General features: G+C 70.4%; 51 protein-coding genes (2 of these 51 cut by a window edge). 28 read left to right on the top strand and 23 right to left on the bottom strand.

Going from position 1 to position 55,802, the window contains the following annotated elements; all coding sequences use genetic code 11:
• Positions 1-533: the 5' end (the start) of a long-chain fatty acid--CoA ligase gene (locus tag BKK79_RS28560; protein ID WP_071039504.1), read on the bottom strand. The gene continues 1,216 nt to the left of window position 1, outside the view; the window shows 533 of its 1,749 coding nt (coding positions 1-533); it begins with the start codon at positions 531-533; its stop codon lies off the left edge, out of view.
• 74 nt (positions 534-607) lie between these two features.
• Positions 608-1,618, bottom strand: coding sequence for a tripartite tricarboxylate transporter substrate binding protein (locus BKK79_RS28555; protein WP_071039503.1), 1,011 nt, complete (start codon positions 1,616-1,618; stop codon positions 608-610).
• A 236-nt stretch (positions 1,619-1,854) separates the two neighbouring features.
• Here BKK79_RS28555 and BKK79_RS28550 point away from each other — a divergent pair, with 236 nt between their 5' ends.
• Complete coding sequence (locus BKK79_RS28550; protein ID WP_071016700.1) at positions 1,855-3,006, top strand: AraC family transcriptional regulator; 1,152 nt, start codon at positions 1,855-1,857, stop codon at positions 3,004-3,006.
• Between the two features lie 39 nt (positions 3,007-3,045).
• Here BKK79_RS28550 and BKK79_RS28545 read toward each other — a convergent pair whose 3' ends face one another.
• Complete coding sequence (locus tag BKK79_RS28545; protein WP_071039502.1) at positions 3,046-3,858, bottom strand: GntR family transcriptional regulator; 813 nt, start codon at positions 3,856-3,858, stop codon at positions 3,046-3,048.
• A 278-nt stretch (positions 3,859-4,136) separates the two neighbouring features.
• Between BKK79_RS28545 and BKK79_RS28540 the strand changes: the two genes are divergently transcribed.
• The 8 genes from BKK79_RS28540 to BKK79_RS28505 all read left to right on the top strand — a co-directional run bounded on the left by BKK79_RS28540 (position 4,137) and on the right by BKK79_RS28505 (position 13,419).
• Positions 4,137-5,750, top strand: coding sequence for an ABC transporter substrate-binding protein (locus BKK79_RS28540; protein ID WP_071039501.1), 1,614 nt, complete (start codon positions 4,137-4,139; stop codon positions 5,748-5,750).
• Between the two features lie 116 nt (positions 5,751-5,866).
• Positions 5,867-6,778, top strand: coding sequence for an ABC transporter permease (locus tag BKK79_RS28535; protein WP_071039500.1), 912 nt, complete (start codon positions 5,867-5,869; stop codon positions 6,776-6,778).
• Entirely contained in the window at positions 6,771-7,685 is a 915-nt protein-coding gene (locus BKK79_RS28530; protein ID WP_232346340.1) for an ABC transporter permease, read from the top strand. Before BKK79_RS28535 ends, BKK79_RS28530 begins: the two co-directional genes overlap by 8 nt.
• An 86-nt stretch (positions 7,686-7,771) precedes the next feature.
• Positions 7,772-8,740: an ABC transporter ATP-binding protein gene (locus tag BKK79_RS28525; RefSeq protein ID WP_071039499.1), complete on the top strand. Its 969-nt coding sequence runs from the start codon at positions 7,772-7,774 to the stop codon at positions 8,738-8,740.
• A gap of 11 nt (positions 8,741-8,751) precedes the next feature.
• Positions 8,752-9,789 carry an ABC transporter ATP-binding protein gene (locus BKK79_RS28520; protein WP_071039498.1) on the top strand — a complete coding sequence of 346 codons (1,038 nt, stop codon included), beginning with the start codon at positions 8,752-8,754 and terminating at the stop codon, positions 9,787-9,789.
• Positions 9,786-11,549, top strand: a complete 1,764-nt coding sequence (locus BKK79_RS28515) for an AMP-binding protein (RefSeq protein ID WP_071039497.1) — start codon at positions 9,786-9,788, stop codon at positions 11,547-11,549. The genes BKK79_RS28520 and BKK79_RS28515 overlap by 4 nt, the downstream gene beginning before the upstream one ends.
• 34 nt (positions 11,550-11,583) lie before the next feature.
• A complete protein-coding gene (locus BKK79_RS28510; protein ID WP_071039496.1) occupies positions 11,584-13,137 on the top strand; it encodes an acyl-CoA carboxylase subunit beta in 1,554 nt (517 codons plus the stop codon).
• Positions 13,138-13,197: 60 nt separating this feature from the next.
• The gene (locus BKK79_RS28505; protein ID WP_071039495.1) at positions 13,198-13,419 is read left to right on the top strand and encodes an acetyl-CoA carboxylase biotin carboxyl carrier protein subunit; all 222 of its coding nucleotides are present in this window, start codon (positions 13,198-13,200) and stop codon (positions 13,417-13,419) included.
• Between the two features lie 34 nt (positions 13,420-13,453).
• On the opposite strand, the gene BKK79_RS28500 is transcribed toward BKK79_RS28505, so the two are convergent.
• Both BKK79_RS28500 and BKK79_RS28495 read right to left on the bottom strand, forming a co-directional pair.
• Positions 13,454-14,221 (bottom strand): IclR family transcriptional regulator, encoded by a 768-nt coding sequence (locus BKK79_RS28500; RefSeq protein WP_071016703.1) that lies wholly within the window; start codon positions 14,219-14,221, stop codon positions 13,454-13,456.
• Between the two features lie 115 nt (positions 14,222-14,336).
• Positions 14,337-14,885, bottom strand: a complete 549-nt coding sequence (locus BKK79_RS28495) for a VOC family protein (RefSeq protein WP_071016705.1) — start codon at positions 14,883-14,885, stop codon at positions 14,337-14,339.
• Between the two features lie 118 nt (positions 14,886-15,003).
• Here BKK79_RS28495 and mhpA point away from each other — a divergent pair, with 118 nt between their 5' ends.
• The 6 genes from mhpA (at position 15,004) to BKK79_RS28465 (ending at position 22,035) form a co-directional block, all read left to right on the top strand.
• Complete coding sequence (gene mhpA / locus BKK79_RS28490) at positions 15,004-16,506, top strand: bifunctional 3-(3-hydroxy-phenyl)propionate/3-hydroxycinnamic acid hydroxylase MhpA (RefSeq protein ID WP_071021790.1); 1,503 nt, start codon at positions 15,004-15,006, stop codon at positions 16,504-16,506.
• 149 nt (positions 16,507-16,655) lie between these two features.
• Positions 16,656-17,501: a fumarylacetoacetate hydrolase family protein gene (locus BKK79_RS28485; protein WP_071016708.1), complete on the top strand. Its 846-nt coding sequence runs from the start codon at positions 16,656-16,658 to the stop codon at positions 17,499-17,501.
• A gap of 190 nt (positions 17,502-17,691) precedes the next feature.
• Positions 17,692-19,032 (top strand): MFS transporter, encoded by a 1,341-nt coding sequence (locus BKK79_RS28480; protein ID WP_071016710.1) that lies wholly within the window; start codon positions 17,692-17,694, stop codon positions 19,030-19,032.
• Positions 19,033-19,092: 60 nt separating this feature from the next.
• Entirely contained in the window at positions 19,093-20,094 is a 1,002-nt protein-coding gene (locus BKK79_RS28475) for an NAD(P)H-quinone oxidoreductase (RefSeq protein ID WP_071039494.1), read from the top strand.
• A gap of 138 nt (positions 20,095-20,232) precedes the next feature.
• Complete coding sequence (locus BKK79_RS28470) at positions 20,233-21,330, top strand: porin (protein ID WP_071039493.1); 1,098 nt, start codon at positions 20,233-20,235, stop codon at positions 21,328-21,330.
• Between the two features lie 339 nt (positions 21,331-21,669).
• On the top strand, positions 21,670-22,035 hold the full coding sequence (locus BKK79_RS28465) for a hypothetical protein (RefSeq protein WP_071039492.1): 366 nt from the start codon (positions 21,670-21,672) through the stop codon (positions 22,033-22,035).
• A gap of 256 nt (positions 22,036-22,291) precedes the next feature.
• On the opposite strand, the gene BKK79_RS28460 is transcribed toward BKK79_RS28465, so the two are convergent.
• Complete coding sequence (locus tag BKK79_RS28460; protein WP_071016718.1) at positions 22,292-22,528, bottom strand: hypothetical protein; 237 nt, start codon at positions 22,526-22,528, stop codon at positions 22,292-22,294.
• A 392-nt stretch (positions 22,529-22,920) separates the two neighbouring features.
• On the opposite strand from BKK79_RS28460, the gene BKK79_RS42000 reads away from it, so the two are divergent.
• Positions 22,921-23,046: a hypothetical protein gene (locus tag BKK79_RS42000; protein WP_257786835.1), complete on the top strand. Its 126-nt coding sequence runs from the start codon at positions 22,921-22,923 to the stop codon at positions 23,044-23,046.
• Positions 23,047-23,074: 28 nt separating this feature from the next.
• On the opposite strand, the gene BKK79_RS28455 is transcribed toward BKK79_RS42000, so the two are convergent.
• The gene (locus tag BKK79_RS28455) at positions 23,075-24,169 is read right to left on the bottom strand and encodes a 4-hydroxyphenylpyruvate dioxygenase family protein (RefSeq protein WP_071039491.1); all 1,095 of its coding nucleotides are present in this window, start codon (positions 24,167-24,169) and stop codon (positions 23,075-23,077) included.
• Between the two features lie 301 nt (positions 24,170-24,470).
• On the opposite strand from BKK79_RS28455, the gene BKK79_RS28450 reads away from it, so the two are divergent.
• The 4 genes from BKK79_RS28450 to aroQ all read left to right on the top strand — a co-directional run bounded on the left by BKK79_RS28450 (position 24,471) and on the right by aroQ (position 28,421).
• The gene (locus BKK79_RS28450) at positions 24,471-25,304 is read left to right on the top strand and encodes a shikimate dehydrogenase family protein (RefSeq protein ID WP_071016721.1); all 834 of its coding nucleotides are present in this window, start codon (positions 24,471-24,473) and stop codon (positions 25,302-25,304) included.
• A gap of 130 nt (positions 25,305-25,434) precedes the next feature.
• Entirely contained in the window at positions 25,435-26,763 is a 1,329-nt protein-coding gene (locus BKK79_RS28445) for an MFS transporter (protein WP_071039490.1), read from the top strand.
• A gap of 53 nt (positions 26,764-26,816) precedes the next feature.
• Complete coding sequence (locus BKK79_RS28440) at positions 26,817-27,881, top strand: porin (RefSeq protein ID WP_071039489.1); 1,065 nt, start codon at positions 26,817-26,819, stop codon at positions 27,879-27,881.
• Positions 27,882-27,929: 48 nt separating this feature from the next.
• Positions 27,930-28,421, top strand: a complete 492-nt coding sequence (aroQ, locus tag BKK79_RS28435; protein WP_071039488.1) for a type II 3-dehydroquinate dehydratase — start codon at positions 27,930-27,932, stop codon at positions 28,419-28,421.
• Positions 28,422-28,498: 77 nt separating this feature from the next.
• Here the strand turns inward: aroQ and BKK79_RS28430 are convergent, their stop codons facing one another.
• Positions 28,499-29,266, bottom strand: coding sequence for an IclR family transcriptional regulator domain-containing protein (locus tag BKK79_RS28430; RefSeq protein WP_071016729.1), 768 nt, complete (start codon positions 29,264-29,266; stop codon positions 28,499-28,501).
• 191 nt (positions 29,267-29,457) lie between these two features.
• Between BKK79_RS28430 and BKK79_RS28425 the strand changes: the two genes are divergently transcribed.
• Complete coding sequence (locus tag BKK79_RS28425; RefSeq protein ID WP_071039487.1) at positions 29,458-31,359, top strand: bifunctional sugar phosphate isomerase/epimerase/4-hydroxyphenylpyruvate dioxygenase family protein; 1,902 nt, start codon at positions 29,458-29,460, stop codon at positions 31,357-31,359.
• 331 nt (positions 31,360-31,690) lie between these two features.
• On the opposite strand, the gene BKK79_RS28420 is transcribed toward BKK79_RS28425, so the two are convergent.
• From BKK79_RS28420 to BKK79_RS28395, 6 genes are all read right to left on the bottom strand, one after another.
• Entirely contained in the window at positions 31,691-32,980 is a 1,290-nt protein-coding gene (locus BKK79_RS28420; protein WP_084085277.1) for a CaiB/BaiF CoA transferase family protein, read from the bottom strand.
• Complete coding sequence (locus BKK79_RS28415; protein WP_071039486.1) at positions 32,977-33,840, bottom strand: MaoC/PaaZ C-terminal domain-containing protein; 864 nt, start codon at positions 33,838-33,840, stop codon at positions 32,977-32,979. Before BKK79_RS28415 ends, BKK79_RS28420 begins: the two co-directional genes overlap by 4 nt.
• A gap of 1 nt (position 33,841) precedes the next feature.
• On the bottom strand, positions 33,842-34,756 hold the full coding sequence (locus BKK79_RS28410; protein ID WP_071016737.1) for an SDR family NAD(P)-dependent oxidoreductase: 915 nt from the start codon (positions 34,754-34,756) through the stop codon (positions 33,842-33,844).
• Between the two features lie 136 nt (positions 34,757-34,892).
• Positions 34,893-35,597: a 3-oxoacid CoA-transferase subunit B gene (locus BKK79_RS28405; protein WP_071016739.1), complete on the bottom strand. Its 705-nt coding sequence runs from the start codon at positions 35,595-35,597 to the stop codon at positions 34,893-34,895.
• Positions 35,587-36,270, bottom strand: a complete 684-nt coding sequence (locus BKK79_RS28400; protein WP_071016740.1) for a 3-oxoacid CoA-transferase subunit A — start codon at positions 36,268-36,270, stop codon at positions 35,587-35,589. The genes BKK79_RS28405 and BKK79_RS28400 overlap by 11 nt, the downstream gene beginning before the upstream one ends.
• A 25-nt stretch (positions 36,271-36,295) precedes the next feature.
• Positions 36,296-37,315, bottom strand: coding sequence for a tripartite tricarboxylate transporter substrate binding protein (locus BKK79_RS28395; RefSeq protein WP_083384250.1), 1,020 nt, complete (start codon positions 37,313-37,315; stop codon positions 36,296-36,298).
• A 155-nt stretch (positions 37,316-37,470) separates the two neighbouring features.
• On the opposite strand from BKK79_RS28395, the gene BKK79_RS28390 reads away from it, so the two are divergent.
• On the top strand, positions 37,471-38,373 hold the full coding sequence (locus tag BKK79_RS28390; protein WP_071016742.1) for a LysR family transcriptional regulator: 903 nt from the start codon (positions 37,471-37,473) through the stop codon (positions 38,371-38,373).
• A 93-nt stretch (positions 38,374-38,466) separates the two neighbouring features.
• Here the strand turns inward: BKK79_RS28390 and BKK79_RS28385 are convergent, their stop codons facing one another.
• The 9 genes from BKK79_RS28385 to BKK79_RS28345 all read right to left on the bottom strand — a co-directional run bounded on the left by BKK79_RS28385 (position 38,467) and on the right by BKK79_RS28345 (position 48,809).
• Positions 38,467-39,840: a metallopeptidase TldD-related protein gene (locus tag BKK79_RS28385; protein ID WP_084085275.1), complete on the bottom strand. Its 1,374-nt coding sequence runs from the start codon at positions 39,838-39,840 to the stop codon at positions 38,467-38,469.
• Complete coding sequence (locus BKK79_RS28380) at positions 39,837-41,270, bottom strand: TldD/PmbA family protein (protein WP_071039485.1); 1,434 nt, start codon at positions 41,268-41,270, stop codon at positions 39,837-39,839. The genes BKK79_RS28385 and BKK79_RS28380 overlap by 4 nt, the downstream gene beginning before the upstream one ends.
• Before the next feature lie 112 nt (positions 41,271-41,382).
• Positions 41,383-42,003, bottom strand: coding sequence for an ANTAR domain-containing response regulator (locus BKK79_RS28375; protein WP_232346339.1), 621 nt, complete (start codon positions 42,001-42,003; stop codon positions 41,383-41,385).
• 6 nt (positions 42,004-42,009) lie between these two features.
• Positions 42,010-43,155, bottom strand: coding sequence for a transporter substrate-binding domain-containing protein (locus BKK79_RS28370; protein WP_071039484.1), 1,146 nt, complete (start codon positions 43,153-43,155; stop codon positions 42,010-42,012).
• Positions 43,156-43,277: 122 nt separating this feature from the next.
• The gene (locus BKK79_RS28365; RefSeq protein ID WP_071039483.1) at positions 43,278-44,894 is read right to left on the bottom strand and encodes a nitric oxide reductase activation protein NorD; all 1,617 of its coding nucleotides are present in this window, start codon (positions 44,892-44,894) and stop codon (positions 43,278-43,280) included.
• A 137-nt stretch (positions 44,895-45,031) separates the two neighbouring features.
• Positions 45,032-45,889 carry a CbbQ/NirQ/NorQ/GpvN family protein gene (locus tag BKK79_RS28360; RefSeq protein WP_442873259.1) on the bottom strand — a complete coding sequence of 286 codons (858 nt, stop codon included), beginning with the start codon at positions 45,887-45,889 and terminating at the stop codon, positions 45,032-45,034.
• A complete protein-coding gene (locus BKK79_RS28355) occupies positions 45,889-46,377 on the bottom strand; it encodes an AmiS/UreI family transporter (protein WP_071039482.1) in 489 nt (162 codons plus the stop codon). Before BKK79_RS28355 ends, BKK79_RS28360 begins: the two co-directional genes overlap by 1 nt.
• Before the next feature lie 72 nt (positions 46,378-46,449).
• Positions 46,450-47,487: an aliphatic amidase gene (locus BKK79_RS28350; protein ID WP_071039481.1), complete on the bottom strand. Its 1,038-nt coding sequence runs from the start codon at positions 47,485-47,487 to the stop codon at positions 46,450-46,452.
• A gap of 359 nt (positions 47,488-47,846) precedes the next feature.
• Entirely contained in the window at positions 47,847-48,809 is a 963-nt protein-coding gene (locus BKK79_RS28345) for a tripartite tricarboxylate transporter substrate-binding protein (protein ID WP_071016747.1), read from the bottom strand.
• Between the two features lie 453 nt (positions 48,810-49,262).
• Here BKK79_RS28345 and BKK79_RS28340 point away from each other — a divergent pair, with 453 nt between their 5' ends.
• From BKK79_RS28340 to BKK79_RS28315, 6 genes are all read left to right on the top strand, one after another.
• Positions 49,263-50,432 carry an acyl-CoA dehydrogenase family protein gene (locus tag BKK79_RS28340; RefSeq protein WP_071039480.1) on the top strand — a complete coding sequence of 390 codons (1,170 nt, stop codon included), beginning with the start codon at positions 49,263-49,265 and terminating at the stop codon, positions 50,430-50,432.
• Between the two features lie 16 nt (positions 50,433-50,448).
• A complete protein-coding gene (locus BKK79_RS28335) occupies positions 50,449-51,642 on the top strand; it encodes a CaiB/BaiF CoA transferase family protein (protein WP_071039479.1) in 1,194 nt (397 codons plus the stop codon).
• Between the two features lie 247 nt (positions 51,643-51,889).
• Positions 51,890-53,272, top strand: a complete 1,383-nt coding sequence (locus tag BKK79_RS28330; RefSeq protein ID WP_071039478.1) for an MmgE/PrpD family protein — start codon at positions 51,890-51,892, stop codon at positions 53,270-53,272.
• A gap of 17 nt (positions 53,273-53,289) precedes the next feature.
• A complete protein-coding gene (locus BKK79_RS28325; protein WP_071040413.1) occupies positions 53,290-54,132 on the top strand; it encodes an HpcH/HpaI aldolase/citrate lyase family protein in 843 nt (280 codons plus the stop codon).
• 56 nt (positions 54,133-54,188) lie between these two features.
• Entirely contained in the window at positions 54,189-55,052 is an 864-nt protein-coding gene (locus BKK79_RS28320; RefSeq protein ID WP_071039477.1) for an FAS1-like dehydratase domain-containing protein, read from the top strand.
• A gap of 97 nt (positions 55,053-55,149) precedes the next feature.
• Positions 55,150-55,802: the 5' portion of a Bug family tripartite tricarboxylate transporter substrate binding protein gene (locus BKK79_RS28315; RefSeq protein ID WP_071016757.1), read on the top strand. The gene runs 337 nt beyond the window's last position; only the first 653 of its 990 coding nucleotides appear in the window; its start codon is at positions 55,150-55,152; its stop codon lies beyond the right edge, outside the window.

Raw genomic sequence — 55,802 nt, 5'->3', positions numbered from 1 at the left:
GGGCCGTCCGCCTCCTGCGCCGGCTCGGGCAGCATGTCGGCATAGTCGTGCACGATCACATGCGGCAGCGCCTCGCCGTGCAGCGGCGCCAGCCGCTCGTACAGCTCGGCCGCAGCGAACGCCACGCGCGCGCCGCTGTCGCCGGCCACGTGCGCCAGTTCGTCGGTCAGCCACATCGGGTTGGCCGGCACCACCACCGCCTCGGCACGCAGGATGGCGTAGTAGGCAATGATGAACTGCGGACAGTTCTGGCTGTAGAGCAGCACGCGGTCGCCGGGACCGACCCCGCAGGCGCGCTGCAGGTAGCCCGCCATGCGCTCGATCTGCGCATGCAGCTCGGCGTAGCGGATCGCGCGGCTGAAGTACTGGATGGCCGTCTTGTCGGGATAGCGGCGCGCCGCCGCTTCGACGTTGTAGACCAGGCTGGTGCGCGGGATGTGCGCTTCCGCGGGCAGGCCGGTCGGCCAGAACGGGGAGCGGCGGGGAGCGGGGCTGGACGCCTGGGCGGCGCCGGAATGCGGGGACTGCGTCATATCGTGCCAGTGGGTTCAAGCGGAAATGCAGCGCGTCGGGAGGAACTGCGTGCCCCCGCCGCGGGATCGGGCCTTCAGTCGAAGCGGATATTGCGGGTACGGATCACCTTGCCCCAGCGGGCGTAGTCGCTCTGCACGGTCTGGGCGAACGCGTCCGGTGTGCTGCCGCTGAGCACCACGCCCATCTCGCCCATGCGCCCGCGCAGCGCCGGCGTGGCCAGGATGCGGTTCACGTCGGCGGCGTACTTGTCGACGATCTGCCGCGGCGTCGCCGCCGGCAGCAGCAGGCCGAACCAGCCCATCGACTCCATGCCGCCGATGCCCGCCTCGGCGAAGGTCGGCACGCCCGGCAACTGGGGCGCACGCGCCGGGCCGGTCACCGCCAGCGCGCGCAGGCGGCCGCTGGCCACATGCGGCTTGGCGCCCATCACCGAGATGATGGCGGCGGGCACCTGGCCGCCCAGCAGGTCGTTGAGTTCGGCGGCCTCGCCCTTGTAGGACACATGGGTCATGTCGAGGCGGGCCGACTCCTTGAAGATCTCGCCGTACAGGTGGCCGCTGGACCCGGTGCCGAAGGAGCCGTAGGAATACTTGCCGGGAGCGGCGCGCACCAGGGCGATGAATTCGGCCAGGGTGCTGGCCGGCACCGACTGATGGACCGCCAGTACCAGGCTGGTGGTACCCAGTTCCGACACCGGCACGAAGTCCCTGACCGGGTCGACCGGCGCCTTGGCGTAGAGGCTGGGCGCCTGCACCAGGGTGGTGATGGTGAGCAGCGCGGTGTGGCCGTCGGGCGCCGCCTTGGCCACCGCGTCGGCACCGATCATGCCGCTCGCGCCGGGCTTGTTCTCCACCACGATGGGGCGCTGCCACTGCTTGCCCAGCGGCTCGGCGATGGCGCGCGCCAGCACGTCGGTGGCGCCGCCGGCCGGATAGGGCACGACGATGCGCACCGGACGGCGCGGGAACGCTGCCGCGGGGGCGGACGCGGCGGTCTGGGCCGCGGCCGGCCCGAGGGCCATGCCCGCCAGCAGCAGCGGTGCGGCTGCCAGCCGATACAGCACCTGGCGACGATTTGCCTGCATCTTGCCTCCTCCTTGCCTCGGTCTGTTGCCTTCGGTCACGAACAGGCGAAGATTGCGCGATGCTGCGCCGCGTGGACAATGACCAATCGGCCCAAAATGATTGGCCGAATCGTTCAGGGCAAAGGCTGCCTTCGGCAAATGCGGATTGCACGCGCCGGCCGGCTGCGGCAAATTGCCTGCAACGGCGCGGGCCAGTCCCGCGAGCGCGACCCGAAGGCGACCAGAAGAGGAGACCCATGCACCGTGCGATGTCCGGCGGACGCGCAGCACCGCCGCCCCCCGCCATGCCGCTGCTGGCACCCGCCGCCCGCGCGCACGCCGCCAGCCGCGTGGCACCGCATGCCGCCGACGGCTGCGCCCAGGCGCGCCACACCATTGCAGTGCAGCATGTCGAGCAGATCCTGCTCGGCGCCCAGCGGCTCGGCCACGATATCGACGCGCTGCTGCGCCGCGCCGGCATCTCGCCGGCCCTGCTGCTGTCGCCCAGCGCCCGCGTCAGCCAGGGCCAGTACGCGGCGCTGATGCGTTCGCTGCGGCGCGTCATGCGCGACGAGTTCTGCGGCCTGCTGTCGCGCCCGGTGCTGCCGGGCGCCCTCGCCCAGGCCTGCGCGGCGGCCATCCACTGCGCCACGCTGGGCGACGCCCTGCGCGCGCTGGTCCGCCACTACCGCCTGCTGATCGACGACTTCGCCCCCCGCCTGCGGGTACAGGACGGCTGCGCCAGCCTGGTGCTGGTGCCGCAGGCGCCCGCCACGCCCTGCAGCCGCTTCGCCGAATCGACCTTCGTGTTCCACGGTTACGGGCTGCTGTGCTGGCTGCTGGCGCGCCGCCTGCCGATCAGCGCCGTCGAGTTGAGCGCGGCGCCGCACGCGCAGCGCCACGACACCGAACGCATCTTCGGCGCCGAGGTCGCCTACGGGCGGCCGCGCACCGCGCTGCACTTCGACGCGGCCTGGCTGCGCCTGCCGCTGGCGCAGGACGCCAGCAGCCTGCAGCGCTTCCTGCGCAGCGCGCCGCGCGACCTGCTGGTGCGCTACCGCGACGACTGCGGCCTGGCCGAGCGCATCCGCCGCCAGCTGCGCTGCCAGCTCGACGGCGAGCTGCCCTCGCTGGAGGCGGTGGCCGCCACCCTGCAGCTCACGCCGCAGACCCTGCGGCGGCGCCTGCGCGAGGAAGGCCGCGGCTACCAGAGCATCAAGGACGACCTGCGCCGCGACGCGGCCATCGGCCTGCTGGAACGCTCCGACCTGCCGCTGCACCAGGTGGCGCTGCGCCTCGGCTACTCGGAGCCGAGCACCTTCCACCGCGCGTTCAAGAAATGGACCGGCGTGGCACCGGGCGAGTACCGCCACCGGCAGCTGGCGGCCGGCCTGGCGGCGGGCGCCTGAGCGGCCCCGGGGCCGCGCCCCGGGCAAGACCTTCCGCCCTCAGATCGTCTGCAGGCGGAAGGCCTCGATGGCTTCGCCGTGGGCCTGGCTCATCTGCCGGATCACCTCGTTGCGGGAATCCTGCATGATCTTGCGCATGGTGCGCTCGGCCTGGTCGGCGCCGCCGGCCTCGATGGCCGCCAGCACCTGCGTGTAGTCGCGCACGCTCTCCTGCCGGCGCGCGCGCGTCATGTAGTCCATGGGGCGGGTGGTGACCCACAGCATCTGCCAGATACCGTCATGCGGCAGCGTGCGGTAGGCCTGGATCAGCTGCCGGTTGCCGCACGCATGCATCAGGCCCACGCCCATGCGGCCGATGGCGCGCACGAACTCGATCAGCGCCGGCTCGTCCTGGCTTCCCAGATCCTTCAGTTCCGCCAGCCGCTCGCGCAGCGGCGCCAGCGCCGCCTTGTCCGGATTGATGGCCAGGTAGCGCACCGCCAGTGACAGCAGGGCGCTGCGGATATTGAAGATATCGATGACGTCGTTGAGCTGCAGTTCGACGACGAAGGCGCCGCGGCGCGGCGAGATCTCGACCAGGCCTTGCGCCTGCAGCACGCGCAGCGCGTCACGCACCGGCCCGCGGCTGATGCCGAACAGCTCGGCGATCGCTTGCTCCTTGATCTGCTCGCCCGGCGCGTACTGGCCATTGAGAATGGCCTGGCCCAGGTGCTTGGCCACCTGCTCCGGGATGGTGGCCGCGGTCAGCCTGCGGCGGGCAGTGCCTGCCGGTGGCTCGGACGCAGGGCCGTCCGCCACCGCCGCTGCGTCCGGCACCGAGCGCGCCTGCAGGAAGTCGAAAAGTCCGCTCATGACGAGAGGTGGAGAGAGGTGGATACAGAGATGTCCCATTCTATCCGGGCGGGCTTTGCCGCGTAAATCGTCGATTGTTAACAATTGACCGTTGACTTGTGAGTTAAGCGCTTCCATAATTTTTTCCGCCACCCGCGGCGACTGCGCGGGCACGGCCAGCCCCGGCGCGCATCGCCACCCCGGGCGCGGCCGCGACCCGCCGGCGACCGGACCACGTACCAGAAACGGGGGCGGAGACAACCCCGCCGGCCGCGCGCCGGCACCCAAGGAGGAGCACGATGCGTCAGCACTCGCTGCAAGCCTGGATCGGCACCCTCATGCTGGGGGCGCTCGCCTGCGCCGCCGGCCCCGCCGCCGCCCAGGGCAAACCCGCCACACCCACCACGCCCGCCGCCGCCAGCGGCACGCTCACGGTCGCCTTCGCGGCCGAATCCACCACGCTGGACCCGGTCAAGATCTCGGCCGGCGTCGACCACTACTTCGTCGGCCAGATCTTCGAGATGCTGACGCGGCGCAATGCCGCGCTCAAGGACGAGAACTGGCTGGCCGAATCGTGGAAGCTGGAGAACGGCAAGGACGGCAAGCCGGTGCTGGACGTGCGCCTGCGCAAAGGCGTCAGGTTCCACAACGGCGACCCGCTCACGGCCGAGGACTTCGAGTTCTCGTGGCAGCGCCAGCGCGACCCCAAGAGCAGCTTCTTCTCGCACTATGTGTCATCGGTCGAGCGTTTCGAGATCCTCGATCCCTATCATTTCAGGCTCTACTTCAAGGAGCCCGACGCCCAGTTCATCGCGGGCAATATGCAGCTGTGGGCCATGCCCAAGAAGTACATCCAGAAGGTCGGCGAGGAAGAATTCGCGCGCCGCCCGGTCGGCACCGGGCCGTGGAAGTTCGTCTCGCGCACCGTCAAGGACGAACTGCGCCTGGAGGCCTTCGACGGCTACTGGAACCAGGCCCACCGGCCGCGCGTGAAGGAGCTGGTGATCAAGATCATCCCCGAGGACATGACGCGCGTGGCGGCCTTCAAGACCGGCAAGGTCGACTGGATCGACAACGTGCCGCCGTCCATGGTCGACGAGTTCAAGAAGATGCCCGGCGTGAAGACCGCCACGCTGGTCAGCGGCAACAATCTCTTCCTGAACTTCAATACGCAGATGCCCAGGTCGCCGTTCAACGACGTACGCGTGCGCCAGGCCGCCGCGCACGCCATCGATGTCGACGCCATCATCAAGCGCGTGCTGTTCGGCCAGGGCGAGCGCTACGCCCAGGTCGGCCAGGGCTCGGTCGGCTACGACCCCGCGCTCAAGCCTTATTCCTACGACCCCAAGCTGGCGCGCGACCTGCTCAAGCAGGCCGGCTACCCCAACGGCTTCGATACACCCTGCTACAACCTGACCACGCCGCGCGAGCCGAGCATGAAGGAGGTCGGCGAGGCGATGTACGCCTACCTGTCCTCGGTCGGCATCCGCTGCCAGGTGCGCAATCTCGAGTACGGCGCCTGGATCAGCCTGGGCAAGCGCGGCCGCAGCGGCCCGCCCGAGATGGACGGCGTGCTGAGCTGGATGTGGTCGCAGGGCCTGCCGGGCGACCCCGGCCTGGCCTGGTCCGGCCACCTGCATAGCTGGCAGCAGGGCAGCGGCTGGGGCACCTACTCCTACACCAGCGACAAGGACATGGACGCCCTGCTGGAGAAGCAGCGCGGCACCATGGATCCGGCCGCCCGCGCCGACCTGCTGCAGCAGATCGCGCGCCTCAAGCAGGAGCGCGTCGAGGGCGGCCTGCCCACCTACCGCCCGCTGGTCACCTTTGCCTGGCGCGACAAGGTCGACTACGTGCCCTGGCCGATCCGCGACTACTGGCGCGCCTTCCAGGAAGTCGGCCTGAAGCCCTAGTGCCCTGAATCACGAATTCGTGGACTCAGGACACTAGCCGGCCGCCGCCGCCCGCACCGCGCGCGCCCGCCGCGCGGTGCGGCCTCCCTTCCCTCCCCCCGCTGGAGGCACCACGCATGCCCATCGCCAGACGCCTGCTGCACGGCCTCGTCAGCATCCTCGGCGCGAGCGTCATCATCTTCGTGATCTCCCGGCTCTCGGGCGATCCGCTCGCCCTGCTGCTGCCGGCCGACGCCCCGCCCGACGTGATCGAGCAGACCCGGCTGCACCTCGGCCTCGACCGGCCGCTGCTGACGCAATACCTCTACTTCCTCGGCCACGCGCTGAGCGGCGACTTCGGCAACTCCTACCGCTGGCAGGTGCCGGCGCTGGGACTGATACTGGAGCGGCTGCCGGCCACCGTGGAGCTGGCCGTCGCCGCGCTGCTGTTCTCGGTGGCGATGGCCGTGCCCTTCGGCGTGCTGTCGGCGCGCTACCGCGGCGGCTGGTTCGACCGCTTCGGCAAGGCCTTCGCCATGCTCGGCCAGGCCATGCCCAACTTCTGGGTGGGCCTGCTGCTGATCCTGCTGTTCGCCGTGCGCCTGAACTGGCTGCCGGCCTTCGGCCGGGAAGGACCGGCCAGCCTGGTGCTGCCCGCCATCGCGCTGGGCTGGTACCCGGTGGCGGCGCAGACGCGCGTGGTGCGCTCGGCCATGCTCGACGTGCTCGACAGCGACTACATCCGCATGGGCCGCGCCATGGGCGTGCCCGAGCGCGCGCTGATGTGGAAGTACGCGCTGCGCAATGCGGCCATCCCGCTGGTCACCATGCTGGGCGTCTACTTCGCCGCCATGCTCGGCGGCGCCTTCGTGGTCGAGGTCATCTTCGCCTGGCCCGGGGTCGGCCGCACCGTGGTGGAAGCCGTGTTCGCGCGCGACTTCCCGGTGGTGCAGGCGGGGGTCATGCTGACCTCGGTGCTGTTCGTGCTGTCCAACACACTGGTCGACCTGAGCTACGGCCTGATCGACCCGAGGATGCGCCATGGCTGATCGCGCCGATGCTTCGATGACCCCGGCCCCTTCTGCGGCCCGGCGGCGCGCGCCGCCGCCGGCCTGGCTGCGCTGGTCCACGCTGGCCGCGCTGCCCTGGTTCCCCTGCGCGGTGTTCGCCGTGCTGCTGGCCTGCGCCCTCGGCGGTGAAGCCCTGCTGCCGCACGATCCGAACGCGCTCGACCTCGGCCTCGCCTTCCAGCCGCCGGCCTGGCTTGCCGGCGGCCACTGGTCCTATCCGCTCGGCACCGACAATATGGGACGCGACGTGCTGTCGCGCATCCTGGCCGGCACCCGCATCTCGCTGGTGGTCGCGCTCTACGCCATCCTGATCTCGGGCGGCATCGGCACCGCGGTGGGCATGGCGGCCGGCTACTTCGGCGGCCGCGTCGACGCGCTCGTCATGCGCCTGGTCGACATCCAGATGTCGATCCCCGCGCTGGCGCTGGCCCTGGTGCTGGCCGCCGTGCTCGGGCCGGGCTTCGAGACGGTGGTGCTGGTCATCGTGGTGACCTACTGGACCTGGTACGCGCGCATCGTGCGCGGCGAAGTGATGTCGCTCAAGCAGCGCGACTACGTCGCGCTGGCGCGCGTGGCCGGCTGCGGCACGCTGGTGATCTTCCGCCGCCACCTGCTGCCCAACCTGCTCAACACCCTGCTGGTGCTGGCCACGCTGCAGGTGGGCCAGGTCATCCTGTTCGAGGCCTCGCTGAGCTTCCTCGGCCTGGGCATCCAGCAACCCGACGTCTCCTGGGGACTGATGCTGGCCGATGCGCGCAACTACATCAGCAATGCCTGGTGGGTCATCACCATGCCGGGCCTGGCCATCATGGCCACCTGCCTGGCATCCAACCTGCTGGGCGACTGGCTGCGCGACCAGTTCGACCCGCGCCGGAGGCAGCTATGAGCGAATCCCTTTCTTCCGCCGCCGAGGCGACGGCCCGCGCGCGGAACACGGCGCCATCCACCGGCGGGGCAGGCACAGCGGAACCGATGCTGTCGGTGCGCGGCCTGACCACCCACCTGCGCCTGAAGCGCGGCACGGTGCGCGCCGTGGACGGTGTCGACCTGCAGGTCGATGCCGGCGAGACGCTGGGCGTGGTCGGCGAATCCGGCTCGGGCAAGTCGATGACCATCCTCTCCATCATGCGGCTGCTGCCGCGCCAGGGCGGCGTGGCGCTCGGCGGCAGCGTGCGCCTGGACGGCGTGGAACTGCTGCAGCTGCCCGAGGCCACCATGAGCCGCGTCTACCGCGGACGCAAGATCGCCATGGTCTCGCAGGATCCGCTGACCTCGCTCAACCCGGTCTTCACCGTCGGCGACCAGGTCGGCGCGCCCGGCCGCTACCACGGCCTGACGCACGGCCGCGCCGACAACCGCCGCCATGCCGCCGAGGTGCTGGAACGCGTGCACATCCCCTCGCCCGCGACACGGCTGGACGACTACCCCCATCAGTTCAGCGGCGGCATGCGGCAACGCGTGGTCACCGCCATGGCCATCGCCGGCGCGCCACGCCTGCTGGTGGCCGACGAGCCCACCTCGGCGCTGGACGTGACCATCCAGGTGCAGATGATGGCGCTGTTCCGCGACATCCAGCAGAAGACCGGGGTCGGCATCATCCTGATCACCCACGACCTGGGCGTGGCCGCCAGCCTCTGCCACCGCGTGGCGGTGATGTATGCCGGGCGCATCGTCGAGACCGCCGACGTACGCACCCTCTACCGCGAGCCGGCCCACCCTTACACCCAGGCGCTGTTCCGCGCGATCCCCCATTTCGGCCGCCGCCAGGAACGCCTGTTCGCCATTCCCGGCACCCCGCCCAGCCTGGTCGACCCGCCCAAGGGCTGCCGCTTCGCGGCGCGCTGCCCGCAGCGCAAGCCGCTGTGCGAGGACGCCTATCCGCCGGAAGTCGAACTGGCGCCCGGCCACAAGGTCAGCTGCTGGCTGGCCCAGGGCACATGAAGGAGGCCGGCATGCTGCTCGAAGTCGACAACCTGAAGAAGCACTTCCCCGCCCGCGGCGGCGGCACGGTGCGCGCGGTGGACGGCGTCAGCTTCGCCGTCGGTGCCGGCCAGACCTTCGCCCTGGTGGGCGAGTCCGGCTGCGGCAAGACCACCATCGCGCGCCTGCTGCTGTTGCTGGAACGCCCCAGCGGCGGCGCCATCCGCTTCGACGGCGAGGACGTGCTGGCGCTCGACCGCGCCGGCACGATGCGCTACCGGCGCCAGGTGCAGGCGGTGTTCCAGGATCCGTCCTCGTCGCTCAACCCGCGCCTGAAGGTGCGCACCCTGCTGGCCGAGCCGCTGCTGGCGCACGGCGAAGCCGGCAGCCGCGATGCGCTGCGCGCCAAGCTGGCGGAACTGCTCGACATCGTCGGCCTGCCCGCCGGCGCGCTCGACCTCTATCCGCACGAGTTCAGCGGCGGCCAGCGCCAGCGCATCGCGGTGGCGCGCGCGCTGGCGCTGCGCCCGCGGCTGATCGTGCTCGACGAGCCCACCTCGGCGCTGGACGTCTCCATCCGCGCGCAGATCGTCAACCTGCTGGCCGACATCCAGCAGGCCTTCGGCCTGGCCTACCTGGTGATCGCCCACGACCTCGCGCTGGTCGAGCACTTCAGCTCGGCGGTCGGCGTGATGTACCTGGGCGCGCTGGCCGAAAGCGGCGCCAGCACCGCCGTGTTCGGCGCGCCGCGCCATCCCTATACGCAGGCGCTGCTGGGCTCTGCGCCGCGCCCGGACCCCGACCACCAGCCCGCCGAAGGCCTGATCCACGGCGAGATCGGCTCCGCCCTGCAGCCGCCACCGGGCTGCAAGTTCCATCCGCGCTGCCCGCATGCCCTGCCGCGCTGTGCCGAACAGGTACCGGTGCTACAGCGCCTCGATGCCGCCGATGCCACCGACGCCGCCGCCGGCAATGCCGGGCCGCCCCACCTGGCGGCCTGCCACCTGCTCGCCGCCGCGGGCGCCCCGCCTTCCGCCACCCAACCGAAACAGGAGCTGATCGCGTCATGACCTCCGCTGCCGCCGGCCACCGCCCTCCGGTGTCCACTCCCGCCGAAGCCGCCTTCTTCTCGCAGCTCGAAGCCCTGCAGCAACGCAACTGGCCCGCCGGCGTGCCGCGCGCGCCGATCTACCCGCATGGCGAGATCGCGCTGACCGGCTACCTGCGCGCCTGGGCCAGGGAGCGCCCCGACCACCGCGCCATCGTCTTCTACGGCAGCGAGCTCAGCTACCGCGAGTTGGACGACTACAGCGACCGCTTCGCCGCCCTGCTGCACGCCCACGGCGTGCGCCCCGGCGACCGCGTCGCCGTGATGCTGGGCAACTGCCCGCAGTTCCACATCGCCTTCTACGGCATCCTCAAGCTGGGCGCGGTGCACGTGCCGGTCAACCCGCTCTTCAAGGAGCAGGAGCTGGTCTATGAACTGAACGACGCCGGCGCGCAGACGCTGCTGGTGCTCGACCAGCTGGCCCCGCTGGCGCTGGCGGTGCAGGCGCGCACCGGCGTGCGCACGGTCTTCGTCACCGGCTATCGCGACCTGCTGCCGGCCCGGCCCACGCTGCCGGTCCCCGACAGCATCGACACCCCGCGCGTGGTGCCGCCCGGCACCATCGACCTGATGCCGGCCCTGGCGACCTGCAGCGCCGCCCCGCCGCAGGTGGCACCCGACCTCGACGCGGTCGCCGCGCTCAACTACACCGGCGGCACCACCGGCATGCCCAAGGGCTGCGTGCACACCCAGCGCGACATGCTCTACACCGCCGCCACCGGCTGCACCATGTCCGGCATGCTGGCGCCGGACCGCCACGGCGCCGCGCCCGACGAGGTCTCGCTGAACTTCATGTCGATGTTCTGGATCGCCGGCGAGAACATCGGCCTGATCTACCCGATCTTCAGCGGCGGCACGCTGGTGCTGCTGGCACGCTGGGATCCGGTCGGCGTGATGGCCGCCATCGAGCGCTACCGGGTCCGCCGCACCGTGATGCTGGTGGACAACGCCGACGAGCTGATGAACCATGCCGACGCCGGCCGCTATGACCTGCGCTCGCTCGCCGCCACGCGCGTCTCGTCCTTCGTCAAGAAGGTCAACCCGGCGTTCCGCCGCCGCTGGCTGGCGCTGACCGGCACGGTGATGGCCGAGGGTGCCTGGGGCATGACCGAGACCCACACCAGCGATACCTTCACCACCGGCATGCAGGAGGACGACATGGACCTCAAGGGCCAGCCCGTCTTCGTCGGCATTCCCATGCCCGGCACCCGCATCAAGATCTGCGACTTCGACAGCGGCGCGCTGCTGCCGCCCGGACAGGAGGGCGAGATCGTGGTCAGCACGCCGTCGCTGCTCAAGGGCTACTGGAACAAGCCCGAGGCCAGCGCCGAATCGATCCGTGGCGGCTGGTTCCATACCGGCGACATCGGCGTCTACGACGAACAGGGCTATCTGCACTTCCTCGGCCGGCGCAAGGAAATGCTCAAGGTCAAGGGCATGAGCGTGTTCCCCGCCGAGATCGAGGCCTTGCTGGGCCAGCACCCGGCCGTGGTCGGCTCGGGCGTGATCGGCCGCGAGGATGCCGAGCGCGGCCAGGTGCCCGTGGCCTTCATCCTGCTGCACCCGGAACTGGCCGGCACCGTCACCGAGGCCGAACTGACGCAGTGGTGCCGGCAGAACATGGCCACCTACAAGGTGCCGGAGATCCGCTTCGTCAGCGCCCTGCCGATGACAGCCACCGGCAAGGTCAAGAAGCACGAACTGGCCAGCCAGCTGGACTGAACCCCCTCCCCATCGAACCCGATCGAGAATCCCCATGAACGTGCACAACCCCGCCGAAGACCTGGCGCTGCGCAAGGCGCAGGCAGCGCAGATGGGCGGCCCGGACAAGCTCGCGCGCATCCGCGCGCGCGGCGCGCTCAACGCGCGCGAGCGCATCGCCGCCCTGCTCGACGCCGACAGCTTCTTCGAGCTCGGCATGCTCAACCACTCCGACGTGCCCGGCATGGAAGGCAAGACGCCGGCCGATGGCAAGGTCTGCGGCGTCGGCCGCATCGACGGCCGCCCGGTGGTGGTCAAGGCCGACGACGTCTCGGTGCTGGCCGGCACCGGCGGCCGCGTCGGCAGCCGCAAGTCGCGCCAGCTCGTCAAGCTGGCGCTCGACAAGGGCTACCCCATCGTCAACCTGGGCGAGGCCGGCGGCGCCCGCCTGCCCGACATCCAGGGTTCGGACGGCCTCAGCTCGATGACGGTCGGCACCAGCCTGGCGCGGCGCGTGCGCCAGGTGCCGATGGCCGCTGCCATCCTCGGCGAATGCTTCGGCAGCCCCTCCTGGCACGCCGCCTTCGCCGACTTCGTGGTGCAGGCTAAAGGCAGCTGCATGGCCGTGTCGGGACCGCGCGTGCTGGAAATCGCCACGGGCGAGAAGGTCAGCAACGAGGAACTGGGCGGCTGGCAGCTCCATGCACGCACCACCGGCCTGGTCGACCGCGTGGCCGAGGACGAGGCAGGCTGCCTGCAACTGATCCGCGACTTCCTCGCCTACCTGCCCTCGCACGCCGGCGCGCTGCCGCCGGCACGCGCGCCGCGCGAGACGGCCGAGGCGATCGCCGCGCGCCAGGCCGGGCTCGGCAAGCTGGTGCCGGATGCGCCGCGGCGCGCCTATGACATGCGGGAAGTGCTGCGCGTGCTGGTCGACGACCGCGAGCTGTTCGAGCTCAAGCCCGAGTTCGACCGCAGCGTGATCACCTGCCTGGCGCGGCTCGACGGGCAGACCGTCGGCATCATCGCCAGCAATCCGCTCTACTCGGCGGGCGCGATGGGCCCGGACGGCTGCGACAAGTGCACCAGCTTCATCTGCCTGTGCGACTCCTTCAACATCCCGCTGCTGTTCCTGCACGACACGCCGGGCTTCTTCGTCGGCAAGGCCGCCGAGCACAAGCGCATGCCCGGCAAGATCATCAACTTCGTCGAAGCGCTGGCGCTGGCCACGGTGCCCAAGGTGGCAGTGGTCATCCGCAAGTCCTACGGCATGGCCTACTCCAACCTCGCCGGCAGCGGCATGGACGCCGATTTCGTGTTCGCCTGGCCTGGCGCCGACATCAGCTTCATGTCGCCCGAGGTGGCGGTCAACGTGCTGCGCCCGTCCAGCGGCGACGCCGCCCACGACCGCGAGGAGAAGGCCAGGCTCTACGAGGAACTGCGCAGCGCCAGCGCGCCCTGGCGTGCCGCCGGGCTGGGCCATCTCGACGACGTGATCGCGCCCGAAGCCACGCGCGCCACCCTGGTGCGCGCGCTGGAGCTGGCCCGCGGCGAGCGCGCGGGCGGCATCGGCAAGCATCACCTGGCCACCTGGCCGACCAATTTCTGAGCCGGGCCCGCCGGCACGGCAGGAACCCGCAATATCACCAGGACAAAGGGAGAGCACAATATGGCAACGACCAATGTGGAAGCGATCGTGACCGGCAAGGTCTGGAAGATCGAGAAGCAGGAGGGCGACAGCGTGGTGGCCGGCGAGGCCATCATGGTGCTGGAATCGATGAAGATGGAGATCCCGGTGGAAGCACCGGTCGCCGGCCGGGTGGGCCGGCTCAGCGTGGCCGAAGGCGACAGCGTGACCGAGGGCGACGTGGTCGCCGTCGTCACGCCCTGAGCCGGCCGCGCGCGGCGCGCGCCCGGCCGTTCGCCTAGCCGTCCGCCTGGTCGCTCACCGCCTGCTCAGCGACGGTGCCGGATATCTTCTGCGCCGTCGCCTGCAGGCGCTCCAGCAGCTTGGCCTGATCCATGAATTCGAAGCGGCTGAGCGGCGCCACCAGCCCCAAGGCGCCGATGGCCTGGGCACCGGAGGCGAACAGCGGAACCCCGAGCGAGCTCATCTGCGGTTCCAGTTCGCCGCGCGATACGTAGTAGCCGGCCTTGCGGATCGCTTGCATGCCGCGCCAGAACGCCTCGAAGTCCGTCCCCATGCCCGCCTCGCGGATCTCGGCGGCATGCTTTTCGAACAGCCGCGCAAGCCGCGGCCGTGTCTGCGTCGCCAGGATGACCTTGGGCGCGGCCCCCTTGAAGAGCGGACGCGGACGGCCCCTGCCATAGGCGAGATCCAGGCCGCCGCCGGCGCTTTCGCGGTGGGTGTCGACGATCTCCTCGTCGAAGATGCGCGTCATCACGCAATCGCAGCCGGTCTGCTCCGACAACTCGCGCATCAGGGGCTGCCCGATGCGGAAGAACGGGTCGACCGTGCGCAGCTGGTAGTCCAGCGTCATGACCCTCGGCCCCAGCGTATAGCTGCCGTTGCCCAGGCGGGACAGCAGGCCGGCTTCCACCAGTTCGCGCAGGTAGCGATAGCCGGTCGGCGCCGAGCAACCGATCACCCCGCAGATGGCATCCGATGACCACACCGGACTCTCGACCGAGAAGAGGTCGAGGATCGAGAGCATCTTGGAGGAGCTGGACATGGAAGCGGTGCCGGAGGACAGGACGGCGGGCGGGGGCAGGCCCGCCCGGGAACAGCCCGCATTGTAGCGAAAGCGCCTGGCGCCCCCGCTGCCCCTGCGCCCTCCGCCACCCAGGTCAGGCCACGCCCATCTTCGCGGCCATGCGCGCCCGCCAGGCCGCCCGCGGCTCGAATCCCGGCAGCGCTCGCGCGTGCTTCTCCACCACCTCCATCAGCACGCCGTCGTCCAGCGAGAAGTCCAGCGGCACCCGCATCGGCTGGCTGACGTACCACGGCGTATCGACAAACAGTTCGAGACGGTTGCCCTCGGGGTCGCGCGCATAGACCGAGACGGCGTTGCCGTGCGTGATCGGCTGGATGTCCGTCGCGCCGGCCGCCGCCAGGCGCCCGTACAGCGCCTTCAGCGTGGCGAGGCTGTCGGCCCGCAGCGAGACCTGGTTGATGACGTTGAAATCGATGTGCTCCGGCCGTCCGGTGGCCAGCACGATCTGGTGGTGCTCGTCCGGGTCGCGGCTGAGGAACACCAGCTCCACCGGACCATGCGGTCCGCTCAACTGGCCGGAGTCCGTGATGGTGAATTCGAGCAGCTCCGTATAGAAGCGGGTCATGGCCGCCAGCTCCCTGACATAGAGGCCGACATGGCTGAAGCTCAGTCCCGGGCGCATCAATGATCTCCTTTGGAATCGTATATTGATACTTTATCACGTTTTCATTGACTTAGCTCCTATCAATTGTGTATTGTTATCGCATTGTGATAGTAGACGAATACGGAGACAGTGCATGATGTTTGATGTCGCAGTCATCGGGCTGGGCCCGGTCGGCGCCACGCTAGCCAACCTGCTGGCCGCCTATGGGCTGTCGGTCGCGGTGCTGGAGCGCGAAGCAACCCCCTATGCGCTGCCCCGGGCGGTGCACTTCGACGCCGAATGCATGCGGGTGTTCGACGCGATCGGCGTCGCCGGGGAAGTCGGCGCCGCCTGCCATGTGTCGCCCGGCATGAAGTTCCTCAATGCCGGCGGGCAGCTGCTGGTGGATTGGCCCCGGCCGCCGGAGGTCGGCGCGCAGGGCTGGCATGCGAGCTATCGCTTCCACCAGCCGGACCTGGAACGCATCCTGCGCGCCCGCCTTGCCGCACAGCCGGGGGCCACGGTCCACCTGCGCTGCGAGGTCTACGCGATCGAAGCGGCCGCCGAGCGTGCCACGGTCCGGTACGAAGACCTGCGCTGCGGCAGGCTCGCGGCGATCGAGGCGGCCTACGTGATCGGCGCCGATGGCGCCCGCTCGCTGGTGCGCCGGCTGATCGGCAGCGAGATGGAGGACCTGGGCCTGCATGAGCGGTGGCTGGTGTTCGACGCGCTGCTCAAGCGCCCCTGGTCGGTGCTGGGCGACCACAGCGTGCAGTTCTGCGATCCGGCCCGCCCCGCCACCTATGTACGCGGCGTGGGCGAGCGCCGCCGCTTCGAGATCATGCTGCATGCGGGCGAGGACGCCGCCGAGATGGCGCGGCCGGAGACGGTCTGGTCGCTGATCTCGCGCTGGATGACGCCGGAGGATGCCGACCTCGAACGCGCCACGGTCTACACCTTCCACGCGCTGGTGGCGCAGCGCTGGCGCCACGGCCGGCTGCTGCTGGCAGGCGACTCCGCGCACCAGACGCCGCCCTTCCTCGGGCAGGGCCTGTGCGCCGGCCTGCGCGATGCCGCCAACCTGGCCTGGAAGCTCGCCGCGGTCCTGCGCCATGGCGCTCCGGAGACGCTGCTCGACAGCTACCAGGAGGAACGCGCGCCCCACGTCGGCGAATACATCCGGCTGGCCGTCGAGCTGGGCCGTATCATCCAGGCCCGCGACCCGGACGAAGTCGCCGAACGCGACCGCACCCTGGCATCGGCGCCGCGCCTGCTGCGCAGCCTCAGCCCGCGCCTCGGCCCGAGCGCGCTGCGCCTGGCGCAGCCGGCCAGCGGCACGGTTGCCGCCCAGCCCCTGCTGGCCGACGGACAGCGCCTCGACTGCGCCGCGGCGCAGTCCTTCGCCGTGCTGGCCAGGCCTGGCCTGCTGCCAGCCGATACCGCGGCGGCCCTGCAGCAGCGGCTGCCCTATCCGCTCGCCGTCATCACCGACGGCAGCGCGCCCGTGCAGGCGTGCCTGGATGCGCTGCAGGCCGCTGCGCTGGTGATCCGCCCTGACCGCTACGTCTACGGCGCGGCAGCGGACCTGCCTGGCCTGCAGGCCCTGCTGGCAAGCCTGGGGCAGGCCCTGCGCCCGGACGCGCAGGCGCTCGCCGCCTGACGGCCCTGACAGCCCGCACGGCCTCCCGCACCGCCGCCGCCCCCGCAAACCCTCTCATCGCCCTGGCCTGCCGCCCGGGCTTCGCGTCCCGAGCATCACGATCCGCAATCACGAACCGCAATCACCTATCCGCAACCGGAGATATCCAGATGAAACTCATCAGCTTTTCCCGCCAGGGCGCCAACAGCTTCGGCGCCGTCGTCAACGAGGGCGTGGTCGACCTGGGCGCGCGTCTCGGCCTGGCCGAGCTCGGCGCCGCCCTGCGCCAGTCCGGCCTCGATGCCATCCAGGAACTGGCAGCCAGGTCGCCGGCCGACTTCGCCCTGGCCGAGATCGACGCCTTCCGCCCGGTGGTGGCCGACCCCGACAAGATCCTGTGCGCCGGCCTCAACTACGACGAGCACGTGCAGGAAACCAGGAAGCAGCGCACCGAGCGCCCGACGATCTTCCTGCGCGTGGCCGCCTCGCAGACCGGCCACGAGCAAGCCATCGTGCTGCCGCCGGAATCGGAACGCCTCGACTATGAAGGCGAGATCGCCGTGGTGATCGGCAAGGGCGGCCGCCGCATCGCCGAGGACAAGGCCTACGCGCACATCGCCGGCTTCGCCTGCTACAACGATGGCAGCATCCGTGACTGGCAGTTGCACACCTCGCAATGGGGGCCCGGCAAGAACTTCCAGTCCACCGGCGCCTTCGGTCCGGCGCTGGTCACGCGCGACGAGATCGGCGAGAACGAGGTGCTGACGCTCGAGACGCGCCTCAACGGCCAGGTCATGCAGCACGCCACCACGGACATGCTGATTTTCTCCATCCCCACGCTGATCGCCTACTGCTCCAGCTTCGTCACGCTCGCTCCCGGCGACGTGATCGTCACCGGCACCCCGGGCGGCGTCGGCGCCAAGCGCAATCCGCCGGTCTTCATGAAGGACGGCGACGTGGTCGAGGTCGAAGTGAGCAAGCTGGGCGTGCTGCGCAACCCGGTGCGCGCCGAATAAGCCTGCCGCCCGCAGGCGGCGCCCCCCCCCGAGCCGAAGGTCCGCGCCAGCGGGCTGCCGACGCGATCGACCGGCGCGGGGAAGCGCTCGCCCCCACGGGGCGGGCGCCAGCGCGCGAAGACGCGCGACAAGAACGCACAACAACAACACCGAGAACAACGAGGATCCGAGGATCCGAGGAGACAACACCATGGACATCCGCCAAGCCATCCACGACCGTCCGATGCGATGGCCGCAGATCGCCGTCGTGGCCATCTGCATCATGCTGACCATGATCGACGGCTACGAAATCATCGTCATGCCCTTCGTCATGCCCCATCTGGCGAAGGCCTGGGGGCTGGGCCCGGTCGAGGTCGGCTACCTGCTCAGCGCCAGCGTGCTCGGCATGGCGATCGGCGCGGTGGTGATCTCGCCGCTGGCCGACCGCATCGGCCGGCGCGCGCACATCCTGCTGTGCCTGCTGCTGATCAGCGGCGGCATGCTGCTGTCGGCCAGCGCGCAACGGCTCGACGAACTGATCATGTGCCGCGCCTTTGCCGGGCTGTTCATCGGTGGCGTCATCGCCAGCATCAATGTACTGGTCTCCGAATACAGCTCGGAGAAGCGCCGCGGCGTGGTGATGGGCCTGTACGGCATCGGGCTGCCGCTGGGCTCCGCGCTGGCGGGCAGCGCCATCGCGCCGCTGGTGGCCCACTTCGGCTGGCGCGGCCCGCTTGCCTGCGGCGGGCTGCTCACCCTCGCCATGGCCGCGATCGTGTTTCCGCTGCTGCCGGAATCGGTCGAATACCTGATCGAGCGCCGCCCCCGCCGCGCCCTGGAAAAATACAACAGGATCGCCGCCTGGCTCGGCTATGCGCCGGCGCGCGAACTGCCCGCGCCGGCACGCAGGGGGGACGGCCCGGCCGTTGCCGCGGCCCTGCGCGCCATCTTCGGCCAGGCCATGCTGCGCCGTACCGCCTGCCTGTGGCTGGGCTACGCCGGCCTGATCGCCGCCTTCTACTTCGCCAATACCTGGACCGCCAAGCTGATCGCCGACGCCAGCGGCGATGCCGCGCTGGGCGTGCACGTCGGCATGCTGATCATGATCGGCGGCGTGGCGGGTGCGCTGGTGTTCGCCGCGCTGTCGCTTCGCTTGCCCCCCTTGCTGGTCACGGCCCTGATCCTGCTCGCCGGCGCGGCGGTCTTCTCGCTCTACGCCGCCTGCTTCCGGCAGCTCGACGTGGCGGTACCGCTGTCGATGCTGGTCGGGCTGTGCGCCAGTGGCGGCGTGGCGGCCTTCTACGCGGTCAGCCCGTCCCTCTACCCGGCCTTCGTGCGCGGCACCGCGGTCGGCCTGATGCTCGGCTTCGGGCGCGCGGTATCGGTGCTGGTGCCGGTCTGGACCGGTTACATGCTGACCTTCGGCTGGACCCCGGCGCAACTCTATCGCCTGTACGGGGGCGTGCTGGCGGTCGCGGCGGTGTTCGTGCTGCTGCTGGCGCGCAGCGGCCGGGCCGCGGCCAGCCAGGCCGATCCCGTCGGCCTGGCCTAACGCCGGGCGATGTCGCCTCCCCCTTCGCCTGCCTTACCCACTCCCGCCAAAGAGATAGCCATGCCATTTCCCGATACCGTGCCGGCACAGCAGACCGGCATCCTGATCAGCGCCGCCGGCGGCCCCGAGGTCCTGCTTCCCGCCACCTTGCCGGTGCCCGCGTGCGGCCCCGGCGAGGTGCTGATCCGCGTGGCCTGCGCCGGCGTGAACCGCCACGATATCAACCAGCGCCGGCGCGGACCGGACCCGTCCCATCGTCCCGTCCCCGGGCTGGAAGTCTCCGGCGTGGTCGTGCGCACCGGCGCGCAGGTGGCCGGCGTGGCGGCCGGTGACGAAGTCTGCGCCCTGGTCGATGGCGGCGGCTATGCGCAATACGCGCTGGCCGATGCCGGACAGGTGCTGCCGGTGCCGGCGGCAATGTCCCTGCGCGATGCGGCCGCCCTGCCCGAGGCGCTCTTCACCACCGTGCACAACTTCTTCAACGTGGCCAGGCTGGCACCCGGCGAGTCCGTGCTGATCCATGGCGGCACCAGCGGCGTCGGCACGCTGGCGATCCAGTTGCTGAGCTGGCTCGGCCATCGCGTCTACACGACCTGCGGCAGCGACGCGAAATGCGCCATGGCCGAGGCGCTCGGCGCGGCGCAGGCCTTCAACTACCGCGAGACCGCCTTCGAACAGGCCGTGCTGGCCGCGACCGGCGGCCGCGGTGTCGACGTGATCCTGGACATGGCGGGCCCGGACTACGGCCGCCGCAACGTGGCGGCCCTCGCACGCCGCGGCCGCGTGGTGCACCTGGCGCCGGGCGGCAACGCCGATATCGCCTTGCCGCTGCGCGAACTGATGCGCAAGGAGGCGGTGGTGACAGGCTCCCTGCTGCGCCCGCTGCCGGACGCCGAGAAGGCGGAAATCGCCCGCTGGCTGCTGGCGCGGGCCTGGCCGGTGCTCGGCACCAGGATCCGGCCGCAGATCGCCTTGCGCCTGCCGCTGGCGCAGGCCGGCGAAGCCCACGCCGCGCTGGAGCGCGGCGACCTGGCGGGAAAGATCCTGCTGGACGTGCAGTAGCCCCGCCCGGCCCATCGGCCGCCGGCAGGCCTGCGAACGCCATCCCGGTCAAATCCGCCATCCCTGCCATCCCCGCCACCCACACCACCCACGTCATTCCCGGCTCGACTGATCGAGCACCACCGAGAGGAGACATCCATGAAGTTCCCCATGCTCGCGGCCGCCTGCGCGGCCGCGCTGCCTGCCTTCGCGCAGGCGCAGGACAGCGTCACCCTGTACGGCGTCGTCGACACCGGCATCGCCTACGTCAACGGCATCGGTGCAAACCGTGACAGCGCCGCCCTGATGCCGAACATCACCGGCACCGTGCCCTCGCGCTGGGGACTGCGCGGCAGCGAGGACATCGGCGGCGGCAACAAGGCCATCTTCTGGCTCGAATCGGGCTTCGCCGCGGACAGCGGCACGGCCAACCAGGGCGGGCGCCTGTTCGGCCGGCAGGCGCTGGTCGGCCTCGCCGGCGACTGGGGACAGGTGGCGCTGGGCCGCCAGTACACCATGCTGTTCTGGGCCATGGCGGAGCCCGACATCCTCGGCCCCAACATCTTCGGTTCCGGCTCGATCGACAGCTACATTCCCAATACGCGCGCCGACAACGCGGTGTCCTACAAGGGCACCTTCGGCAGCTTCACGGTGGGCGCGACCTACAGCTTCGGCCGCGACACCGTGAACGCCGGCCCGAGCCCGGCCGGCACCAACTGCGCGGGCGAGAATCCCGCCGATACCCGCGCCTGCCGCGAGTGGTCGGCCATGCTGAAGTACGACGCCGCGGCCTGGAGCCTCGCGGTCGCCTACGATTCGCTGCGCGGCGGCCCGGGTGCCTTCGCCGGCCTCACGCGCAGCGCGCTGCGCGATGACCGCCTGTCGGTCAACGGCTTCGTGATGCTGGGCAAGGCCAAGATCGGCGGCGGCTGGCTGCGGCGCGACAACCAGGCAAGCCCCACCGCGCCGCGCAGCGATCTCTTCTACGGCGGCGCTGCCTATCCCGTCACCGCGGCGCTGACGCTCGAAGCCGAAGCCTTCTACCAGCGCTTCCACCACAGCCCGAACAAGGTCTGGCTGTTCGCCAGCCGCGCCACCTATGCCTTCACCAAGCGCACTGCCGTCTACGGCACGCTCGGCTATATCGTCAACGGTGGCGATCTCGCGCTCTCCGTCAACAGCGGGCAGGCCGGCACCAATCCTGTTGCCGGCGCCAGGCAGTTCGGCGCGATGGCCGGGGTCAAGCACGTCTTCTAGATGCGGGCCAGCGCGCCGTCCTGCAGGCCGCGGGCTTCCCCGGCGCGCTGCCACCCGCGGGTCGTGATGCATCCCTTCGCGCCGGCCATGACGCAGCGCGACAAAAACCCTGCCAAGGTGCGCCGGGCGCCGGCATGCCCGCCTCAGGCTCCCCACAATCGGCGGGTAACGCCAAGCCGGGCCTGCCCATAAATTTGTGCCGTAGCACGCCTGACTTCGCGTGCCGGCGAGGTACCCGACTCGCTGTATCCACCTGGATCTGGCGGCGCACCGGCGCCGCCATTTTTCTTCTGCGCACCGCGATGGCGGCGCGCCTTGCCCAAGGATCGACAGCCGGCAATGGAATCAGTGGCAGAGGCATTCTGGGGGTGGTCTGCCGAAGACCAGCGGCGCCTGCTCTGGGCCGAGGTGCACGATGCGTTCGCCACCTGCGTCAGCCGGCGCGTCGACCAGGGCTACGAGATCGAATGGGTGCTGCTGCGGCGCGCGGACTTCGTCACCGGCGTGGAAGTCGTGCTGGGGCGCGGCCCCACGCTGTCGGGGGCATTCGATGCCGCCATGGGCCGGCTCGCGAAGCGTGGCGATGCGCTGATGCACACGGCGGAAATCCTCGATGCGGTGGCGCAGGCGACTGCACCCGCGGCGTCGCGCGAGCCGGTCAACGGCGCGGGCGGCCATGCGTCAGGCCAGCGCGGCAAGAAGTAAGGCGATCAGCGACAAGAGCGCTCGAGCCGGGCAGAGACGCCCGGCGTCTCCCGCGAGGGCCGCGGACAAGCGAAGAGGCAGGGACAGGACAGGAAGAACGGGCCGGCGCCCGGGGCTCCGGCCTCGCCGCACACCGGCGCAGGCCGCGGCGCGGCAAGCCGGTGCGTGGCGGCGGCGCGCGGTGCCGGGCTGCTGCCCCGCGCCGCGCGGCGTTGACTCAGCGCCTACCGACTCAGCGGCTCAGCGCTTCAGCGCCTCAAGCCATCGCAGGGAGATGCAGGTTCACCGAACGGCGGCTCAGGTAGAAACCACCCGCCAGCCCGGTGACCAGTGCGATCGCGCCCAGCACTTCGGACGGCACCCACACGAGATCGGAGATATTGAGCAGGCCCACAGCGATCAGGCCGACATTCAGGTAAGTCGAGAAGGCGCACAAGAACAACAGGGCAAACCCGACTTGGCGATTGCGGACTACCTTTTTGCTGGCTTCCATGTTCACCTCCGCGATTTAGCACCACACGCTGACGGTACACCTGCACGGCGCGGACAGCTGTTTGCGCGCATCCGTGCAGCTAGACTCTCGCAAGTCGCGTGAGGAGAACATAGGGAGAAACCCGCTTTCCCGCGCGGCCTGCGACGCGCGAAGATCGATGAGGTTCCCGGCGCGCGCGATGATGCGATGCGGCATCGACACGCTCGCCAACGCGGATCAGGATGCCGTGACAACCCGCGCGACAACCAGCGCCCAGCCGAGCACGATGCCGCCATCATTCGGCCATCGATGCGCGACAGCATGCCCTCGACCTTCACCACTTCATTGCGCCCGCGCTGGCGGAAGCGCCAGACGGCGGGAGCATCTTCGTTCAGCCGGTGGAGGATGCAGCGATGCTGCGCCAGGTCCCCAGCGAGGCCACCGGGCGCTACGGCAACGGCACCCTGCCGGACCTGCCGGGCATCGGCTTCGAAGGCAAGGCGGGCCTGCGCCGCGTGATGCAGGCCGTGTCGGGCTGACGCACGCGCCGCCTGGCGCAGACTGCGTTCAGCGCCCGGCCAGCGCCGCCAGCACCGGCAGGTTGCCCTCGCCGAAGCCTTGCGCGCGTCCGTCGCGCTGCACGATCTCGAAAAAGAACTCACCGGCCTCGCGCCTGGCGAAGGCCTGCAGCAAGCGGTCCGGGCTGCCGTCCGCGTGCGATGCGCCGTCGGCCAGGATGCCGTAGCGGCGCAAGGCCGCCAGGTCGAGGCCATGGCCCGGCAGGCGCGCGTCCACGGTATCGTAGTAGGCCGCCGGCGGCTGCACGAACTCGACCCCGCCTTGCGCCAGCGCGGCCGCGCTGGCCAGGATGTCGCCGGTGGCCAGCGCGATGTGCTGGATGCCTTCGCCGTGCTGCTCGGACAGGTAGCCGCGCATCTGGTCATGGCGCTCGGTGCCCTTCTCATAGAGCGGGATGCGGATGCCGCCGCAGGGCGAGACCAGGGCATGTGCCGGGCCGGTGCCGTCGGCCGCGCCCACTGCGCGGAAGCCCAGCACCTTGCGATAGAACTCCAGCCATTCCGCCAGGTGCCCGGGCTCGACCGCCTGGGTCAGGTGGTCCACGCGCGTCAGTCCCGCGCCCGGCGCGCGGGACTGATGCGGCAGGGAGCGGAAGTCCACGTCGTAGATCGAGATGTCGCCGACATCGCCCGCTTGCCCTTCCTTGCCGCGCCAGCGGTCGATGAAGTACAGCACCGACTGGCCGATACCCTGGATGGCGGGGATATTGAGTTCCATCGGCCCGATCGCGCCGCCCTCGAAGGGCCACGCGCCGGCATCCAACGCGCGGGCGAAAGCGCCGGCGGCATCGTCCACGCGCAGGCCGAGCGCGCAGATCGACAAGCCGTACTCGCCGGCATAGCGGGCCGCGAACGAGCCGGGCTCGGCGTCAAGGATGAAATTCATCTCGCCCTGGCGGTACAAGGTCACGGCCTTGTGCCGGTGGCGGGCGATCGCGGCAAAGCCGAAGCGCTCCAGCGTGCGGCCCAGCGCGGCGGGATCGGGCGCGGCGAATTCCACGAATTCATAGCCCTGGATGCCGAGCGGGTTGTCCCAGTGCTGGGGCGCGTCGACGCGCGCGGAAGCGGCCTGTGCGGGGTGCATCGTCATGGTTCCTGTGCGGTGGCGTCGGGGGGGATGGCGGGGTTCGCCCGTGGCGGGCGGCGACGCTCCGCATCTTAGCAACGCGCGTCTGCCCTGCCGCCGCGGCGAGGCCATCCGGCCCACCTCGTGGAAACCCGTACTGCGAATCATCATCGCGCATCTTCGTACGATGATCGCGCAATGTGCCCCTTGAGTTGCTTGGCTGACCCGCGGCCGGCCACTAATCTCCGGTCGTCGCAACCCAACCCGCGGCCGGCACCTCGACAGCAGCCGGCACGCCGCTTCCGGATTCCCGCACATCATGATCAATGGCAAGACCACCGTCATCGCGCATCTCGGCTATCCCACCGAGTCCTTCAAGGCGCCGATGATCTACAACCCCTGGTTCGAACAGCAGGGCATCGACGCCGTGGTGGTCCCGCTGGGGGTGCGGCCGGATGACTACCCGGACGTGTTCCGCGCGCTGTTCCGGCTCAGCAACCTGCGCGGCGCGCTGGTCACCATGCCGCACAAGGTGGCCACGGTCGAACTGGTCGACGAGCTGACCCCGACCGCGCGCATCGCGGGCGCCTGCAATGCCGTGCTGCGGCGCGCCGACGGCACCCTGCTGGGCGACCAGTTCGACGGCGCCGGCTTCGTGCGCGGCCTGCGCCGCAAGGGCGCCCGGCTCGCCGGCGCGCGCGCCATCATCTCGGGCTGCGGCGGCGTGGGCAGCGCCATCGCTGCTTCGCTGGCCGCCGAGGGCGTGACCGAACTGGCCCTCTCCGATACACGCCCGGCCGTCGCCGAGGCGCTTGGCCTGCGCCTCACCGAGCACTATCCGGGCCTGGCCGTGCGCACCGGCTGCGGCGATCCGCACGGCTTCGACATCATCGTCAACGCCACTCCGCTCGGCATGCGCGCCGACGATCCGCTGCCCTTCGACGTCACGCGCATCGCACCGGCGGCGATCGTCGGCGAGGTCGTGATGCGCGCCGAGGTCACCCCGTTCCTGGCCGCCGCCCTGGCGCGCGGCTGCACCGTCCAGGTCGGCACCGACATGCTGTTTGAGATGATCCCGGCCTACCTGGAGTTCTTCGGATTCGGTACCGCCACGCCCGACGCGCTGCGCGCGGTGTCCCGCATCCGCTATTGAGGGCGCCCCCGCCCCCCCCAATCGCCCCGATCGCCCCGATCGCCCCCAAGAAACCCCGCCGAGCGTTGCCATGCGCACGTGACAAAGGCACGCCGGCCAGCCATTCTCATCTACTGGTGGAGACAATCGAATGACCACGACACACAAGGAGCTGCCCATGGCGGCCACCCCGGGCGCCTCGCTCGGCGGCAAGATCCGCGCGGCCTTCGCCGCCGGCAAGGTGCGCTGGGGCATGCTCGCCCTGGTGTTCTTCGCGACCACGCTGAACTACGTCGACCGCGCCGCGCTGGGCGTGCTGCAGCCGGTTCTGGCCAAGGCCATGGCCTGGACCGCGCAGGACTACGCCAACATCAACTTCTGGTTCCAGGTCGGCTATGCCATCGGCTTCGCGCTGCAAGGCCGCTTCATCGACATGGTCGGCGTCAAGCGGGCCTTCGCGCTGGCGGTGCTGCTGTGGAGCATCGCCTGCGGCGCGCATGCCTTCGCGGCCTCCGCGGTGGGCTTCATGATCTGCCGCTTCTTCCTCGGCCTGTCCGAGGCAGCCAATTACCCGGCCTGCGTCAAGACCACGCGCCTGTGGTTCCCGGCGGGTGAGCGCGCCATCGCCACCGGCATCTTCAACGCCGGCACCAATGTCGGCGCCATGCTGACGCCGCTGATGCTGCCGCTGATCCTGGAGGCGTGGGGCTGGCAGGCCGCCTTCCTCGTCATCGCCTCCTTCGGCGCCCTGTGGCTGGTGCTGTGGCTGGTGCGCTACCACAACCCCGACGAGCACCCCACGGTCAGCCAGGCCGAGCTGGCCCACGTCACGCGCGACATCGAGCCCGCCCCGCAGCGCATTCCCTACTCGCGCATCCTGCGCATGCGCGGCACCTGGGCCTTCGCGCTGGCCTACGCCATCACCGCGCCGGTGTTCTGGTTCTACCTGTACTGGCTGCCGCCCTTCCTCAACCAGCAGTACCACCTCGGCATCAGCGTCACCCAGATGGGCATCCCGCTGATCGTCATCTACCTGTGCGCCGACATCGGCAGCGTCGGCGGCGGCGCGCTCTCCTCCTGGCTGATCGCCCGCGGCATGCCGGCAGTGCGCGCACGCCTGCTGTCGATGCTGGCCTTCGCCCTGTGCATCACTTCCATCGTCATGGCCGCCGGCGCCAGCAGCCTGTGGATGGCGGTGGCCGCGATCTCGGTCGCGATCGGCGCTCACCAGGCCTGGACCGCCAATATCTGGAGCCTGGTGATGGATTACACGCCCAAGCACGTGATCAGCTCGGTGTTCGGCTTCGGCGGCATGATCGGCGCCATCGGCGGCATGTTCATGACCCAGCTGGTCGGCTACGTGCTCACCGCCACGCACGACAACTACACGGTGCTCTTCACCATGATCCCCTGCGCCTACTTCATCGCGCTGGCCTGGCTGTTCATCCTCGCCCCGCGCAAGGTGGCCGGCGCCGCCTGACGCCCCGCACCACCGTCCCACCGATCACACCACAAGACTCCGAGACACCAAGCATGAAGAAGACGATGATGGCGCTGCTCGCGCTGGGCGCGGGCAGCGTGCCCGCGGCCGCCCAGACTGCCGGCGGCGTGACCCTCTACGGCCTGATCGACACGGCTGTCCGCTACAGCACCCACGAGGACGCCGCCGGCAACAGCCGCACCCAGCTCGGCGACGGCGCGCTGACCGGCAGCCGCTGGGGCCTGCGCGGCAGCGAAGACCTCGGCGGCGGCACCAAGGCCTGGTTCATCCTCGAATCCGGCTTCTTCCCCGACACCGGCGGCAGCCAGCAGGGCGGCCGCCTGTTCGGCCGCACCGCGGCGGTCGGCCTGGAGGGCGGCTACGGCAAGCTGGCGCTGGGCCGCCAGTACACGCTGGCGCACGAGGTGCTGTCCTCCTACGAGGCCATGGCCTTCGCCAACAACTCCATCGTCGGCTACCAGGGCGGCAACTACACCGGCCTGCGCTACGACAACACCATCAAGTACATCAAGTCCTTCGGCGGGCTGCAGGCGGCGGCGGCCTATACCTTCGGCGAGGTGCCGGGCAGCCTGAAGACCGGCTCGGCCGCGGCCGGCTCGCTGGTCTACGGCTCCGGCCCCTTCGAGGTGGGCGCGGTCTACCAGCAGACGCAGAACGTCACCAGCGCCTACTTCGGCGCGGTGCCGGCCGCGCTGGCCAGCAAGCAGACCGTGTGGGGCCTGGGCGGCACCTGGAAGGCCGCGCGCGCGCAGTACTACCTGGGCTACACCAACAACCGGCTCGACGTGGCCGACTACCGCAACCAGGCCGCCTACGCCGGCGCGCGCTACAACCTGAACGATGCGCTGGCCCTGATCGGCACCGTGCAGTACGACTGGCTGCGCCATGCTGGCCAGGGCGGCAAGCGGCTCACCACCGCCGGCATGCTGATGTACAGCTTCAGCAAGCGCACCGACGTCTACCTGGAAGTGGACTACACCAACCTGCAGGGCCAGTGGATCGCCCTCAACAGCGCGCCGGCCTTCGCCAACAGCGGCAATACCTATGGCAACGGCACCCGCCTGGGCGCGATGGCAGGCATGCGCCACAAGTTCTGACGGCGCGCCGCACCTTCTATCGTCGTTTCATCTGAATCAGGAGATGCCATGCCATCGGTGCTGGTGCTGAACGGTCCCAACCTCAACCTGCTCGGCTCGCGCGAGCCGGCGGTATATGGCAGCGAGTCGCTGGCCGATGTCGAGCGCATCTGCCAGGATGCCGCGCAACGCTTCGGCCTGCGCGCAGCGTGCCGGCAGAGCAACCACGAAGGCGTGCTGATCGACTGGATCCACGAAGCGGGCCGCTTGTACGCGCAAGGCGAAGGGATCGGGGTCGTGCTCAATGCCGGCGCGTTCACGCATACGTCGATCGCCCTGCACGATGCCATCCGCGGCACCGCACTGCCGGTGATCGAGTACCACATCAGCAATGTGCATGCCCGCGAGGCCTTCCGCCACCACTCCTGGGTCTCCCCGGTGGCGCGGGCCGTGATGGTGGGGCTGGGAGTCCAGGGCTACGGCCTGGCGATCGCCGCGCTGGCGCAGCTCGCGGGCGTGGCCGCGCAAGAGGGGAAGTCGCCGGGAATCAACGGAAAATAGACGGAAAATAGACGGGAAATAGACGGATGCCGCCGCGCCCCCGGAGGGGGCCCGGCGCGGCGGACCGGTGGCCCCGGCTAGAGTACCCGCATGATCAGCAGCGCCGTGTCCTGCATCACCTGCAGCACGCGCTCCAGCGCCTGCTCGGCAGTCTCGTCCCCGATCGGCATATTGACCGACAGCGCGGCGATCACCTTGCCGTGGCGATCCCGCAGCGGCACCGCGATGCCGCGCACGCCGGTCTGCAACTGCTGCTCCAGCATGGCATAGCCCCGCTGGCCAGCCTTGCGGATCTCCTCCAGCAGACGGTCGCTCTGCATGATGGTGTAAGGCGTGTAGGGGGCGAGCACGCAGCTCTCCAGCCACTCGCGCACCGCTTCCTCCGGCCGCGAGGCCAGCATCATCACGCCGGCCGAGCCGAGCGGCGCCGGCACCCGCGCGCCCAGCACGAAGCCGGTGCTCATCACGCGGCTGGCGCTGGTGCGGGCGATGAAGACCAGCTCCCAGCCATCGAGCACGCTCAGGTAGGCGGCCTCGCCGAGCTGCGCGGTGATCTGCTGCAGGAAAGGCTGCACCGTGCGTGGCAGGCGCGCCGAATCGAAATAGGACCAGCCCACCTTGAGCACGCGCGGCGTCAGGCTGAACAGCGTGCCGTCGCTGGTGGTGTAGCCCAGGTGCTCCAGCGTCAGCAGGTAGCGCCGCGCGGCCGTGCGCGTGAGGCCGGTGAGCTGCGCCGCCTGCGTGGGCGTGAGGCGCGGATGGTCGTTGTCGAAGGCTTCGAGGATGGCAAGCCCCTTCTCCAGCCCGGCGATCCAGTCGCGCCGGTTCAACGGTTCCTTGTCCATGTGGTTAACCCTGGTAAAGAGCGAATGCCGCTCATTGACGAGCGATTGTCGCACGCCAAGGCGCGAATGGTGATTGTTGGCCGCAGGGATGTTTCCTAATCTTCGGCGCGTGACCCAGCCTTTGTTGACCCCCTTCGCTGCCCCTGCCGCCCCTGCTGAACCTGCCACCCCTGTTTCCCCAGCTGACCGCCATGACCACCGCATCCCGCCCCCTGCCCAAATCCATCGCCACCGTCTCCCTCTCCGGCACGCTGCCGGAAAAGCTGGAGGCCGCCGCGGCCGCCGGCTTCGATGGCGTGGAGATCTTCGAGAACGACCTGCTGCACTTCGGCGGCTCGCCGGCCGAAGTGCGCGGGATCGCGGCCGGGTTGGGCCTGCAGGTCTTCCTCTACCAGCCGCTGCGCGACTTCGAGGCCATGCCGCGCGAGCAGTTCGCGCGCAACCTGGCGCGCGCCGAGCGCAAGTTCGACGTCATGGAGCAGCTCGGCGCCGGCATGGTGCTGGTGTGCAGCAATGTGCAGGAGGCCGCCAGTGACGATCCTGCGCGCGCTGCCGACGACCTGCGCCGGATGGCCGAGGCCGCCGCCCGGCGCGGCCTGCGCGTGGGCTTCGAGGCACTCGCCTGGGGCCGTCACACGCGCCGCTGGCGCGAGGCCTGGCAGATCGTGCGGCAGGCCGATCATCCGGCGCTGGGGCTGGTGCTGGACAGCTTCCATACGCTCGCGCTCGGCGACACCCTCGACGGTCTCGACGCGGTACCGGCCGACAAGCTCTTCTTCGTCCAGCTCGCCGATGCGCCGCGCCTGTCGATGGACGTGCTGTCGTGGAGCCGCCACTACCGCAACTTTCCCGGCCAGGGCGAACTGCCGGTGACCGCTTTCACCAACGCCGTGCTGCGCGCCGGCTATGCCGGGCCGCTCTCGCTGGAGGTCTTCAACGACGGCTTCCGCGCCGCCCCGGCACGGCTGACCGCCGAGGACGGGCTGCGCTCGCTGATCTGGCTGGAATCCGAGGCGGGCGGCGCCGCGCTGCCCGCGCCGCCTGCGCTGGCCGGCGTCGACTTCCTCGAATTCGCCGTCGATGCCGCGGCCGGCCAGGCGCTGGCGCAACGGCTGCAGGCGCTGGGCTTCGCCCATGCGGGCCGGCATCGCAGCAAGGCGGTCGAGCTGTACCGGCAAGGCGACGTCAACCTGATCCTGAACGCCGAGCCAGATACCGCCGCCGCCGGGCATTTCGCCCAGCACGGCCCCTCGGTATGCGCGATCGGCCTCAAGGTCGACGACGCCGGCCGCGCCATGGCGCGCGCCCGCGCGCTGCGCTGCCCGGAGTGGCGCGAGCCCACCGGGCCCGGCGAGCGCACCATCCCGGCGCTGCGCGCGCCCGACGGCATGCTGTTCCACCTGATCGACGACCATGGCGCCGAGCGCAGCATCTACGAAAGCGATTTCGCGCTGGCGGACTGGACCCGTACGGGCGCCGCCCCTGTGGCGGACACTGCCAACGCGGACAGCGGACATGCCGGCCTGGCCGGCGTCGACCACCTGGCGCAGGCGCTGCCGGCCCATCGCTTCGACAGCTTCGTGCTGTTCTACCGCACGGTGTTCGGCATGCAGGCCGAGGCGCTGCACGAAATCGCCGACCCCTACGGTCTCGTGCGCAGCCGCGCCATGGTCAGCGCGGACGGGCGGGTGCGTATCCCCCTCAATGTGTCCGACAGCGGCCTGACCACCACCGGGCGCTGCGTGCAGGCCCACGCCGGCGCGGGCGTCCATCACATCGCCTTCCGCTCCACGGGGATCGAGGGCACGGTGCAGGCCATCGACCGCCGGCGCGCCGGCATGCTGCCGGTGCCCGCCAACTACTACGACGACGTGGCCGCCAGGCTCGCGCTCGACGACACGCTGCTGGCACGGCTGCAGCGCCTGGGCATGCTCTACGACCGCGACGCGCACGGCGACTTCCTGCACGCCTATACGGCGCCCTTCCAGCAGCGCCTCTTCTTCGAGATCGTGCAGCGCGACGGCTACCGCGGCTACGGGGCGGCCAATGCCGCGGTGCGCATGGCCGCGCTGACGCAGCTGGAGCCGGCCTGAGCGGGAGAATGGTGGTGCGGACGGCAGCGCGAGCGCCGACGGGTGGCACAGAATGCTGCCGAGAAAGGCATCCACCAGCCCTCTTTCCATTTCCTCGACCGCCTTGCACAGGGCTGCATCCGTACCGCCGCACCGATCGGGGTCGGCACACCCAGGTGAAACTCACCCGGCGCACGGACGGACGAGCACGCGCAAAGCACGATGCTAGGGAGAGAGGGGACGACGGGGATAGGAAGATTCCGTTTCAGGGCCGCTGCACTTCCGCACAGCATGCAGCGACGCAGACTGGCATGGAGCCCCATCGCTCCATGCGCTGCAGCGTCGCTGCCCCTCAGATCACACCACGCTCGCGCAGCGCGGCGATCTCTTCCGGGCTCTTGCCCAGCACGCCGGACAGCACCGTCTCGGTGTGCTCGCCCAGGCGCGGCGGCGGCGCGTCGTAGCGCACCGGCGTGGCCGACAGCCGCAGCGGGCTCTTGACCGTCGGGCACAGGCCGCCGTCGCTGCGCGTCAGGTCGACCTGCAGTTCGCGGTGGCGTACCTGCGGGTCTTCGAGCACCTGCGCGTAGTCGTTGATCGGCCCGCACGGGATGCCCTCGCGCTCCAGCGCCTCCACCCAGAAGGCGGTGGGCCGGGTACGCATATGGGCCTCCAGCAGGGGGACCAGCGCGTCGCGGTTGACCAGGCGGCCGGGGCCGCTGCGGAAGCGCTCGTCGGCGGCCAGGTCGGGCCGGTCGACGCCGCGGCAGTAGGCCTGCCATTGCCCGTCGTTGCCGGCGGCCACGATCATGTAGCCGTCGGCGGTGGCGAACACGTGGTAGGGCACCATATTGGCGTGGGCATTGCCGAAGCGCCCGGGCACCTTGCCGGTGATGCGCTGGCCGATGATGGGCGTGGCGCCCACCGCGACCGCCGCGTCGAGCAGGGCGATGTCGAGATGCTGGCCTTCGCCGGTGCGCTCGGCATGCCGCAGCGCGCCCAGCACCGCCACCGTGGCATACATGCCGGTGAAGATGTCGACCACGGCCACGCCGACCTTCTGCGGGCCGCCGCCGGGCAGGTCGTCGCGCTCGCCGGTGATGCTCATCAGCCCGCCCAGGCCCTGGAAGATGAAGTCGTAGCCGGGCTTGTGCGCGCTCGGGCCCTGCTGCCCGTAGCCGGTGATCGAGCAGTAGACCAGGGCGGGATTGATGGCCTTGAGGCTGTCGAAGTCCAGCCCGTAGCGCTTCAGGTCGCCGACCTTGTAGTTCTCCAGCACGATGTGCGAGCGCGCCGCGAGTTCGCGCACGATGGCCTGGCCCTCGGCGCTGGCGATGTCCAGCGTGAGCGAGCGCTTGCCGCGGTTGGCGCCGGCGTAGTAGGTGGCGTCCCCGGAGGGATTGCCTTCGCCGTCCGGCAGCCAGGGCGGGCCCCAGGAGCGGGTGTCGTCGCCCACGCGCGGGCGCTCCACCTTGATCACCTCGGCGCCGAGGTCGGCCAGGTTCTGCGCGCACCACGGGCCGGCCAGGATGCGCGACAGGTCGAGCACGCGCACGCCGTCGAGCGCGCGCGCCGTCGATGGAGCGGCGGACGGGGCAGCGGACGGCGCAGCCGCTGCAGTCTTGCCGTCGGCCGCGCTCATGGACGCAACTCCGCCACGCCATGGCTGAGCACAGTCACGTCGCGCGCGGGGATGCGGGCGTCGAACCGCACACGGCCATCGGCCTCGCGCCACATGCGCACCTGCAGCGTTTCGCCGGGGAAGACCGGACGCGAGAAGCGCACGTTCAGCTCGGCCAGGCGATCGCCGTCGCCGTCGGCAAAGGCGTCGAGCAGCGCCCGCGCGGCCACGCCATAGGTGCACAGCCCATGCAGGATGGGGCGCTCGAAGCCGGCCGCGCGCGCCACCGCCGGGTCGGCATGGAGCGGGTTGGGATCGGCGTTCAGGCGATACAGCAGCGCCGCCTGCGGCAGGATGGCGATCTCGCGCACGGCGTCCGGCGCGCGCTCCGGCACGGCCGGCAGCGGCTCGGGCGGGGTATCGCCCTGGCCGAAGCCGCCGTCGGCGCGGCAGAACGTGGTCTGCGCCAGCGTGGCCAGGGCCTCGCCGGTGGCGTCATCGACCAGCGTGCGCTCGGTGATCACCAGCGCGCCCTTGCCGGCGCCCTTGTCGATCACGTGCGAGACATGGGCGCGCGCACGCACGGTGCCGGCCGCCGGCAGCGGCCGGTGCAGGCGCAGGCGCTGCTCGCCGTGCACCACCTTGACCCAGTCGATGCCGGTCTCGGGGTTCTGCATCCAGAAGCCGGGATAGGCCAGCACCACGGCCTGCGTGGGGAAGGCCTTGAGGCCGTCCTCGTACACATAGCGGAGCTGGCGCGCGTCGACCGGGTCCTCCCCCAGCCCCAGGCCCAGCGCGTAGAAGATGGAGTCCTTCGCGGCGTAGCTCTGGCGGATCTCAGGGAAGGCCCAGTGCTTGATGCGGGCGTAGTCGAGCGCCATCTCAGATCGGGTCCCAGTTGATCACGTCGGGCGAGCGCTCCAGCTTGAAGAAGCTGTTGCGCATCGCCGGCAGCGCGATCTCGGCGATCGACTCCGGGGTCCAGCCTTCCGACAGGTGCACCGAGCGCACCGGGCGCGGCTGGCTCATCAGCATGATCTCGTTGGCGCGCACGGCGAAGATCTGCGCATTGACCTCGCGCGCGGCGTCGCTGGCCAGGAACACCGCCATCGGCGCCACCTTGCCGGCTTCCATCTTCTGCAGCTTGGCCACGCGCGCCTTCTCTTCCGGCGTCTCCGACGGGATCGAGCTGGTCATGCGGCTCCAGGCGAACGGCGCGATGCAGTTCGAACGCACGTTGAAGCGCGCCATGTCCAGCGCGATCGACTTCGACAGCGCGGCGATGCCCAGCTTGGCCGCCGAGTAGTTGGCCTGGCCCAGGTTGCCGATCAGGCCCGAGGTCGAGGTCATGTGCACGTAGGCGCCGCTCTCCTGGTCCTTGAAGTAGTTGGCGGCGGCACGGCTGACGAAGAAGGTGCCGTTCAGGTGCACGTCGATCACGGCGCGCCACTCTTCCTCGTTCATCTTGAAGAACATGCGGTCGCGCAGGTTGCCGGCGTTGTTGACCACGGCATCGATGCGGCCGAAGTTGTCGAGCGCGCACTGCACGATGGCGTTGGCGCCGTTCCAGCTCGACACGCTGTCGGTATTGGCCACGGCCTCGCCGCCAGCGGCGCGGATCTCCTCGACCACGCGTTCGGCGGGGCCCTTGTCGCCGCCCTCGCCGGTCAGCGACACGCCCAGGTCGTTGACCACCACCTTGGCGCCGGCCGCCGCCAGTTCCAGCGCGATGCCGCGCCCGATGCCACCGCCCGCGCCGGTCACCAGCGCCACCTTGCCTGCCATCAGTCCACTCATTGCTTCCACTCCTGTCGAATACACGGGTTCGGGTTCGGGTCCGGTTGCGCGGCGCTGCCGCCGCGCGCTGACCTGCTTGTCTTGCCGATGCCGGCTCCACGCGGGCATCGTCTTTCCACTGGATGCCGCGGGCCGCTCAGGCAAGCGCCCGCAGCACGCGGCAATCGTCGGCCAGCGCCAGCGGCGCGGCGCTCAGCGCCTGCACCGCGGCGAACGGCACGCCTTCGGCGAGGCCGGTCACCAGCAGCCCGCCGCCGGGCCGGACGTCGATCACGGCCAGGTCGGTATAGATGCGGTCGACCACGCCGAGGCCGGTCAGCGGGTAGCTGCAGCGCTCGACCAGCTTGGGCTGCCCGTCGCGCGTCACGTGTTCCATCATGACGAACAGGCGCGCGGCGCCCACCACCAGGTCCATGGCACCGCCCACGGCGGGAATCGCATCGGGCTCGCCGGTCGACCAGTTGGCCAGGTCGCCGCTGGCGGACACCTGGAAGCCGCCCAGCACCGTGATGTCGATGTGGCCGCCACGCATCATGGTGAAGGAGAGCGCGTGGTCCGAGATCGAGGCGCCTGGCAGCAGGCCGATCGGCTCCTTGCTGGCATTGATCAGGTCCGGGTCGGTCGCGCCCGCGCGGATCACCGCGCCCATGCCGAGGATGCCGTTCTCGCTGTGCAGCACGATCTCGCGGTCGGCGGGAAGCTGGTCCGACACCAGCGTGGGCATGCCGATGCCGAGGTTGACGACGCTGCCGTCGGGAATATCGTGGGCGACGAGGCGTGCCATGGCGGCGCGGCTCAGGCGCGGCAGGCGGGACAGGTCCGGCTTGGCGTCATGCGGCATGGCAAGCTCCCGAGGCGGCCAGCACCACGGCCTGCACGAAGATGCCCGGCGTCATCACCTGCTGCGGCGGCATCTCGCCGAGCGGCACGATCTCGTCGACCTGCACGATGGTATGGCGCGCGGCGGTGCACATCACCGGGCCGAAATTGCGGCCCGCGTAGCGGTAGGTCAGGTTGCCCCAGCGGTCGGCGCGGTGCGCCTTGACCAGGGCGAAGTCAGCGCCCAGCGGCTGCTCCAGCACGTAGCCGACGCCGTCGATGACGCGGCTTTCCTTGCCTTCGGCCAGCGCCGTGCCGTAGGCCGTGGGCGTGAAGAAGGGGCCCAGGCCGGCGCCGGCGGCGCGCATGCGCTCCACCAGCGTGCCCTGCGGCACGCACTCCAGCGCCACCTTGCCGGCGCGGTAGGCCTCGATGAAGGCCTCGGCATTGTTCGAGCGCGGGTGCGAGCAGATCACCTTGCGCACACGGCCGGCACGGATCAGCGCGGCGATGCCGGTGTCGCCGTTGCCGGCGTTGTTGTTGACGATGGTGAGTTCACGCGCGCCCTGGGCCAGCAGCGCGTCGAGCAGCGCGCCGGGAATACCCGAGCCGCCGAAGCCGCTGACCAGCACCGTGGCGCCGTCGGAGATCCCGGCCACCGCGGTGTCCAGGGAATCCACTGTCTTGTCGATCATGCCGTCTCCATGCGCTGGCCGCCCGTCACTGCAGCGGAATGCCGGTGTCCTTGACCACGCGCGCCCAGCGCTGCCGCTCCTGGTCGATGAAGCGGCCGAAGTGTTCGGGCGTGTCGCCGCCGGCCTGGCCGCCCAGGTCGGCCAGGCGCGCCTTCACCTCGGGGTCGGCCAGCGCCGCGGCGGCGGCCTTGTACAGCTGCGCGATCACCGCCGGGGGCGTGCCGGCTCGCGCCACCAGGCCGAACCAGGCGGTGACCTGGAAGTCGTCGAAGCCGGCTTCCTTCATGGTCGGCACCTCGGCCAGCTCGGGCAGGCGCGCGGCGCTGGTCACGGCCAGCGCGCGCAGCTTGCCGGCCTGGATCTGCGGCAGCGAACTGGGCAGGTTGTCGACCATCATGGTCACCTGCCCCGCCACCAGGTCGGCCACGGCCGGGGCGGCGCCCTTGTAGGGCACGTGGATGATGTCGATGCCGGCGCGCTTCTTGAACAGCTCGCCCGACAGGTGCACCGACTGGCCGGTGCCGGAGGAACCGAAGGAGAGCCGGCCCGGGCTGGCCTTGGCCAGCGCCACCAGTTCGGCCACGTTGTGCGCCGGCACCTTGGGATTGACCACCAGCACGTTGGGCACCGACACCACCAGGGTGATCGGCACGAAGTCCTCCGGCTTGTACGGCAACTGGCGGTACAGCGCGTAGTTGATGGCATTGGGACCGATATTGCCCATCATCAGCGTGTAACCGTCGGCCGGCGCCTGCTTGAGCGCCTGCGAGCCGATGATGCCGGCGCCGCCGGCGCGGTTGTCCACCACCACCGGCTGGCCGAGCAGGTCAGCCATGCGCTTGCCGACCAGGCGCGCGGCGATGTCGGTGGTGCCGCCGGCCGCGGCCGGCACGATCAGGCGGATCGGCCGGTCGGGATAGGCGGCCCGGGCCACACCCGCGCCCGCCATGCAGAACGCCGTTGCCGCCACCCCGGCCGCCAGGCCCAGGGCCCTGGCCAGCCGCAGGCGCCCCCGGCGCCGCGCGCCGCCCGTGCCACTTGTCATGCCGTGTCTCCTTGTCCGGCTATCGCCCGCCTTGCTGCCCCGGCGACGCCGCATTGTCTTTGCATTGTTCTATTGAACCGCCAGATACGATAAATTGGCGGCGGAGACATGGGAATTCACCATTCACAAAAGCGGCCTTTGGCCCGACGAAACGCATGCATTACGATCTGACCGACCTGCGCCTGTTCCTCAATGTCGGTGAAACCGAGAACCTGACCCGCGCCGCGGAACGCAGCTTCCTGTCGCTGCCCGCCGCCAGCACGCGCATCAAGCAGCTCGAAGAGGCCTTCCAGACCCAGTTGCTGATCCGCCAGGTCAAGGGCGTGCGCCTGACCCCCGCGGGCGAGGCGCTGCTGCGCCATGCGCGCGAAGTATTCCGCGAGCTCGAATGCCTGCATTCGGACCTGAGCCCCTATGCCAAGGGCGTCAAGGGCCGGGTGCGCCTGCTGGCCAATACCACGGCCACCAACTCCTTCCTGGCCACGGCGCTGTCGCGCTTCCTGTCCGAGAACCCGGACGTGGACGTGGAGCTGGAAGAACACCTGTCGGCCGAGATCGTCTCGGCCATCGGCGCGGGCGCCGCCGACCTCGGCATCGTGGCCGGCGAAGTGGCCACCGACGACCTCGACGCGATGCAGCTGTGCAGCGACGAGCTGATCGTCATCGCCCCGGTCAACCACCCGCTGCCGCAGTTCAAGCGCCTGCATTTCGCCGACCTGCTCGATACCTGCCGCTTCGTCGGCCTGAACCAGTTCAGCGCCATCCAGTCCTTCCTCGACCGCATCGCGGCCGGCATGGGCAAGCGCATCAGCCTGCGCATCCAGGTGGGCAGCTTCGACGCCGTGTGCCGCATGGTCGAGGCCGGCGCCGGCATCGCCATCGTGCCCAACAGCTGCGCGCGCCGCTACGCCAGCCGCAAGGTGCTGCGCTTCATCCCGCTCGAGGACGAATGGGCCCGGCGCGAGCTGCGCCTGGTGCGGCGCCCGGGACGCGAGCTGCCGCAGTTCGCGGAAACGCTGATCGAATACCTGAAGGACGCGGCACGCGAGCCGGTCTGATCTGCCGGGCGGATGCGCCGTTGAGCCGATGAGCCGGGCCGGGGCGGTCCGCACCGGCCCGGCCCCGGTGACGGTCGGGGTCTCCCCTTCTTGCTACAGCGTCAGCACCAGCCGGCTGGTCAGCGCCCCTGGCAGCAGCGCGGACTGCGTCTGCCGCTCGCCATAGGTGCTGCTCGACACCCGCAGGTCCTGCTCGCGCGTCAGCGCTTCCAGGTGCGTGCCGAGGAAATCGTAGAGGCTGTCGTCGAAGCGCATGGTGCCGACCGGGCCCTGGATGCGCCCGTCTTCCACCCAGAAGGTGGCGAAGCGCGTCATGCCGGTCAGGCGCGCCGCCGGCGCATCCGACCAGTTCAGGTACCACAGGTTGCCGATGTAGAGCCCGGTGCCCAGCGCGGACAGCACGTCCGCCTGCGCCAGCGTGCCGCCGGCCATGGCCAGCGACTGCGGCGACTCGCCGGCGTCGGCGCAGTTGGCCTGCAGGCCGTACTCGCGCGCGCTGCGCGGATAGACCAGCCGGCCCGCCGCCGCGCCGTCGCGCACCAGCGCCACGTCGGCGCGCGGCAGGCCCTGCGGGCCGAAGGCCGGCGCCAGCGCGCCGCTGGCCGTCTCGTCCAGCTGCACGAGCGGGCTCAGGCGCGCGCCGCCGTCGTAGAGACGCTGCAACGGGCTTTCCTTGTCGGCCAGCCCGCGCGCCGAAAAGGCGCCCCAGCCCAGCATGCCGGCCACTTCGTCCAGCGCCGCCGGCGCCAGGTAGGCGCGGTAGGCACCGGGCGCCAGCGTGCGCGCCGGCTTGCCGAGGTGATCGAGCTGCGCGCGCGCCTGCGCGAAGCGCGCGGCGAAGGCCTGGGTGTCCCAGCGCGCGGCGGCATAGTCGGCCTTGACCGCCTGCCCGTTGGCGTGGAACAGGCTCCAGTCGAAATGGCAGGCTGGCACCGCGTGCCAGCCGTAGGCGCCGAAGCTGTTGGCATAGCCGCGCAGCAGCGGCCCCGCCGCGTAGATGCCCACCAGGTCGAGGCCGGCCGCCAGTCCGGCGATCTGCGCCAGCGCCGCCGTGCTGTCCGGCGCGGCGCCGTCGGCCTCGACGCGGCGCCGCTGCCAGGCTTCGCGCGGGATCATCAGGTAGGGATCGGGATGGAGCTGCCCGATGGCCTCGCGCAGCCGCGCCAGGCCCTCCTGCAGGCGCAGGCGGTCAACCTCGGGCCCGCCGCCCAGCGTCAGCACGATCTCCGCGTGGCGCTCGTCGCGGATCAGCTGCAGCCGCGCCACCGCCTGGCTGACCTGCCCGGCCTGGCGCACGCGCGCGCGGTTGAAGCGCACGAACTCGGAGACCTCGGCGCTGTACCACAGCGTGAAGTCCTCGCCGGGCCGCAGCGCGGCGCGGGCATCGTCGGCCAGCCGCGCGAAGGCGGCTTCGGCCCCATCCGCTCCATCGACCGTCCGGGCCGGGATCCTGCTCAGGTCGCTCATGCCGCCCCTCCGAACACTTCCACGTCGCTGAACACGCAGGCCGGCGAGGCATGGCCGACCCGCACGATCTGGTTGGGCTCGCCCTTGCCGCAGAAGGGCGTGCCGTGGACCTCGAAGGTACTGGTATCGCCCACCGCCGCCAGGCTGCGCCAGAAGCTGGCCGAGATGCCGCGGTAGTTGGGGTTCTTGACCACGCCCTTGAGTTCGCCGTTCTCGATCAGCCGCCCCCATTCGCAGCCGAACTGGAACTTGTTGCGCGCGTCGTCGATCGACCACGAGCGGTTGGTGGTCATCAGGATGCCGCGCTCGATGCCGCCCACCAGCTGCGCCAGGCTGCGGTCGCCGGGCTCCAGGTTGAGGTTGGCCATGCGGTCGATGGGTGCGCGGTTCCAGCCGCTGGCGCGGCTGTTGGCCACGCCGGGCATGCCGGTGCGGTGCTGCGACAGCGCGCCGCCCAGCGGCCGCAGCAGGCGGCCGGCACGGATCAGGTAGGCCTTGTCCGCCGGCGAGCCATCGTCATCGTGGCCGTAGCTGGCCAGCTCCTCGGCGATGCCGGGATCGAAGGTCACGTTGAGCAATGCCGAGCCGTACTGGTAGTGGCCGAAATCCTCCTGCCGCACGAAGCTGGTGCCGGCATAGTTGCGCTCGTCGCCCAGGATGCGGTCCAGTTCCAGCGGATGGCCGATGGACTCGTGGATCTGCAGCATCATCTGCTCGGGCATCAGCAGCAGGTCGCGCCGTCCGGCGGGCGCGTTGGGCGCCGCCAGCAACTGCAACGCCTCGTCGGCCACGCGCGGCGCGGCGCCGGCGAAGCCCAGCGCGTCGAGCACCTCCACGCCGCCCTGGCGGCCGCTGCCGAAGCCGCCGAAGGTGCGCGTCTGGCTGTCGCTGCCGTCGAAGGCGGTCACGCTGATGCCGGGATAGACGAAACGCAGCGACTGCCACTGCTCGGCGCCGGCGCTGTTCAGGTAGAGCTGCTCGACACTGCGGTGATCGAGGTAGAGCTGCCAGTTCACCAGCCGCGCATCGGCCGGCAGGCGCGCCGATTCGTCGGCCAGCAGGGCGAAGCGCTCCGCCAGCGAGGGAAACGAGCTGCCCGCGCCGGGCGACGCATAGTGCGAGCGCCCCTGCGGCGGCGGCAGGCCGCGTGCGTCGACCAGCATGTGGGCGGCCAGGCGCCGCGCCAGCGCCTCGGCCCGCTCCAGCGCGGCCTGCAGGCCGGACTGGCTCAGGTCCGCGGTGGCGGCATAGGCCTCGGCACCGCCCACGCGCACGCTCAGCATGGCACCGGCGTCGTCGTTCAGGCGCGGCGGCTCCGCCACGCCGCGCCGCATGGCGCAGTATTCACCGCGTTCGCGCACGGCGCGCAGCGCGTGGAAGTCGGCTTGGGTCGTGAGCTTGGCGAAGCGCTGCCGGATCGGTTCGAACAAGGTTGGCTCCGGTGGAAGGCCGCTGCCCGGCGGGCAATCAGGCCGATGGTATCAGCAATGGCCGCCGGCGCTGCCGCCGCCAGGATTGCCCTGCCCACTGCCTGGCGCCGGCTCAGACCTTCGGCTTGAGCAGGGCATGCGCCTGCAGGATCCGCTCGGCCGTGTCCTGCAGCGAGCGGCGCTGTTCCATCGACAGCCGGCGGATGTGCTGATAGGCCTCGTCTTCCGAGATGCCTTGCGCTTCCATCAGCAGCGCCTTGGCCTCATTCAGGGTGCGCATCGACAACAGGCGCTTTTCCAGCTGCGCGACGCGCCTGCGGCTGTCACGCTTGCCGGCATGCTGGTGGCAGCCCATCGCCATCGCCGCCAGCAGACCGAAGGAGCGCACCGGCGTCGAGACGGCGCCCTCGGCATCCACGCGCAGCAGGAAATCGAGAATGGTCGGGCTTTCGTAGGTGACGATGGCGATCAGCGGAGGCCGTCCCGGGTGCTCCAGCCAGCCAAGCGCGCGGCCGAGGATCTCCGGATGCACGGCGAGGAAGACCAGGTCGATCGCTTCGGGCAACGCCGGCGCCGGCGGCCACTGCCGCATGGCATGGCAGCCGATGCGGCCGAGCTGCTCCAGGACACGCCTGCCGTCGTCGTCGTCGGGATGGTAGACCATCACGCGCAACGTGCGCAGGTCCGCGAGGAGCTTCGGTGTGGTGCGGATGGTCGAGCGCCCTGGCATCATCGGGCGTCACCACGTCACGTCGCTGAGGACCTGGGTGCGATCGCCGAGCGAGTGCGTGACCAGATAGGGATCGGGATGCACGCGCCGGGTGGCTTCGCGCACGATGACGAAGCCGCCGTTGCTGGCAGCGCGGCCGATGCGCGGATACAGGCAGGTGTGCTGGGTCTGCGGATCGATCTTGACGCGTCCCTGGGGCGCGTCGAACTCGGCGCCCAGCAGGTGCGGCAGCAGATCCCCGCGCCGCTCGCTGCCCGCGGCGGCGAGCGCGTTGGCAAACAGATGCACCTGGAAATACGCCGCCTCCCACAGCATCGACGCCACTGCGTCGTCGCCGAAGCGCGCTTTCAGGCGCCGGATGCAGCGCCGGTTGACCTCGCTGTCCACGCTCTGGAAATAGGGCGACGAGGTGAAATGGCCGGCCGCGACAGCATGGCCCATCTGCTCCAGTTCGACCTCAGAGGTGGTCAGGCTGGCAATCGGCGACTTGCGCGGATCGATGCCGGCCTCCGCATAGGCGCGGTAGAAGGCCGCGGCGCTGTCGCCGACCAGCGTGCTGAAGACGAAGTCCGGCTGTCTGGCGCGGATGTCCTGCACGATGGGGAGGAAATCGCGCTCGCCCGCATCCAGCGGCACGTACTGTTCGCCGAGCTTGGCGCCGCCCGGCTGCTGCGAGATCAGGTCCACCATGATGCGGTTCGACTCGTATGGGTAGATATAGTCCGAGCCGACCAGGTAGACGCGCGCGCCGAAATGCGTGGTCATGAACTCCGCCAGCTGCACGCTGTTCTGGTTGGGTGCCGCGCCCGTGTAGACGATATTCGGGGAAAACTCGAAGCCTTCGTACAGCGTCGGGTAGAACAGCAGCTTGTCCCACTTCTCGATGACGGGAATCAGCGCCTTGCGGCTGCTCGACATATAGGCGCCGAACAGCACGTTGACGCCCTCGTCCGCGATCAGCTGTTCGGCCAGGAAGGCGTAGGCGGCGGGATCGGAGCGGGCGTCGCGCGCCACAGGCACGATCTCGCGCCCGCCGGCGCCGCCGGCTTCGTTGATTTCCTCGATGGCTTGCAGGGTGCCGCGCAACTGGTTCAGGCCGATGTGCGATGTGCATCCGCTCTGCGAGAAGAGCACTCCTACCTTGACGGGTTCCACTTGTTCAAGTCCTCTGCTGCGGGCCCTACCGGATGACGTGCGGCGCGCCGGCCCGTGCATGTGCGCGCATGTCCGGCCCGATCGTGCGCGGGCGTGCGAGCGGGCATGGGGCATGGACGGCCTCAATGCGCAATGAACGCATGCGCGCGCGCCATGGCCGCCGCGAACGTGGCCGCGTCGTAGACCTGCCGGCCGGCCATGGTATCACCGGCGCCCCCGCCTGCGGCAGTGCCGGCGGCCGGCCGCGCTTGCGCGCCGGTCGCCACCGTGCCGTTGGCGAAGGACAAGGCGAGGATGTCGACACCGCGCCGCCGGGCGGCATGGACGGCGTGTGCGGCGTCGGCCGGCAGGTAGCGCGGATCGAACACGTCGATGTCGGCGGGCTCACCGTCGCCGATCAGCAGGATCCTGGCGCGGCGCGGCAGTTCCCGCAGCACCTGCGCGGTGGCGTGCCGCAGCGCCGCCCCGATCCGCGTCGAGAGGCCGCTGCGCGCGCGCAGCAGGCGATCGCGGCAGGCGTCGTCGAGCGGTGCGTCGAAATCCTTGAAACGGTGATAGAAGACCTGGTGGCGGCCGTCCGAACAGAAGCCATGGATCGCGAGCCGGTGGCGGCTGCCGTCCAGCGTCTCGGCCAGTTGGCAGGCGGCACGCTTCTCCAGCGCGGCGACCCGCAGGTCGGTTGACGCAGACAGGTCGAGCAGGATCAGCACCGCGCTTTCCCGCGGCCCGGGGCGGACCGCAGTGAACACGCGCGTGTCCGGCAGCAGGCCGCGCCGCAACGCCGCCCGCAGCGCGACGGCGGCGTCGATATCGAGCGCATCGCCTTCGTCTTGCAGGTGGCGGCGGCGGATCATTGCCGGCTGGGCCGTGCGGCGGGCGCGCGGGCGTCGCGGCCCGGCCAGGCGATCGGCCGCGACGCCCGCGTCCAAGGCGGCGTCGAGCGGACCGAGCCTGGGCGGGCGCTCCAGCACCGTGGTCCAGCTTGGATGTTCGCGCGCCAGGCGGTAATCCCATTCCGCATAGGTATGCCGGGCCGCGGCCACCTGCGCATCGCCGCGCTCCGTCGGCATCTCGCTGGCCGCCCCGGAAGCCGTGCCGCCGGCCTCGCCTTGGCTGTCCTCAAGCGATTCGAGCAGGGCACCGGCGATCGTTTCGGTATCGGGCGCCCACAGCCACGCGCCGTCGTCGCGGTAGCGCAGATAGCGCCCGCTGTCCGGTTCGAAGCGCACACGCATCTGGCCCAGGTCATTGGCCAGCACGGAGGCCAGGCTGCGAAAGAAGCGATAGTCGTCCAGGCGGGCGCACTGCGCGTCGAACAGCGCTCGGGCCTTCCCGATCCAGGCATTGCCGTCGCGATAATCCGCGTCGAACAAGGTCCGCCCGAGGCGCGCCAGCAGCGCGTCCAGGCTCAGGCCAAGCGACTCGGTGGCATCGTGGCAGGGAGCCCACAATGCGCGCAGGCCGGGATAGTCGCGCAGCAGCAGCGCCTCTGCCCGCGCATCCTCGATCGCGTCGGCGACCCGGCGCCCGATCGCTGTCAATCCGCCGGTCGCCTGGGCGCGGGGCGAATGGCGCCAATGGGCCAGCGCGTGCGCCGCCGCGGCGCGGCACAGCGTGTCCCGCGCCGGCCCCGGCCAGAAATCGGCCGGTAGCGTCAGCCGGCTGTCTTCGATCGTGGGCCGCGGTGCCGCCTCGTCCCCGGTGGCATCGCCCACGATCTCCACGCGCCGCGCCAGCATGCCATGCAGGAATATGTGCAGGCTGCTGCGGGGATGTGTCGGCGGCAGCCCGGTCGCGGACGGTAATCCGCGCGTGCGCGGCCCGGGAGGCATGCGCCTGGTGTCCGGCATTGCGGAAAGGGCAGGCATAAAGGAGATCATGTGCCGAAATGCGCTTCGGCAAAGCCCTGCAAGGCGGCGCCGACTTCTGCATCGTCGCAGGCCGGTGCGCTCAAGGCCAGCCGGCATGCCGACAGCGGCGGGAGTCCGTCGCGCACCAGGCGCGCGGCGTGGATCAGCATGCGCGTCGACAGGCCTTCGTCCAGCCCGCTGCCCTTGAGCTGGCGCGAACGGTGCGCCAGGTCGACCAGACGTGCCGCCAGCGCAAGGTCGACCCCGCCCTCCGCGGCCACCACCGCCGCCTCGTGGCCCGCCGGCGGGTAATCGAAGTCCAGCGCGACGAAGCGCTGCCGCGTCGACGGCTTGAGGCGCTTCAACTCGCTCTGGTAGCCCGGGTTGTATGAGATGACGAGATGGAAGTCCGGGTGCGCCTGCACCACCTCGCCCTTGCGGTCCAGCGGCAGCGTGCGGCGCGCGTCGGTCAGCGGATGGATCACCACCGTGGCATCCTGCCGTGCCTCGACGAACTCGTCCAGATAGCAGATCGCGCCGTGCCGCGCAGCCTGCGTCAGGGGACCATCGACCCAGTAGGTACCGTCGCGGTCGAGCAGGTAGCGGCCGAGCAGGTCCGATGCCGAGGTGTCTTCGTTGCAGGCCACCTGTACCAGCGGCAGGCCCAGGCGCCACGCCATGTGTTCGACGAAGCGTGTCTTGCCGCAGCCAGTCGGCCCCTTGAGCAGCACCGGCAGACGCAACCGGTAGGCGGCCATGAACAGTTCCACCTCGTCGCCGGCGGGCCGGAAATAGGGTTGTGCCGGAATGCGGTGGCCGGCCAGCATATCCTGCCGCTCCGGATGGCCGGAGGCGGCGGCCGTCGATAGCATGGTGCCGCGCATCACCACCTCCCCGTCAGCATCAGCATGCCCGGCACCCAGCAGGTGCCGACACCGACGGCAACCGTATAGGCGGGCAGCAGGCGCCAGACGCGCTGCAGGCCCAGGGCGAGGAAGAACAGGAACCACAAGCTGGCCCACACCAGCCACATGCCGCTGACGCGCAGGTCTTCGCCGAAGGCCAGCGCCGCGTAGACCAGCGCGCTGAGAGCGACGAACAGGCAGTACCAGCCCAGGCCGGTGCCCTTGAGGTTGCCCCACTGCACGCCTGCGAGGTAGAGGTAGGTGAAGGCGAACAGCAGGCCGCCGGCGGCACCGAGATAGCCGGACGACGCAGTCGCCTGAAGCAGGCCGACCACGTTGAGCAGCAGGGCCAGCAGGCCGACCAGCAGGTTGAAGATGGCAGAGTCCCTGCCTTCGATCCGGCCGGTCAGCCCGACGCCGTTGACGATGAGGACGGCGCCGATGAAGAACAAGGCAACACCAAGCATGATGGATGATCCCCGAGGGTGAAGAATCCTCCGCCGCCGGCGGCGACGGAGGGCGGCACGGCGGCGGCGCGCTCAGCGGTGCGCGGGCTGCGCAGATGGGATGCCTTCGATGGGGCATTCCGCTGTGCCGGGCATCGTGCGCGTGATCGACTCGACCATGGTGCGCGTGCCTTCCGGATCGTTGACCCATTTCGAATAGAACTCGAACGGACAGTTCGGCACGCCCTGGTACGACTCGCCCGAGCCGATCTTGCCGGTGTAGCCGCGGTGCAGCAGCTTGTACAGGTGATTCTGCGACTGCATGTTGCGGCGCGCGTCGCGAATCAAGCTGACAGACAGTTCCGCATACTGCACGCCGTTCTCCTCCTCCCCGCATTCGCCCAGGGTACGGCCGTCGAAGCCGACGATGGCGGAGTGGCCGAAGTAGGAATAGACACCGTCGAAGCCCGAGGCATTGGCAACCGCCACATAGCAGTTGTTCATGAAGGCCATGGCCTTGGATACGAGGACCTGCTGGTCCTTGGCGGGATACATATAGCCCTGGCAGCGCACGATCAGTTCCGCGCCCCGCATCGCACAGTCGCGCCAGATCTCGGGGTAATTTCCGTCGTCGCAGATGATCAGGCTGATCTTCAAGCCCTTTGGCCCGTCGACCACATAGGTGCAGTCGCCCGGATACCAGCCTTCCACCGGCACCCAGGGCATGATCTTGCGGTACTTCTGCACGATCTCGCCACGGTTGTCGATCAGCACCAGCGTGTTGTACGGCGCCTTGTGCGGATGCTCCTCATGACGCTCGCCGGTCAGCGAAAACACGCCCCAGACGTTGGCCTTGCGACAGGCCGCGGCAAAGATCTCGGTTTCCGCGCCCGGGATGGCGGAGGCGGTGTCGTACATCTCCTGCGCGTCGTACATGATCCCGTGCGTCGAATACTCGGGAAAGACGATCAGGTCCATGCCCGGCAGGCCGCGCTTGATGCCTTCGACGCGCGCCGCGATCTCGCGGGCATTGGCCAGTACCTCCTCCCGTGTATGCAGGCGCGGCATCTTGTACTGCACGACGGCAACGCCGACGCTGTCGTTGCTGCTGGAAATATCGCCATGACGCATAGTGTGTCTCCTGAACAGGCGAGCGAAGCTCCCGATGGGCGGCTATCGCGATCGCAAGAACAAAAAAAAAGCCCCTACCTCGCAATGAGGTAAGGGCTTCTCCGCCGCGCCGTCTCTCCGACAGCTCTGTCGGATCACGGCATGAATGGATGCAGGGCAAGCGCGATGAAACGCGCCGATACGGGCCTGCGGTACATCCGGGACGCCATCGGCGCCCCGCAACATCTCGGGCTATCCGCGCCTGTCGGCTCTGACGCGCGGACAACTGGGCTGAAGTCTAGGGCAGCGCTTTTTGCCGAACAAGGCAGGGAAAACCCGAGGCGGCGAACCGGCATGCGGCACGGATTTCCCTCGCCGGATCAGTCCGCCTTCACGCCTGCCGCCTTGATGATCGGCGACCATTTCTCGATCTCGGACTGCAGCCAGGTACGCAGGCCCTCCGGCGTCTGCTTGTCCTCCGGCACGATCTGCGCGCCCAGGTCGGCCAGCCGCGCGGCCACCGCCGGGTCCTTGAGCGCGGCGCGCAGCGCGCCGTTGAGCCGGGCGATCACCGCGGGCGGCGTGCCCTTGGGCGCGTAGATGCCGTGCCACACCTTGACCTCGAATCCCTTGAGGCCGCCTTCGGCCAGGGTCGGCGCGTCCGGCAGGGCCTGGATGCGCGCGGTCGTGGTGACGCCGTAGAGCCTGACGCGGCTGGCCTTGATATGGGGCAGCGTCTGCGTGGTCTGGTCGCACAGGATGTCGACCTGGCTGCCGAGCAAGGCCGTCAGCGCGGGCGCCGTGCCTTGATAGGGGATGGCCGTCAGTTCGACCCCGATGGCCTTCTGGAACAGCATGCCGCACAACTGCGAGACCGCGCCCAGGCCGGCGTTGGCGAGGTTGACCTTGCCCGGGTTCTGGCGGATGTAGCGGACCAGCTCGGCCAGGTTGGCGGCCGGCAGGTCATGGCGGCCCAGCAGGGTCATCGGCACGTCGGCGACCTGGCCGACGAAGCTGAAGTCGGTCAGCGGATGGTAGGGCAGCCTGGGGTACAGCGCCGGTGCCGTGGCCATGCCGTTGTGGTGGATCAGGATGGTGTAGCCGTCCGGCGCCGCCTTGGCCACATAGGCCGCCGACACGGTGCCGCCCGCGCCGAGCCGGTTCTCCACCACCACGCTCTGGCCCAGGGTCTTCGACATCGAGGCGGCCAGGGTACGCGCCACCACGTCGGTCGGCCCGCCCGCGGCGAACGGCACCACCATGGCGATGGGACGGCTGGGGTAGGCATCGGCCGCCGCGCCAGGCAGGGGCAGCGCCAGCAGCGCGGCCAGTGCCGCGCCCATCAGCCAGTCAGCCCAGCCCGTCCAGCCCGCCCGGCCGCCGCCCGCCGCCGCGCCGGCGGTCGGCTGGGTGTGTCGACGCTGCGCGGATGCTGCCGGATGCCTCGCTAGGAAGTGCTTCATGCCTGGTCTCCTCGGTCCTGTTCTTCGTGGCTTCGCTGCTTCGTTACGGATCTGGTTTCCGGCGGGCGCCATGCCGCCGGCAGGTGCGAAGCCAAGGGTCGGACGAATCACGCGCGCGCGCCATTCGCATTTGCCGAAGGCAGGACAAGGCGCGCATGAAGCGGGGTCAACCCTAGGCCGCCCTGGTTGCCCTGGTTGCCCTGGTTACCGCCCCGGGAACGGCAGCAGAATTCCGGCTCCCCTAAGCCGCTCTTTCGCAAATCCGAATTTCGGCGCCGGAACCCCTCGGGAATAATGGCCGCATTCCCTCTCCAGCATCGAATGCATCCGCCCATGGCTGCCGCAGCGGTACAAGACCAGAGCTATCCCGATATCCGCGAAGCCGTGCGCGGCCTGTGCGCCGGCTTCGACTCCGCCTACTGGCAGCGCGTGGAAGAGCAGAACGCCTTCCCCGAGGCCTTCGTGCAGGCGCTGACGCAAGCCGGCTGGCTGTCGGCGCTGATCCCCGAGGCCTACGGCGGCTCCGGCCTGCCGCTGAGCGCCGCCTCGGTGATCATGGAGGAGATCAACCGCTCCGGCGGCAATTCCGGCGCCTGCCACGGCCAGATGTACGTGATGGGCTGCCTGCTGCGGCACGGCTCGGAAGCACAGAAGCGCCGCTGGCTGCCGGCGATCGCCTCGGGCGAGCTGCGCATGCAGTCGATGGCGGTGACCGAGCCGACCACCGGCACCGACACCACCAAGCTCAAGACCACCGCGGTGCGGCGCGGCGACAAGTACGTGGTCAACGGGCAGAAGGTGTGGATCTCGCGCGTGCAGCACTCCGACCTGCTGCTGTTGCTGGCGCGCACCACGCCGCTGGACCAGGTCAAGCGCAAGTCCGAGGGCCTGTCGGTGTTCGTGGTCGACCTGCGCGAGGCGTTCGGCCGCGGCCTGACCGTCCGCCCCATCCGCAACATGGTCAACCACGAGACCAACGAGCTGTTCTTCGACAACCTGGAGGTGCCCGCCGAGAACCTGGTCGGCGAGGAAGGCCAGGGACTCAGGTACATCCTCGACGGCCTCAACGCCGAACGCATCCTGATCGCGGCCGAGTGCATCGGCGACGGCTACTGGTTCACCGAGCGCGCCAGCGGCTACGCGCGCGAGCGCGTGGTGTTCGAGCGCCCGATCGGCCAGAACCAGGGCATCCAGTTCCCCATCGCGCGCGCCTATTGCAACGTCGAGGCCGCCAGCCTGATGCGCTACAAGGCCGCCGAGCTGTTCGATGCCGGCCAGCCCTGCGGCAAGGAAGCCAATATCGCCAAGCTGCTGGCCGCCGACGCTTCCTGGGAAGCGGCCAACGCCTGCCTGCAGACGCACGGCGGCTTCGGTTTCGCCGCCGAGTACGACATCGAGCGCAAGTTCCGCGAGACGCGCCTGTACCAGGTGGCGCCGATCTCCACCAACATGATCCTGTCCTACGTGGCCGAGCACGTGCTCGAACTGCCGCGTTCGTTCTAAGCCCCCCTACCCTGACATGACAATTCCCGGCATCCGCCCCCTCGACGGCATCCGCGTGGTTTCGCTGGAGCACGCCGTGGCCGCGCCCTTCGCCACCCGCCAGCTGGCCGACCTCGGCGCCAGCGTGATCAAGATCGAACGGCCCGGCGCGGGCGACTTCGCGCGCGGCTACGATGAAACCGTGCACGGCCAGGCCTCGCACTTCGTCTGGCTCAACCGCGGCAAGCAGAGCCTGACGCTGGACCTGAAGCAGGAGGAAGCGCAGGCCGTGCTGCACAAGCTGCTGGCCGAGGCCGACGTGCTGGTGCAGAACCTCGCCCCCGGCGCCGCCGCGCGCATGGGCCTGGACTTCGACACCCTGCACGGCCGCTACCGCAAGCTGATCGTGTGCGACATCTCCGGCTACGGCGACTCCGGTCCCTACCGCGACAAGAAGGCCTACGACCTGCTGATCCAGGCCGCGGCCGGCCTGATCGGCATCACCGGCAGCGCGGACGAACCCTCGCGCGCCGGCATCTCGATCGCCGACATCGCCGCCGGCATGTATGCCTACAGCGGCATCCTGTCCGCGCTGCTGCAGCGCGGCCGCACCGGCGCAGGCCTGCGCGTCGAGGTCACCATGCTCGAAGCGCTGGCCGAGTGGATGAACTACGCGCTCTACTTCGGCCACTACGGCGGCACGCCGCCGGCCCGCTTCGGCGCCTCCCATCCGGCCATCGCGCCCTACGGCGTGCACCGCACCGGAGGCGGCGGCAGCGTCATCTTCGGCCTGCAGAACGAGCGCGAATGGCAGGCCTTCTGCGACAAGGTGCTGGGCCAGCCTGAACTGCTGCAGGACGAGCGCTTCGCCAGCAACTCGGGGCGCGTCAAGCACCGCGACGCGCTCACCGCGCTGATCGAGGCGCGCTTCGCCGAGCTGAGCGTCGGCGAGGTGGAAGCGCTGCTGGATGCCGCGCAGATCGCCAACGCACCGATGAACGACATCGAAGCGGTCTGGAACCACCCGCAGCTGGCCGCGCGCAAGCGCTGGCGCGAAGTCGGCTGCCCCGGCGGCCCGATCGGCGCCCTGCTGCCGCCCGCCAACCTGTCGGGCGTGGACCCGGTGATGGGCGACGTGCCGGCGCTGGGCGCGCACACGCGCGCCGTGCTGGCGGAGCTGGGCTATGGCGTGGCGCAGATCGACGACATGATGCAGCGCAAGGTGGTGTGACGGGCAGGCGGGCGTGCGCGGGAACGCAGCGTCGACCGCCAGTTTTTCGCCCCACTCACACTGGTGGGAGTGGGGTGCGGGTGAGGACGGGCGCCAGCGCGGAGTGAACACCGTCGTACCGGCGAAGGCCGGCCCTCTCTTCCCCACCAGCATATGCCCCCTTCCGCTTGTCCCCGGAAGCCGGGCCGCAGACAGATCGCAGGACACAGTGCAGCACCCGAACAGACAACCCTCCTCCGGAGCCGGCATGAGCCAACCCGCAGACCATTCCTACCCGACCCGCCAGCTGTGCGAGTTCCTCGCGCGCTTCACGCTGGCCGACGTGCCCACCCCGGTGGTGGAGCGCACCAAGGACCTCTTCCTCGACTGGATCGCCTCGGCCATCGCCGGCAAGGATGCGCCGGCCGTGCGCCGCATCCAGGAGTTCGCCGCGGCCATGGGTCCGCAGCAGGGCGACAGCGAAGTCTTCGTCGACCGCCGCCGCACCTCGCCCTACTTCGCCGCGCTGATCAACGGCGCGTCCTCGCACGTGGTCGAGCAGGATGACGTGCACAACAGCTCGGTGCTGCATCCCGCCGCCGTGGTGTTCCCGGCCGTGGTGGCCGCGGCGCAGGCCGAGGGCAAGAGCGGCGCCGAGGTGCTGCTGGCCTCGATCGCCGGCTACGAGGCCGGCATCCGCATCGGCGAGTTCCTCGGCCGCTCGCACTACCGCATCTTCCACACCACCGGCACGGTCGGCACGCTGGCCGCCGCCGCTGCGGTGGCCAAGCTCTACGGCCTGGACGCCGAGGGCATCAACCAGGCGCTGGGCTCGGCCGGCACGCAGGCCGCCGGCCTGTGGGAATTCCTGCGCGACGCCGCCGACTCCAAGCAGCTCCACACCGCCAAGGCGGCCGCCGACGGCCTGCAGTCGGCCTGGCTCGCCCGTGCCGGCTTCACCGGCGCGCGCCAGATCCTCGAAGGCGCGCAGGGCATGGCCGCGGGCATGTCGAGCGATGCCGACCCGTCGCGCCTGACTGACGGCCTGGGCACACGCTGGGCCACCGCCGAGACCTCGTTCAAGTTCTTCGCCTCCTGCCGCCACACCCACCCGGCGGCCGATGCGCTCAAGGCGGTGATGGTGCGCGAAGGGCTGCGCGCCGAGGACATCGCCAGCGTCACCGCGCACGTGCACCAGGGCGCCATCGACGTGCTCGGCCCGGTGGTCAACCCGGTCACCATCCACCAGGCCAAGTTCTCGATGGGCACGGTGCTGGGCCTGGTGGCCGTGCACGCGCACGCCGGCCTCGGCGAATTCGAGGACCACGCGCTGCAGGACGCCAAGGTGGCGGCCTTCCGCGCCAAGGTGGCGATGGCGCTCGACGACGAGATCAACAACGCCTACCCGCGCCAGTGGATCGGCCGCGTGACCGTGCGCACCACCGGCGGGCGCACGCTGGAAGGCCGCGTCGACGTGCCCAAGGGCGACCCTGACAACACGCTGTCGCGCCCCGAACTGGAGGCCAAGGCGATCCAGCTCGGCGCCTTCCGCCACGGTGCTTCCGAGGCCGAGATGCGCGCCATCATCGCGCGCGTGTGGGCCCTGGAAGCCGCCCCCGACGTCAAGGACTGGCTGCCCGCCGCCCGCTGATCCATCGCGCCATGTCCATGCAGAACGCTATTTCCTACCTGTTCGTGCCGGGCGACCGTCCGGAACGCTTCGACAAGGCCGCCGCGGCCGCCCCCGATGTGATGGTCCTCGACCTCGAGGACGCCGTGCATCCGGACGCGAAGCCCGCGGCGCGCGAGGCCATCGCCGCCTGGCTGGCCACACGCGGCCCCGGCCCGGCCGCCCTGGTGCGCATCAATGACGCGGCCTCGCCGGCCTTCCCGGCAGACCTGGCCTGGCTGCGCGCGCTGCCGGCCGGCACGCGCCTGGCCGGCCTGATGGTGCCGAAGGCGGAAGACCCCGCCGCGCTGGCCGGGATCGCCGACGCCCTGCGCCAGATCGCCCCGCAAGGCACGCTGGTGGCCATCATCGAGACCGCGCTCGGCCTGCATCGCGTGGACGAGGTGGCGGCGGCCGACGGCGTCGCGCGGCTGGCCTTCGGCTCGCTCGACTATGCCGTGGACCTGGGCTGCGCCCACGTGCGCGAGGCCCTGGCCCATGCGCGCGCCCGCATCGTGCTGGCCTCGCGCGTGGCCGGGCTGGCCCAGCCGGTGGACGGCGTCACCACCGCGCTCAAGGACGAGGCCGTGCTGGCCGACGACGTGGCCTACGCGCGCGCGCTGGGCTTCGGCGCCAAGCTGTGCATCCATCCGGCGCAGCTGCAGGCGGTGCGTGCCGGCTTCCTGCCCACGCCCGAGCAGGCGGACTGGGCGCGCCGCGTGCTCGCCGCCACCGCCGCCGGCAGCCATGCGGTGCAGGTCGACGGCAAGATGGTCGACCGTCCGGTGATCGAGCAGGCCAAGCGCCTGCTGGCCCTGCTGTCCGCGCCGGCCTCCAGCTGACCGCCACCCACCTACCGGGCCGCGCTCGCGCGCGGCCCTCTCCACAACCGACCGCCATGACCCAAGACAGCCCCCTCGAACACCTGCGCCAGTGGATCGGCCGCAGCGAAAGCCGCACCGAGACGCTCGCCCCCGAACCCGTGATCGGCCTGGCCGCCACGCTGGACCTCGACGGCGACGCCATCGTGCGCGGCGCGCTGCCGCCGCTGTGGCACTGGCTCTATTTCCTCCCGCGCGCGCCCCAGCACGAGATCGGCGGCGACGGCCACCCCGCGCTGGGCGGCTTCATGCCGCCGATGCCGCTGCCGCGCCGCATGTGGGCCGGCGGCGAGCTCGCGTTCAAGCGTCCGCTGCGCGTCGGCGACACCGTCACGCGCACCTCCACCATCGCCGACGTCCAGCACAAGTCCGGGCGCAGCGGCGAACTGTGGTTCGCCACCGTGGAGCATGACCTCACCGTGGACGGCGAAAGCGTGCTGAGCGAACGCCAGGACCTCGTCTACCGCGCCATGCCCGAGCCGGGCCAGCCCCTGCCGCCGCGCCCGCGCCTGCAACACGCGCCGCGCTGGCAGCGCAGCCTGCACGCCGACCCGGTCATGCTGTTCCGCTTCTCGGCACTGACCTTCAACGGCCACCGCATCCACTACGACCACGACTACGTGCGCGACGTGGAAGGCTATCCCGGCCTGGTGGTGCACGGCCCGCTGCAGGCCGTGCTGACGCTCGACCTGCTGGCGCGCGAGCAGCCGCAGGCGCGCGTGGCCCGCTTCGGCTTCCGCGGCGTGGCGCCGCTGTTCGACCACGACACCGTCACCGTCGGCGGCACGCCCGATCCGGACCGGCCCGGCCGCGTCATGCTGTGGACCGGCGACGACACCGGCGGCCAGGCGATGGAAGCCTGGGCGGAGCTGGCGGGCTGATCGCCCCGCGCCAGCCGGCGCACCGCGCCATGGCCCCAGAACAAGCGCGCGGGCGCCGCGATAACAGGGCGAGCCAATGCACAGGAGGAGACATCCGATGACAGCAGCACGCTTCACCCTGCGCACGGCCCGGACGGCCGGCGCAGCGCTTGCCATGGTCCTGGCCTGCGCCCCGGCGGCAAGGGCCGAGGGACAGCCGGCCTACCCCACGCGCCCGCTCACGCTGATCGTGCCCTACGCCCCGGGCGGCACCACCGACGTGGTGGCACGCCAGTTCGCCCAGTCGCTGCAGGGCGCGCTCGGCCAGAGCGTGGTGGTGGAAAACAAGCCGGGCGTCGCCGGCACCATGGGCGCGCTGGCGCTGCGCCAGGCAGCGCCAGACGGCTATACGCTGTCACTGATGCCTGTCACGGTCTTCCGCCAGCCCTTCATCCAGAAGACCGCTTTCGATCCCGCGCGCGATTTCACCTACCTGTCGCGCATCACGGGCTACATCTTCGGCGTGGTGGTACGCGCCGACTCGCCCTGGCGCGGTTGGGCCGACTTCCTGCGCGACGCCCGCGCGCGCCCCGGCGGCATCAGCTATGGCTCGCCGGGCCAGTACAGTTCGCCCCATGTCACCATGCTGGAGCTGGCCGCCAAGGAAAAGCTCGACGTCAACCACATCCCCTTCAAGGGCGATGCCGACTGCCTGAACGCGCTGATGGGCAACCACGTCCAGCTGTGCGCGGCCGGCAGCGCCGCTGGAGC

Source organism: Cupriavidus sp. USMAA2-4 (assembly GCF_001854305.1).
GTDB classification, from domain to species: domain Bacteria; phylum Pseudomonadota; class Gammaproteobacteria; order Burkholderiales; family Burkholderiaceae; genus Cupriavidus; species Cupriavidus malaysiensis.
Note: the sequence above shows the minus strand (reverse complement) of the source record. Positions and strands in the feature narration are given on the sequence as shown.

What these genes read in the sequence shown, in the direction of transcription:
- mhpA (WP_071021790.1), top strand. Translation starts at nt 15,004, where the DNA reads ATGTTTGATGTCGCAGTCATCGGGCTGGGCCCGGTCGGCGCCACGCTA.
- BKK79_RS28405 (WP_071016739.1), bottom strand. Translation starts at nt 35,597, where the DNA reads ATGCCGCATGACGCCAAGCCGGACCTGTCCCGCCTGCCGCGCCTGAGC.
- BKK79_RS28410 (WP_071016737.1), bottom strand. Translation starts at nt 34,756, where the DNA reads ATGAGTGGACTGATGGCAGGCAAGGTGGCGCTGGTGACCGGCGCGGGC.
- BKK79_RS28460 (WP_071016718.1), bottom strand. Translation starts at nt 22,528, where the DNA reads ATGGAAGCCAGCAAAAAGGTAGTCCGCAATCGCCAAGTCGGGTTTGCC.
- BKK79_RS28470 (WP_071039493.1), top strand. Translation starts at nt 20,233, where the DNA reads ATGAAGTTCCCCATGCTCGCGGCCGCCTGCGCGGCCGCGCTGCCTGCC.
- BKK79_RS28390 (WP_071016742.1), top strand. Translation starts at nt 37,471, where the DNA reads ATGCATTACGATCTGACCGACCTGCGCCTGTTCCTCAATGTCGGTGAA.
- BKK79_RS28335 (WP_071039479.1), top strand. Translation starts at nt 50,449, where the DNA reads ATGACAATTCCCGGCATCCGCCCCCTCGACGGCATCCGCGTGGTTTCG.
- BKK79_RS42000 (WP_257786835.1), top strand. Translation starts at nt 22,921, where the DNA reads ATGCTGCGCCAGGTCCCCAGCGAGGCCACCGGGCGCTACGGCAACGGC.
- BKK79_RS28375 (WP_232346339.1), bottom strand. Translation starts at nt 42,003, where the DNA reads ATGATGCCAGGGCGCTCGACCATCCGCACCACACCGAAGCTCCTCGCG.
- BKK79_RS28425 (WP_071039487.1), top strand. Translation starts at nt 29,458, where the DNA reads ATGACCACCGCATCCCGCCCCCTGCCCAAATCCATCGCCACCGTCTCC.
- BKK79_RS28535 (WP_071039500.1), top strand. Translation starts at nt 5,867, where the DNA reads ATGCCCATCGCCAGACGCCTGCTGCACGGCCTCGTCAGCATCCTCGGC.
- BKK79_RS28555 (WP_071039503.1), bottom strand. Translation starts at nt 1,618, where the DNA reads ATGCAGGCAAATCGTCGCCAGGTGCTGTATCGGCTGGCAGCCGCACCG.
- BKK79_RS28400 (WP_071016740.1), bottom strand. Translation starts at nt 36,270, where the DNA reads ATGATCGACAAGACAGTGGATTCCCTGGACACCGCGGTGGCCGGGATC.
- BKK79_RS28360 (WP_442873259.1), bottom strand. Translation starts at nt 45,889, where the DNA reads ATGCGCGGCACCATGCTATCGACGGCCGCCGCCTCCGGCCATCCGGAG.
- BKK79_RS28455 (WP_071039491.1), bottom strand. Translation starts at nt 24,169, where the DNA reads ATGCACCCCGCACAGGCCGCTTCCGCGCGCGTCGACGCGCCCCAGCAC.
- BKK79_RS28330 (WP_071039478.1), top strand. Translation starts at nt 51,890, where the DNA reads ATGAGCCAACCCGCAGACCATTCCTACCCGACCCGCCAGCTGTGCGAG.
- BKK79_RS28480 (WP_071016710.1), top strand. Translation starts at nt 17,692, where the DNA reads ATGGACATCCGCCAAGCCATCCACGACCGTCCGATGCGATGGCCGCAG.
- BKK79_RS28540 (WP_071039501.1), top strand. Translation starts at nt 4,137, where the DNA reads ATGCGTCAGCACTCGCTGCAAGCCTGGATCGGCACCCTCATGCTGGGG.
- BKK79_RS28475 (WP_071039494.1), top strand. Translation starts at nt 19,093, where the DNA reads ATGCCATTTCCCGATACCGTGCCGGCACAGCAGACCGGCATCCTGATC.
- BKK79_RS28445 (WP_071039490.1), top strand. Translation starts at nt 25,435, where the DNA reads ATGACCACGACACACAAGGAGCTGCCCATGGCGGCCACCCCGGGCGCC.
- BKK79_RS28525 (WP_071039499.1), top strand. Translation starts at nt 7,772, where the DNA reads ATGCTGTCGGTGCGCGGCCTGACCACCCACCTGCGCCTGAAGCGCGGC.
- BKK79_RS28520 (WP_071039498.1), top strand. Translation starts at nt 8,752, where the DNA reads ATGCTGCTCGAAGTCGACAACCTGAAGAAGCACTTCCCCGCCCGCGGC.
- BKK79_RS28320 (WP_071039477.1), top strand. Translation starts at nt 54,189, where the DNA reads ATGACCCAAGACAGCCCCCTCGAACACCTGCGCCAGTGGATCGGCCGC.
- BKK79_RS28505 (WP_071039495.1), top strand. Translation starts at nt 13,198, where the DNA reads ATGGCAACGACCAATGTGGAAGCGATCGTGACCGGCAAGGTCTGGAAG.
- BKK79_RS28350 (WP_071039481.1), bottom strand. Translation starts at nt 47,487, where the DNA reads ATGCGTCATGGCGATATTTCCAGCAGCAACGACAGCGTCGGCGTTGCC.
- BKK79_RS28430 (WP_071016729.1), bottom strand. Translation starts at nt 29,266, where the DNA reads ATGGACAAGGAACCGTTGAACCGGCGCGACTGGATCGCCGGGCTGGAG.
- BKK79_RS28420 (WP_084085277.1), bottom strand. Translation starts at nt 32,980, where the DNA reads ATGAGCGCGGCCGACGGCAAGACTGCAGCGGCTGCGCCGTCCGCTGCC.
- BKK79_RS28340 (WP_071039480.1), top strand. Translation starts at nt 49,263, where the DNA reads ATGGCTGCCGCAGCGGTACAAGACCAGAGCTATCCCGATATCCGCGAA.
- BKK79_RS28530 (WP_232346340.1), top strand. Translation starts at nt 6,771, where the DNA reads ATGGCTGATCGCGCCGATGCTTCGATGACCCCGGCCCCTTCTGCGGCC.
- BKK79_RS28325 (WP_071040413.1), top strand. Translation starts at nt 53,290, where the DNA reads ATGCAGAACGCTATTTCCTACCTGTTCGTGCCGGGCGACCGTCCGGAA.
- BKK79_RS28440 (WP_071039489.1), top strand. Translation starts at nt 26,817, where the DNA reads ATGAAGAAGACGATGATGGCGCTGCTCGCGCTGGGCGCGGGCAGCGTG.
- BKK79_RS28365 (WP_071039483.1), bottom strand. Translation starts at nt 44,894, where the DNA reads ATGCTGGCGCGGCGCGTGGAGATCGTGGGCGATGCCACCGGGGACGAG.
- BKK79_RS28500 (WP_071016703.1), bottom strand. Translation starts at nt 14,221, where the DNA reads ATGTCCAGCTCCTCCAAGATGCTCTCGATCCTCGACCTCTTCTCGGTC.
- aroQ (WP_071039488.1), top strand. Translation starts at nt 27,930, where the DNA reads ATGCCATCGGTGCTGGTGCTGAACGGTCCCAACCTCAACCTGCTCGGC.
- BKK79_RS28345 (WP_071016747.1), bottom strand. Translation starts at nt 48,809, where the DNA reads ATGGGCGCGGCACTGGCCGCGCTGCTGGCGCTGCCCCTGCCTGGCGCG.
- BKK79_RS28485 (WP_071016708.1), top strand. Translation starts at nt 16,656, where the DNA reads ATGAAACTCATCAGCTTTTCCCGCCAGGGCGCCAACAGCTTCGGCGCC.
- BKK79_RS28495 (WP_071016705.1), bottom strand. Translation starts at nt 14,885, where the DNA reads ATGCGCCCGGGACTGAGCTTCAGCCATGTCGGCCTCTATGTCAGGGAG.
- BKK79_RS28545 (WP_071039502.1), bottom strand. Translation starts at nt 3,858, where the DNA reads ATGAGCGGACTTTTCGACTTCCTGCAGGCGCGCTCGGTGCCGGACGCA.
- BKK79_RS28550 (WP_071016700.1), top strand. Translation starts at nt 1,855, where the DNA reads ATGCACCGTGCGATGTCCGGCGGACGCGCAGCACCGCCGCCCCCCGCC.
- BKK79_RS28385 (WP_084085275.1), bottom strand. Translation starts at nt 39,840, where the DNA reads ATGAGCGACCTGAGCAGGATCCCGGCCCGGACGGTCGATGGAGCGGAT.
- BKK79_RS28415 (WP_071039486.1), bottom strand. Translation starts at nt 33,840, where the DNA reads ATGGCGCTCGACTACGCCCGCATCAAGCACTGGGCCTTCCCTGAGATC.
- BKK79_RS28515 (WP_071039497.1), top strand. Translation starts at nt 9,786, where the DNA reads ATGACCTCCGCTGCCGCCGGCCACCGCCCTCCGGTGTCCACTCCCGCC.
- BKK79_RS28395 (WP_083384250.1), bottom strand. Translation starts at nt 37,315, where the DNA reads ATGACAAGTGGCACGGGCGGCGCGCGGCGCCGGGGGCGCCTGCGGCTG.
- BKK79_RS28450 (WP_071016721.1), top strand. Translation starts at nt 24,471, where the DNA reads ATGATCAATGGCAAGACCACCGTCATCGCGCATCTCGGCTATCCCACC.
- BKK79_RS28465 (WP_071039492.1), top strand. Translation starts at nt 21,670, where the DNA reads ATGGAATCAGTGGCAGAGGCATTCTGGGGGTGGTCTGCCGAAGACCAG.
- BKK79_RS28510 (WP_071039496.1), top strand. Translation starts at nt 11,584, where the DNA reads ATGAACGTGCACAACCCCGCCGAAGACCTGGCGCTGCGCAAGGCGCAG.
- BKK79_RS28355 (WP_071039482.1), bottom strand. Translation starts at nt 46,377, where the DNA reads ATGCTTGGTGTTGCCTTGTTCTTCATCGGCGCCGTCCTCATCGTCAAC.